Here is a 57671-nt window from a genome sequence, read left to right on the forward strand (position 1 = left end):
CCCGCGAGCACAGCCTCGGCGAGGATAAGACTTTACTGACCCGGACCCGATTCGGTCTGGGTTGCATGCTCGATCAGCCGGATGTGCCCAACGCTACGTTCGGCCTGGGCCCGCGGGCGTTCGGACATCCGGGCGCGGGCGGTTCCATCGGTTTTGCTGACCCGGAGCACGATGTAGCTTTCGGTTTTGTGACAAATACACTGGGCCCGTACGTCTTAATGGATCCGCGCGCGCAAAAGCTTGTGCGGGTACTGGCCACTTGTCTGTAAATCAGGCTTTCGGGTTCCGGAGCTGGAACCCGAAAGCCTTTTAAGTTTCCAACCGTCTGTTTTAGCGGGCCAATCCGGCCTGATTTTTATGACTTCATTTTTGTGGATATCCAATGTCATCCAAACCAACCCTCGCTTTGGCACTGTGCTTCGCTATTACCGGTTGTGCACAGACTCCTAAAAACGATGCAGATGGCGGCAGTTGGTGGCCGTTTGGTTCATCCGACAAAGTCGCAGCCAAAGACCCGGCGCCTGCCCCGCTGAAACCTGCCGTTACCGCTCCGGTTGCCAAGGCTGAGGCCGATGCCGGTACCAATTGGTGGTGGCCGTTCGGTGGCAAGGAGCAGAGCACCACCAAGGAGCAGAGCACCGCCAAGGCCGTGCCGATGCCGGACCCTAAAGTGACCCAGGCCTGGCTCGACGACTACGAACCGCGCCTGCGCGAAGCGATCAAGGGCAGCAACCTGCAACTTGAGCGTCGTGAAAACGTGCTGGTGGTGACGGCACCGGTCGAAGGCTCGTTCAACCCGGCTCGCCCGGCGATGCTGCTGCCCGTGACCCTTGGCCCGTTCACCCGCGTCGCGAAAGTCCTCGAAGTCGATCCGAAGACTGCTGTACTGGTGCTGGGCCACAGTGATACGTCGGGAGCCGCAGCGGCCAACGTAACGTTGAGTCAGGAGCGCGCGCAAGCGGTGGCCGCGATTTTCCGTCTCAGCGGTCTGCAGCGTGATCGCCTGATGCTGCGCGGCATGGGCGGTGATGCCCCGCGTGCCGCCAACGACAGCGCTGAAGGCCGTGCCTTGAACCGTCGTGTAGAGTTGCTGGTCACTCCGCAGAACACCATGGTTGCATTGCTGAGCAAGTACAACATGCCGGCCCCGGCGCCGGTGACGATGGTTGCCGCGCAAGACGTCAAGCCAGCTGCCAAGCCAGTGACCCCGGCACCGGCGGCCAAGAAAGCTGCGGCTTCAGCGAAGAAAAAAGCGCCGGCCAAGAAAGCCACCGCCAAGAAGACTCCGGCTAAAACCGCGACTCCAGCGAAAAAGACTGCACCGGCCAAAGCTGCTGCAGACACGAAAAAAGCCGCCGACGCCGATACCACTAAGCAGTGATTCGTTAACCAAAAGGAAAATGCCATGACCAAGGCCCTGGTTGATATGCGTCGCGATTACACCCGTGATGGCTTGACCGAGGCGCAAGCCCCGGCCGAGCCGTTTGCGCTGTTCCACCAATGGTTCGCCGAGGCGGTGAAAACCGAACAGGCGCCGGTGGAGGCAAACGCCATGACCTTGGCCACGGTCGATCAGGACGGTCGACCGCACTGCCGTATCCTCTTGCTCAAGGGGCTGGATGCGCAGGGTTTTACCTTTTTCACCAATTACGACAGTGCCAAGGGCCAGCATCTGGTTGCGAATCCGTTCGCGGCCATGACCTTTTTCTGGCCAACCCTGGAGCGCCAGGTGCGCATCGAGGGGCGGGTGGAGAAGGTCACGCCTGAAGAGTCCGACGCTTACTATCAGGTTCGCCCGTTGGGCAGCCGCCTCGGTGCCTGGGCTTCGCCCCAGAGCCGGGTGATTGCCGACCGCGCCGAACTGGAAGCGCTGCTCAAGGACACCGAACAACGTTTCAGCGACACCCAGCCGCACTGCCCGGAACATTGGGGCGGTTACCGTCTGCTGCCGGAGCGCATCGAGTTCTGGCAAGGTCGTCCTAGTCGCTTGCACGACCGCCTGAACTATCGCTTGCAGGGCGCCGACTGGACGCTTGAACGTCTGGCGCCCTAAGCAGTCTACTGATCGGGATAGCCTGCCGCAGCGGCTTTCAGCCATTGCGGCAGATCTCGACGCTTGATCTTTTGCACTCGAGCGTTTGCCAGTTGCTGGAGCATGAACGCTTTTTTCCGCTCGTCCTTTCCGGCCAGTGCCAGAGCCAGATCGCGGTCCATCCAGCGTTTGATCCGCACGTACAGCCACCCATGGAAGTACAAACCGGCAACCGTAGTGACGACAATGATAAAGTAATCCATGAAAATCCTGGGTCAGTCGCGCAGATCGAAGAATTTCCCGCTACCGTGTGTTGAAATTCGTGAAAGTGCCTGTACATGTCCTGAATCAAAACATTTTTATCCGGGCGATGCCGTGACAGGCGTCAAGCCTCGGAGTTAAATGATTACTTGTCCTTTGGAGTTGATGCTATGCGTAAGTCTGTTTTGCTGGTTGCTTCCTTTTCCACGATGGCGATGTTGCTCGCCGGCTGCCAATCGAGCCTGACCGGTGACTCCTACTCCCGTGACGAAGCGCGTCGCGTGCAGACCGTTCGCATGGGCACCATCGAATCCCTGCGTCCGGTGAAAATCGAAGGTACCAAGACCCCAATCGGCGGCGCTGCCGGTGCAGTCGTTGGCGGCGTTGGCGGTAGCGCCATCGGTGGCGGCAAGGGCAGCATCGTCGCTGCGGTCATCGGCGCAGTCGCCGGCGGCCTGGTGGGTTCGGCAGCCGAAGAAGGCCTGACTCGTACCCAGGGTGTCGAGATCACCGTACGCGAAGACGACGGCAGCATGCGCGCCTATGTCCAGGAAGTTCAGCCGAACGAAGTGTTCCGCGTGGGTGAGCGTGTACGCATTTCCACCGTTGGCGGGACCAGCCGCGTTTCGCACTAAGCCAGAATAAGCGTTAAAGAAAACCCCGATCAGGTGAACTGGTCGGGGTTTTTTGTTGGTGAAGCGGGTGTTCTGGCTGAGCCGGGCTACCTTGTGGCTTCAGGTTGGCTCTTTGACGACCTTAAAAGTGGCCTCTGATTCTCAGGTTGGCAACGCAGCGTGCTTGCGACTCGACATCGCCGTCACCGCATAACCGATCAACGCAGCCAGTATCGAACCGGTCAAAATCCCCATCCGATCCATACCCGCATAGTCGCTGACACCCGGTTCGAAGGCCAGGGAGCCGACAAACAGGCTCATGGTGAATCCGATCCCGCAGAGGACCGCTACACCCAGCACCTGACCCCAGTTGGCACCTTGGGGCAGGGCGGCGATGCCGATTTTCACCGCGAGCCAGGTCAGGCCGAATACGCCGAGGGTCTTGCCCAGCAACAGGCCGACCGCGATGCCCATTGGCACGTGGTGGGTGAAGCTCTCGACGGTGACGCCGCTCAGGGACAGGCCGGCGTTGGCGAAGGCGAACAGTGGCAGGATGCCGTAGGCCACCCATGGGTGGAGGGCGTGCTCCAGGTTCAGCAGTGGTGAGGGTTCGGCGTTTTTCGTGCGCAACGGGATGCAGAACGCCAGAGTGACGCCGGCCAGCGTCGCGTGGACACCGCTCTTGAGAACGCACACCCACAGGATCAAACCGATGATCATGTAAGGACCGAGCTTGACCACGCCGAGCCGGTTCATCGCGATCAATGCAACAATGCACGTCCCGGCGAGTGCCAATGAAAGGGTCGACAGGGTTCCCGAGTAGAAGATCGCGATGACGATGATCGCGCCCAGGTCATCGATGATGGCCAGGGTCATCAAAAACAGTTTCAGTGATACCGGCACGCGCTTGCCCAGCAGTGCAAGGACACCAAGGGCGAAGGCGATATCAGTCGCCATTGGAATGGCCCAACCACTGAGCGCGGCGGGGTTGTCACGGTTGAAAAACCAGTAGACCAGAGCCGGCACGACCATGCCGCCAATTGCTGCGGCACCGGGCAGGACGACCTGCGAAGGTTTCGATAACTGACCGTCGAGGACCTCGCGCTTCACCTCCAGGCCGATCAGCAGGAAGAACAGGGCCATCAAGCCGTCGTTGATCCAGAGCAGCGCCGGTTTGGCGATTTGCAGCGCACCGATCTGCGCCACCACCGGCGTATCCAGAAAGCTGCTGTACAGCCATGACAGCGGCGAGTTGTTGATGACTAAAGCGAGGGCAGCCGCAGCGATCAGTAACAGACCGCTGGCAGCTTCCAACTGAAAGAAACGCGTGAAAGTGCTACGCAGAGGCAAGGTCGCTCTCCATCGATGAATTAAAAAGGTGGGACACCCTAACCCGTACGGTTAGTTGTTAAAACAAAAGTTATATTCTTTTTTGTTATATGTCGTTACAACGCGATTGTCCTGCAAGGTCATGAGCCTAGCAGTTGCCGAGCGTATTGAAGCTCAGCTGTACCTGTGCGTGATGTAGGATTTTTCCTAAGCTTGATGGCTGAGGCTTGCGACAAGGCCGACTCCTGCCCGATTCCACGAGAAAACCATCATGAGCGACAACCGACAGTGGGCCCGCGAAGCCATCCGGATCATTGAAGCCGACTTCCAGCGCAGCGCCGATACCCACCTGATCCCTTTGCCGCTGCCGGGTTTTCCGGGCATCGAGTTGTACTTCAAGGATGAATCAAGCCATCCCACTGGCAGCCTCAAGCACCGTCTGGCCCGTTCATTGTTCCTCTATGCCCTGTGTAACGGCTGGCTCAAGCCCGGCGCGCCGGTGATCGAGGCGTCCAGCGGCTCGACGGCGATTTCCGAGGCGTACTTCGCCCGCATGCTGGGCTTGCCGTTCATTGCCGTGATGCCGGCAACCACCTCCAGGGAAAAAATCGCACAGATCGCTTTCTATGGCGGCCAGAGTCATTTGGTGGATGATCCGACACAGATCTATGCCGAGTCCGAGCGCCTGGCCCGTGAACACGATGGACATTTCATCGATCAGTTCACATACGCCGAACGCGCCACCGACTGGCGGGCGAACAACAACATCGCCGAATCGATTTTCCAGCAAATGCGTTTCGAGCAGCACCCAGAGCCGAGCTGGCTGATTTCCAGCCCTGGCACCGGCGGCACCACGGCGACCCTGGGGCGCTATGTGCGTTATCGCCAGCATTGCACCCGCGTGCTGTGTGCCGATGCCGAGCGTTCGGTGTTTTTTGATTATTACCAGAGCGGCGACGCCAGCTTGCGCCTGCCTCATGGCTCACGCATTGAGGGCATAGGCCGGCCACGGGTAGAGGCATCGTTTCTGCCCAAGGTGATCGACGCGATGGTCAAGGTGCCGGATGCATTGTCACTGGCGGCCATGCATTACCTCGCCGAGCGTCTGGGTCGTCATGTGGGCGGATCAAGCGGGACCAACCTGATCGGGGCATTGATGGCGGCACAGCAGATGGCCGCGGCGGGAGAGACAGGGTCGATCGTGGCGATTTTGTGCGATGGCGGTGAGCGCTATGCCACGACTTACTACGATCAGGATTGGCTCAAGGCCGAGGGGTACGCGTTGAGCGGGTTGATCGAATCGGTTGCGGCAACGGTCGAGCGCGGCGAGCCCCTGCCGGCCAGCATTCTGCGCGCCAATATCTGACACACCGAAAACCAATGTGAGAGCGGGTTTGCTCGCGAATATCGGGTCACATTCAATAGAGATATTGACTGATCAACCGCTTTCGCGAGCAAGCCCGCTCCCACCTTTGATTGGTATCAGGCTTGCAGGCCCAGAATATCCCGTGCCACGGCTTCGGCAATGCGAATGCCATCGACACCCGCCGACAGAATCCCACCCGCATAACCCGCGCCTTCACCGGCCGGGAACAAGCCCTTCACGTTCAGGCTTTGCAACGACTCGTTACGGGTAATGCGTAGCGGCGACGAAGTACGGGTTTCGATACCGGTCAACACCGCATCATGCAGCGAATAACCACGGATCTGTTTCTCGAACGCCGGCAAGGCTTCGCGAATCGCTTCGATGGCGAATGCCGGCAGGGCCAGGGCCAGGTCACCCAAGGCAACGCCCGGCTTGTAGGACGGCTCGACAGTGCCCAGTTCGGTGGACGGCTTGCCGGCAATGAAGTCGCCGACCAGCTGCGCCGGGGCTTCATAGTTGCTGCCGCCCAGCACAAAGGCGTGGGACTCCAGGCGTTCCTGCAACTCGATACCTGCCAGTGGACCGCCCGGATAATCGACTTCCGGGGTAATGCCGACGACGATCCCGGAGTTGGCGTTGCGCTCGTTGCGCGAGTACTGGCTCATGCCGTTGGTGACGACTCGATTCGGCTCGGAAGTCGCCGCCACCACCGTGCCGCCTGGGCACATGCAGAAGCTGTACACCGAGCGACCGTTCCTGGCGTGGTGCACCAGTTTGTAGTCGGCGGCGCCGAGTTTCGGGTGTCCGGCGTATTTGCCAAGGCGTGCGCGGTCGATCAGCGATTGCGGGTGCTCGATGCGGAAACCCACCGAGAACGGCTTGGCCTCCATGAACACGCCGCGGCCATGCAGCATGCGGAAGGTGTCGCGGGCACTGTGGCCGAGGGCCAGAATCACGTGCCTGGAGTGGATTTGCTCGCCACCATTGAGTTCGACACCAACCAGTTGACCGTCTTCGATCAACACATCGGTAACCCGCTGCTGGAAGCGTACTTCACCGCCCAGGGCGCGAATCTGCTCACGCATGTTTTCCACAACGCCAGTCAGTCGGAACGTACCGATGTGCGGTTTGCTGACGTAGAGGATTTCTTCCGGCGCACCGGCCTTGACGAACTCATGCAGGACCTTGCGACCGAGGAATTTCGGGTCCTTGATCTGGCTGTAGAGCTTGCCGTCGGAGAATGTCCCGGCGCCGCCTTCACCGAACTGCACGTTGGACTCGGGGTTGAGCACGCTTTTGCGCCACAGGCCCCAGGTGTCCTTGGTGCGCTGGCGCACTTCGGTACCGCGTTCGAGGATGATCGGCTTGAAACCCATTTGTGCGAGCAGCAGCCCGGCAAAAATCCCGCAGGGGCCGAAGCCGACGACGATCGGGCGGACGCTCAGGCCAGCCGGCGCCTGGCCGACCATTTTGTAACTGACATCCGGTGCCACGTTGACGTTACGGTCATCGGCGAACTTGTGCAGAACCGAGGCCTCATCGCGCACGGTGAGGTCGATGGTGTAGATGAAGCACAGCTCGGAAGATTTCTTGCGCGCATCGTAGCTGCGCTTGAACAGGGTGAAGTCGAGCAGGTCATCACTGGCGATGCCCAGGCGCTGCACAATGGCAGGGCGCAGGTCTTCATCGGGATGGTCGATCGGCAACTTGAGTTCGGTGATTCGTAACATGACGGGATCCGGTTCGCGGGGCGCACAACTGCGCCAGGGCGTTTGAAGCCGGCGATTATAAGCCTCAAACGCCCGGTCCCGTGAGGCAAAAACGATCAGTCGTTGCGCGAGCCGCCGAAATACCCGCAGCCACGCTGTACCTGCCCATCGATGCGCAACTCGGCACTCATGTGCTGAATACTGCCGGTGCTGCCGTCGACGCAGCGTTGCGGCGCGACCCACAGTTCGATGTGCTGATTGTTGGCTTCGGTGCTGAGGTTGAAGCGGCCATCGCCCAGTTGTTCTTCGACATACGGGACGGCGAGGGGAGGCTGGCCGGCACGGTCGATGACCATGCCCTTGCCGCTGACTTTGACGTTCCACTCCGGGGAATGGCCGGCGGCGCGCAGGATCAGCAATTTGAAGTTGGGATCGTCACAGGCCGTGCCCGAGCGCTCGACGCGGTACAGCGTTTCCAGGTCGAACTGACCGTCGCCGCTGCCGGAAACGATTCGCCCGCGCACGTCGGCAAACAGCGTGCCCTGGGTATCGGCCAGGCTGGCCGCCTGTTGCAGGACGCTGGTGCCGCCTGTGTCGTTGACCACATAACGACGCTGTTCGCCGCAAGGCTGGAACAGCAGCTTGCCATCGGCTGCGCTCAACTGGCCTTGCAGGCGGGTCTGGCCGACATGGGAGGCGCTTTCACGCGAGCCGTCGAATAACTGGCAGGCGGCGAACAACGGAAGCAGGGCAACGAGGACTAAGGAACGGGCGGCACGCATCTTGGGGTCTCCTGACAAGTGCCGCCACGTTACTCAGCCTGACCGTTCATCACAAGGCTTTAGCCCACGTGAATGGTTTGGCCTGTCTGCAGGCCTTCCACGCTTTTGGCGTAGGCCAGTGCGACATCCGCCGCAGGAACCGGTTTGAAACCACGGAAGTACGGCGCGTATTTGCCCATGGCTTCAACCAGTACGTTCGGGCTGATCGAGTTCACTCGCAGGCCGCGTGGCAGTTCGATGGCGGCGGCGCGGACGAAGCTGTCCAGTGCACCGTTGACCAACGCTGCCGAGGCACCGCTGCGGATCGGGTCGTGGCTGAGTACGCCGGTGGTGAAAGTGAACGAAGCGCCGTCATTGGCGAACTCGCGACCGATCAGCAGCAGGTTGACCTGGCCCATCAGTTTGTCTTTGAGGCCCAGGGCGAAACTCTCTTCCGTCATTTCGGTCAGCGGTGCGAAGGTCACGTTACCGGCGGCGCTGATCAGCGCATCGAATTTTCCGGTTTGCTCGAACAGTTTGCGAATCGACCCGCTGTCGCTGATATCCACTTGAAAATCACCGCTCTTGCGGCCGATGCGGACGATTTCGTGGCGTTGAGACAGCTCCTTGTCGACCGCTGAACCGATGGTGCCGCCTGCGCCGATCAAAAGAATTTTCATGGTGCTGATCCTCGAGTGGGTTGAATGAGGCTTCAGTTTAGAGTGGTTTTTTTCGTTGATAAGCGCGCTAATAGGCAACCTTTGGTTTTCTATTGGAAACAATCCATGAGCGAAATGGACGATCTCGCGGCGTTCGCGGTGCTGGTCGAGGCGGGGAGTTTTACCCTGGCGGCGCAACAATTGGGTTGCAGCAAGGGGCAACTGTCCAAGCGGATCAGTCAGTTGGAAGCGCAGTTTTCCGTGGTCTTGCTGCAGCGCACCACACGGCGCTTGAGCCTGACGGCCGCTGGCGCTGCCTTGCTGCCGCAGGCGCAGGCGCTGGTGGTGCAGGTCGATCGGGCGCGTCAGGCCTTGGCACGACTGAAGGACGACATGGCCGGCCCGGTGCGAATGACAGTCCCGGTTTCGCTGGGGGAGACCTTTTTCGATGGCTTGCTGCTGGAGTTCTCGAGCCGGTACCCACAGGTGCAGATCGAATTGGACCTGAGCAACAACTATCGTGATTTATCCCGTGATGGCTATGATCTCGCGGTTCGCTCGGATGTGGCCAATGACCAGCGCCTGGTCGCTCGCCCGTTGCTGGCGTGGCACGAAATGACCTGCGCCAGCCCGGCGTATCTCGAGCAATACGGCGAGCCGCTGACGCCTCAGGCATTGGCCGACCATCGCTGCCTGCTCAACAGCCACTACAGCGGTCGCGAAGAATGGCTGTATCACCAGCAACATGAATTGTTGCGGGTACGCGTGTCCGGGCCCTTTGCCAGCAACCATTACAACCTGTTGAAGAAGGCCGCCCTGGCCGGCGCGGGTATTGCGCGTTTGCCGTCCTACTTGCTGCCCGCGGAATTGGCTGACGGACGTTTGCGCTGGCTCCTGCGCGATTATCAGACCCGGAGCATGCCGATGTACCTGGTGCATCCGTATCAGGGTGGGCTGCCCAAGCGTACGCAAGTGTTGTCCGATTATCTGATTGGCTGGTTCAAACGCAGTGGGGAGGCGCTGGATCGGCTGTAGGAGCGGGCTTGCGTCGGGCGGGTCCGACGATGGTCGTCAACGCTAACGAGGACGGCCTTGATGAACGCGGCGCTCTCAGGTTCTTCGCTAGCAAGCTCGCTCCTACAAAGGATCTGTATGGCTATAGAGGTGGCGGGCATAAAAAAAACGGCCCGAAGGCCGTTTCTTGTCTGCCGTAAAGCCTTAGCCGCCGAGGTACGCTTCGCGCACTTTCGGATCGGTCAGCAGTGCTTCACCGGTGCCTTGCATCACCACACGACCGTTTTCCAGCACGTAGGCACGGTCGGCGATTTTCAGCGCCTGGTTGGCGTTTTGCTCTACCAGGAACACCGTCACACCGTCCTTGCGCAGTTGTTCGATGATGTCGAAGATCTGCTGGATGATGATCGGTGCCAGGCCCAGCGATGGCTCGTCGAGCAGCAGCAGCTTGGGTTTGCTCATCAGCGCACGGCCGATGGCAAGCATTTGCTGTTCGCCGCCGGACATGGTGCCGCCGCGTTGGTTAAAGCGCTCTTTCAGGCGTGGGAAAAGTCCGAGGACCTTGTCCAATTGCTCCTGATAATCGCCCTTTGCGGTGAAGAAACCACCCATGGAGAGGTTTTCTTCCACGGTCAGGCGCGAGAACACCCGACGGCCTTCCGGAACCACGGCAATACTCTTGCGCATGATCTGTGCCGAGGTCTGCCCCACCAGCTCTTCACCCATGTAACGGATGCTGCCGCTGTGAGCTTGCGGCGAACCGCAGAGGGTCATCAGCAGGGTGGATTTGCCCGCGCCGTTGGCGCCGATCAGCGTCACGATTTCGCCCTGGCGGATTTCCACGTTGACGCTGTGCAGGGCCTGGATCTTGCCATAGAAGGTGGAAACGTTTTCGAACTGCAGCATTTACGCTTCCCCCAGGTAGGCTTTGATCACTTCAGGATTGTCGCGGATCTGTTCCGGCGTACCGTCGGCCAACGGCGTGCCCTGGTTGATCACGACGATGTGGTCGGAAATGCTCATGACCAGTTTCATGTCGTGCTCGATCAACAGCACGGTGACGTTGTGCTCTTCGCGCAGCACGCTGATCAGCGCCTTGAGGTCTTCGGTTTCCTTCGGGTTCAGGCCGGCTGCGGGCTCGTCGAGCATGAGGATCCGCGGGCGGGTCATCATGCAGCGGGCGATTTCCAGGCGACGCTGCTGACCGTAGGCCAGGGTGCCGGCCGGACGGTTGGCGAACTCCTTGAGATGAACCTTGTCCAGCCAGTATTCGGCGAACTCCATGGCCTCGCGTTCGCTTTTGCGGAACGACGGGGTCTTGAACAGGCCGGACAGGAAGTTGGTGTTCAGGTGACGATGCTGGGCGATCAAGAGGTTCTCGACCGCGGTCATGTCCTTGAACAACCGCACGTTCTGGAAGGTGCGCACCACGCCTTTGAGGGCGATCTTGTGGCCAGGCAGGCCTTCGATCGGCTCGCCGTCCAGCAGGATGCTGCCACCGCTTGGCTTGTAGAAGCCGGTCAGGCAGTTGAACACGGTGGTCTTGCCGGCGCCGTTGGGGCCGATCAGGGCAACCACTTGTTTCTCTTTCACGCTCAAGGCTACGCCGTTGACGGCCAGCAAGCCGCCGAAGCGCATGCTCAGGTTTTCTACTTTCAGGATCTCGCGGCTCATTTGCGCAGCTCCATGTGAGGACGTTGCATGGGCAGCAGACCCTGAGGGCGCCAGATCATCATCAGTACCATCAAGGCACCGAACATCAACATGCGGTACTCACTGAACTCACGCATCATTTCCGGCAACAGGATCATCACCACGGCCGCGAGGATCACACCCAGCTGCGAGCCCATGCCACCCAGCACGACGATGGCGAGAATGATCGCCGACTCGATGAAGGTGAAGGACTCCGGTGTCACCAGGCCCTGACGGGCAGCGAAGAAGCTGCCGGCAAAACCGGCGAAGCTGGCACCCAGGGTAAAGGCCGAAAGCTTGATGACGGTCGGGTTCAGACCCAGTGCGCGGCAGGCGATTTCGTCTTCACGCAATGCTTCCCACGCGCGGCCCAGCGGCATGCGCAGCAAGCGGTTGATGACGAACAGCGCACCCAGTGCCAGGAGCAACGCAACCAGGTAAAGGAAGATCACCTTGTTGATCGAGTTGTATTCCAGGCCGAAGTACTCGTGGAAGGTCTGCATCCCTTCAGCGGCTTTACGTTCGAAGGTCAGGCCGAAGAACGTCGGCTTCTCGATGTTGCTGATACCGTTCGGACCGCCAGTGAGGCCGGTCAGGTTACGCAGGAACAGACGGATGATCTCACCAAAGCCCAGGGTCACGATCGCCAGGTAGTCACCGCGCAGACGCAGTACCGGGAAGCCGAGCAGGAAGCCGAAGGTGGCGGACATCAGGCCGGCGATTGGCAGGCAGATCCAGAAGCTCAGACCGTAGTAGTGCGACAGCAGCGCGTAGCTGTAGGCGCCGACGGCGTAGAAGCCGACGTAACCGAGGTCGAGCAGGCCGGCCAGGCCGACCACGATGTTCAGGCCGAGGCCGAGCATCACGTAGATCAGCACCAGGGTCGCGATGTCCACCGCGCCGCGCGAGCCGAAGAACGGCCAGACCAGCGCACCGGCGATCAGCGCAATGATGATCCAGCGCTGGGTGGTCGGCAGGGTCAGGAAGTTACTGGCCTTGGCCGGAATCAGCGGTACGCCGGGCGAGGAACGCCAGGCCGAGCTGATCTGCCGGTCGAAGATCACACGCAGGAACATCAGCACCGAGCACACGGCGATGGTGATCAGCGTGGCGTTGCTGGTGCCATGGACTTCGAGGTTGATGCCGACGATGGTCAGCTTCAGACCGAGTACCGGGTAGGCCACGGCCCACACCAGCAAGGCGCTGAACAACGCCTGTTTAAGATTCCTAGTCATACTTTCTCAACCTCCGGACGGCCCAGCAGGCCGGTTGGCCGGAACAACAACACCAGAACCAATAGGCCGAACGCCACGACGTCCTTGTACTGGTCGCCGAAAATATCGGCACCGAAGGCTTCCGCCACGCCAAGCACCAGCCCGCCGAGCATGGCGCCCGGAATGCTGCCGATACCGCCCAATACCGCAGCGGTGAAGGCCTTGAGGCCGACCAGGAATCCGGCGTTCGGGTTGATCACGCCGTATTGCATGCTCAGCAGCACGGCAGCGATGGCCGCCAGCGCTGCACCGATGACGAAGGTCAGGGCGATGATGTTGTTGGTGTTGATGCCCAGCAGGTTGGCCATCTTGATGTCTTCGGCGCAGGCACGGCAGGCGCGACCCAGGCGAGAGCGGGAGATGAACAGCGTGAGGCCGAGCATGGCGACCAGGGTCACCACGAACACCACGATTTGCATGTAGGAAATCAGCACTTCATGTGCGCCACCTGGCCCGATGGAAAAGTTGCCCGGAATCAGGTTGGGAATGGATTTGTCCTTGGAGTCTTGCGCCAGCAGAACCGTGTTCTGCAGGAAGATCGACATGCCGATGGCGGAAATCAGCGGGATCAGACGGTTGCTGCCGCGAAGTGGGCGGTAGGCGATCCGTTCGATGCTGTAACCGTAGGCACTGGTTACCACGATGGTGGCGAGAAAAGCGGCGGTCATCAACAGTGGAACACTGTCGAGTCCCAGCATGGACAGTCCGGCGATGGCGATGAACGCCACGTAGGAACCGATCATGTACACCTCGCCGTGGGCGAAGTTGATCATTCCAATGATGCCGTAAACCATCGTATAGCCGATGGCGATCAGGGCATATGTGCTGCCAATGGTCAGACCATTAACCAGCTGTTGGAAAAAGTGATAGATGTCAGGCATTACAGCGCTCCTAAAAACCTGATACGCATTTCACTGGTGGAGTCATTTTCCCGCTCGAGCCCCATGGATCTGCATCCACTTCGAATTCGAGGTTTGCCAGCGAACCGCTGATGACGGTTTTGAGATTTTCAGGTGGGGAGACTAGCGGATCACGCCAGCGCGGCCCAATACGTTCGTAAAACAAAGCCCACGGCACGCCGTGGGCTTTGTTGGCAGTCAGTCAGGCAAGGCCTTACTGAGGCGAAACTTCAGTTTTAGGTTTGCCGAAGTGCCACTCGTAAACCACGAATTTGAAGTCTTTCAAGTCGCCCTTGGCGTCGAAGCTCAGGTCGCCAGTTGGAGTCTTGAAGGTGCCGGCGTGGATGGCAGCAGCCACTTTGGCGGTGTCTTCGCTCTTGGCGGCAGCGATACCGCCGGCAATGACTTCAACAGCCGAGTAGGCCGGGAACACGAACGGACCGCTTGGATCTTCTTTCTTGGCTTTGAACGCATCAGCCAGGGCGACGTTGGCCGGATCCTGGTCGAAGGATTTCGGCAGGGTCACCAGCAGGCCTTCGGAAGCGTCCTTGGCGATCTGCGAAATGGAGTCGTTACCCACGCCTTCCGGACCCATGAACTTGGCTTTCAGGCCTTTTTCCTGGGATTGACGCAGGATCAGACCCAGCTCCGGGTGGTAGCCGCCGTAGTAGACGAAGTCGACGTTGGCTTGCTTGAGCTTGGAGATCATCGAAGAGAAGTCTTTGTCGCCGGCGTTGATGCCTTCGAACACGGCAACCTTGACGCCTTTCTTCTCGAGGGTTTGCTTCACGGCGGTGGCGATGCCTTCACCGTATTGCTGTTTGTCGTGCAGCACAGCAACGATTTTCGGTTTTACGTGATCGGCAATGTAGTTACCGGCGGCAGGGCCCTGGGCGCTGTCCAGACCGATGGTGCGGAACACCATTTTGTAACCACGGTTGGTGATGTCCGGGCTGGTGGCAGCCGGGGTGATCATGATCACGCCTTCGTCTTCGTAGATGTCCGAAGCCGGTTGAGTGGAGCTGGAGCACAGGTGGCCAACCACGAATTTCACGCCGTCGTTGACGACTTTGTTCGCGACCGCGACCGCTTGTTTTGGATCACAGGCGTCATCGTATTCAACGGCTTCGAGTTTCTTGCCATCGACGCCGCCCTTGGCGTTGATTTGCTCGATGGCCATTTTGGCGCCACTGAACTGCATGTCGCCGTATTGGGCTACAGGACCGGTTTTAGGGCCGGCAATGCCGATCTTGATGGTGTCAGCTGCGAACGAATGGCTGGCAACCCCGGCCAGAACCATAGCGGCAAACAGTTTGGAAATCTGCTTAGTAGCCTTAGTCATAGTGCTCCACTCTTACTGTTGTATTTTTTATAGTCCTGGCGCCGTTGGCAGCAAGAACCGGGTCAGATATCCACGACATCCCCCGGAAAAGCCCCCCGGCAACTGTACCGGTACAGTGTAGAGCGCCGATTGTCAGCCTGGGAAGCTGGCGGCGAGGGGCAAAACTCGGGGGTGTCGCTTTTTTGAAAGAAAAAGACAGAATTGCGGCGGGTCTTTGGAGGGCTAATAGCCAGATTCCGTGCATTCCTTGGCATTCCTGCTCTTTTCATTCGGTGACTCCACGTGTTTCTGGGTTTTTCTGCCAGATCACCGACGTTATCATTGCGTCGATTTCTTTTCCGGACAGGACCCATGACTCAAGAACCTAGCACCCTCTATGCCAAGCTGCTTGGAGAAACTGCATCTATTACCTGGAAGGAGTTGGAGCCGTTCTTCGCCAAGGGTGCCCTATTGTGGGTCGACCCTGGTCTGGATTTGATCGCCGCCGCCGAGGCTGTGGCCACTGATGAGAGCGAGAAAGTGGCTGCCTGGTTGGCTGCCGATAAGGTCGCCAAGCTGTCTGAAACGCGGGCGCTGGAGTTGTTTGAACGTGATCCCGAGTTGTGGGCGGTGGTCGTTTCGCCGTGGATAATGATCCAGGAAAGGGCAAGGGCGTAAATGCCTGCACCTTCTTGGTTCGCCGTGCGGACGATTAAAAGTGTGTAGGCGAGTAGCGTGATGGCACGTTGCCGTAGAGAAATGCCACAGCCTCACGGTGACGTAAACGTAACGGGAACAGTTAAGAGAGCAGCCTGAGGGCTGCTTAATTGTTTCTGGATGTTGAGATTTGTATGGTTTGCGAGGGCCGTCATCGCGAGCGAGCTCGCTCGCGATTGGCCAAGACGCGATATGGCATTGGTGTTAGTAAGCGGTTTTACCCGTATGGTTATTCAGCGAAATGACCTTGGTCTTGCCAATGCGGTGACGGTAGATCTCGCGCAGGTACTTGATCGCTTTCTTCACGCAGTCCCGGGACAGGCGAATGTCGTTGATCGAGACAAACTTCTCCTTGTCGTTGATCAGTTCGCGATACTTTTTCTCGTACATCGGCTTGATCGCATACCAGTTGGTGTCGAGGATCTTGGCCGGGTTTTCGAACTCGTTGAGCAGATCGTCAATCAGGTCCTCGTCGAACTGTTCATTAATGATGAAGTCCAGGATCGAGTTGTCGAGGGTGTCATCGAAGCGGTACGGAGTTTTCGCAAAACAACGCTTGATGAACGCCACGATCAGCGTCAGGAAGTCGTCCGACAGGCATGGGCTCTTGGCGATCAGCGTGGTCAGGGACAGGTTGGCCGAGGCGCCGATCACCAGTGCATAGCGCTTGAGCGTGGTGTTGGGGAACAGGCTGTTGAGGTGGGTCTTGAGCCGGTTCAGATCCATGTAGGACAGTTTGTAGTCCTTCGGCAGGGAGACGATCGACACCACCGACGAGCAGTTCTTGAAGAAGTGCAGGTCGTGCAATGCGGCCGCGTCATACCCCGAATTCTTGTACTGCTCCAGCGACGCCCGATAACGCTTGGACTCGATGGGCAGCAGGCTGATGCCTTCGATGGCCTGGGTGACCTTGTTGAAGTGCGGCAGGTCGATGGAGCGGAAGAACAGGTCGTCGATGTTCAGGCGCTGCGGCTCTTTCTCGAACACCTTGAACTTGTCGCTAGTCGGCGGCGGGGTTTCCGGTACGACGGATTCGGCGTAGGCAATGGCCACCGGGCCGGCCAGACTCATGAACAGGTCGTTGGCATCGAGACGAATGGTCTCGCCGATGTCGATCCCCGCGCGACGGAAATAGTTCTGGTCGTAGTCGGTGGTGACCGCTTGCGCCGTCAGAATGTTGAAGATCTGCTGCGAGATATATTGGTTGGCATGCTTTTCCATGGCATTGACATCAATGTTCTGGATGTTGCCGTCGTCGCTCTCTTCGGCGTAACGCATGATGTCGTTGGAGATCAGCATCATGGCGTTCCATGGGCGGATACGGCCCATGACGCTGGCTTCGCTGCTGTCTTCATTGGCGAAGTTGTAGGAGAAGTCCCACTCTTCCGACAGGTATTTGCACAACAGGCGACCGGCGTTGATATGCAACGCTTCGGACATTTCACTGCGGTGATCGGAAATGTTCGGCAGCACGCAGATGCCGCTGGTGAAGATCGGCTCGAAGACGAAGGAATGACCACTCTTGCCGTCATGCTCATCCATCGGCTTGGTGTCGAACGTCTTGTTCATGTACGAGTGCTGTTGGGCCAGGCCGAACTCCGAAGCCATGCCCGAACCGGTACCGCCACCGGCACTGAAAATCGAGAAGTAAAGACGCGACTGGTTGGCCTTGATGCCACAGCTGTCGATCAGGTACGAGTGAATCATTTTCCAGTCGGGGCTGGAGAAACGCTGGGTGTCCTTGTTAAGGATGATCTTGGCCAGGTACTGACCCAGGATCGGCGCGTTACCGGCACCTCCGGCGTGGACTTCGGACAAGTCCATGATTTTCATCTTGCTGTAGTCGCGCAGGAAACCGCTCTTTTCGCCCTTGCGCGAGAAGCGGATACGGCCGGCGATGTCTTTGTCCAGGTCTCCGAGCATGACCAGCGGCTCTACCAGGAATACCGGTTTGGTGGCCTTGTTCGGCCCCAGGCGCAGATTGTTGCGAATCCACTGTGCCGGGCTGTAGCCCTTTTCGGCAAAGCGTTTGTCTGGCGACAGACGATCTTCGTTATTGAATTCGTTGAGGTAGAACTTGCGGGCGTTGTACACCAGCTCCGCGACGTCCAGGGCGATGTTCGAGCCGCAACGGCCCAGGCCGATCAGGCACACCGACGGGAATTCCTGATCGTTGTGCTGTTCGTTGTCGCCTTCCAGATGCGGTGGGCGCGGGAACACCATGTCGCGCAGTCCATCGAGGTTATCGAGGATGCGGTCGGTGTTGGTTTCCGTGAAGTACAGGTATTGCTGAGTCCCCAGCGGGCGTGACGGCAGCAGAGGCTTTGACGGAGCAAGGGCAGGCGCGTTCGCTGCGGGGCTCAAGGTCAGGTCGGATACCGCAGTGGCCGGATTGTTTTTAGAAGTCATTGTTCGCCATGTACCTGGGCTGGATGGTCGGGCGACTCACTGTCGTCGACTGTCACGGAATGAGAACTCGCGTCTTTTTTCAGCGCGTATTGGGTCCAAGCGTCAGTGGCCGTGGCCTGAACGTCGCTCGGGAGAATCCTTTCCTAAGTCATGATGAATCGGCCACTATTCAGCGATCTTTAATCAAAAGGAGGCCAAATGATGTCAACGCTACCTTCGTTGGGGTTCGCCGGTATCGGTTTGATGGGGTTGCCGATGTGCCGGCGCCTGCTGGCGGCGGGTTATCCGCTGACGGTGTGGAACCGTCATCCGGCCAAGTGCGCATCACTGGTCGAAGCCGGCGCTCGCCAGGTCGCGACGCCCGCCGAGCTGTGCCAGCACGCCGATGTGGTGATGCTGTGCCTGGCTGACACCTCGGTGGTACGTGAGGTGGTTTTTGGTGTGGCAGGGGTTGTCGAGGGCGCGAAAAAGGGCCAGTTGCTGGTGGATTTTTCCAGCCTGGAGCCTACCGCAACGCGGGAAATGGCTTCGGAGCTTGTCAGTAAAACCGGTATGGGCTGGCTGGATGCGCCGGTATCCGGCGGCGTGGTCGGTGCCGAGGCCGGCAGTCTGGCGATCATGGTCGGTGGCGATGCGGCAAACCTTGAGCGGGTCAAGCCTGTTTTATTGAGCCTGGGTCAGCGAGTGACGCACATGGGCGCAGTCGGCGCGGGGCAGGTGACCAAGGCCTGCAACCAGATGATCGTGGCGTGCAACGCCCTGGTGATTGCCGAAGTGGTGGCGCTGGCTGAGCGCTCCGGTGTCGATGCGAGTCTGATCGCCGAGGCGCTGGCCGGTGGCTTTGCCGACTCGAAACCCTTGCAGATCCTCGGCCCGCAAATGGCTGACAGCCGTTTCGAACCGGTCAAATGGCACGTGCGAACCCTGCTCAAGGATCTGGATACAGCGGTGAAGTTTTCCCGCGAGCAAGGCTCGGCAACGCCGATCAGTGGCCTGGCAGCGCAGTTGATGCGATTGCATGGCAGTCAGGGTTTCCTGGAAAAAGATCCCGCTACATTAGTGCAGTTGTACCGTGAACCAGGCTCAGGGGCGTAACGCTGAAGGTGTGCCTGCGCTGGTTGATTTCATCCAGCACCGGACGTAAGCCAGCCAGTGGTATCGGGCGGCTGAGCAGGTAGCCCTGGACGTAGTCGCAGCCGTGGTGTTCGAGAAGCTGGTACTGCTCGAAAGTCTCGACGCCCTCAGTGACCACTTCCAGGTGCAGGGTGTGGGCCATCACGATAATGGCCTGGACGATTTCCATGTCCTGGGCGGACTTGGGGATGTCGACAATGAACGAGCGATCGATCTTCAATGTGTTGAGTGGCAAGCGCTTGAGGTACGCGAGGGACGAGTAGCCGGTGCCAAAGTCATCGATCGACAGCGACACGCCCAGGGCGCGAATCTGCTGCAGCAACACCAGCGTATCGGCGATTTTGCCCATCAGGGCATGCTCGGTCACCTCCAGCTCCAGCCGTTGCGGTGCGACCCCGGCACTGCGCAGCGCCTGCTCGATTTCACTGGGCAACTCTTCGCGCACGAGGGTCAGGGGGGAGCAATTCACGGCGATCTTCAGGGTTTCGCGGCCCTGGCGCGATAGCTCGCCGAGGTCCTCGCAGGCCTTGCGCAGCACCCACTTGTCGAGTTCGGTGATCAGGCCATTGGCTTCGGCGATGGGAATGAAGCGGTCCGGTGCGAGAAATCCGTGGATCGGATGCTGCCAGCGAATCAACGCTTCAAGCTTGCTGACTTGCCCGGTCTTCAGGTCGTAGATGGGTTGGTAATAGAGCATCAGGCCGGCATCTTCTCGCAAGGCATGGCGCAGCTCTTCTTCCAGTTGCAGCTCCAGCGTGGCCCGGGCCTTGAGATTGGCGCTGAAAAAATTCAAGCCGTTACGCCCGCTACCCTTGGACTGATACAGCGCCAGGTCGGCATTCTTCAGCAGCTCCTCGCAAGTCTTGCCGTCCTCCGGGAACACGCTGATGCCGATGCTGGTGGTCATCACCATGCGCCGTCCGGCCAGTTCGATGGGGTCTTTCATTTTCTGCATGATGCGCTGGGCCATCTGCCGGGCCTCGTCGCGATCGTGCAGATCGATGAGGATGCAGAACTCGTCGCCACCGAAGCGCGCAACCACATCTTCGTGGCTGCGCACCGAGGCCTTGATGTGGCTGGCCAGTACCTTGAGCAGTTCGTCTCCAGCGTCATGGCCAAGGCTGTCGTTGATCCTCTTGAAATGGTCGATGTCGAGGAACAGGACCGCGAGCATGCCGCCTTCGTGGGTTTTCTCGATGAGCTTCTCGGCGAAAATCTGGTTGAAGCCGCGTCGGTTGATCAGGCTGGTCAAGGCATCGTAATGCGCGACCTGTTGCAGGGATACTCGAGCCTGGTCGAGTTGGCTGAGCAACGAGTTCACCCGTTGCAAATCGTGATCCTTGATTTGCAGTTTCTTGTCCGCCAGGGCTGCGCTGATGCAGCTGCCAATGATGAGCAGCGTCATGATCGCGACAGTCACCCCCAGCTGCAGGTGGTTGTGTTCCCCCGGCTGCGGCAAGGGGGTGCCGCTTGGCAGCGCCAGATTGAAGGCCGCCATTCCCGTGAAGTGCATGCTGATGATGCCGGCCCCGAGCACCAGGCTCGCGCTGTACTTGAGCAACTGATGAAACATCCCGGTGCCGTTGCGCAAATGGCGAGCCAGTAACAGTGCCGCCAGACTGGCGCCTATCGCGACCAGTATGGATAGCGCGAACAACACTGGCTGGTAGTAGACCATCGCCTGCGACTTCATGGCACCCATGCCCACGTAATGCATGGTCGAGATGCCCATGCCGATCCAGACCGATGCCTTAAGGCATCGCCAAAAGCTCAGGGCGGGACGGCTGAGGGTGTACATCACCAGCCAGGAGGTGAGCAGGGCGATCAACAGGGACAACAAAGTAACGGGCAGTTGGAAATGAACATCCACCGGCACTTTGAACGCGAGCATGCCAATGAAATGCATGGCCCAGATACCGCCCGCCAGGCATCCGGCACCGACCCAGCGCCAAAGGCGTTGGGAGGAAGGGTTATCTGCATGGGCAACCCGCTCGGCCATGTCCAGTGTGGCAAAACTGCCAGCACAGGCGACCAGATAGGCCAGTAACACCAGAAATGGGTCGTGCATGCAATTGAGTATGACTTGCCCGCTTTCCGATAGCTCGGTAATGAAATGCAAACCAAGCCACTCCATAGCATGCCCCATCAAGATCATCCCGGCCCGCGCAATCGGCGCTGGCGAATGCATTGGAGTATAGAAGCCATGTGCGAAGCGCAAGCCGTAGTGGCTAATTGAACCCAACCTTTTTGGAATTAGGTTTAGAGCGTTTGGAAATAAATTGTTGCATGGGCTGCGCCCGTCCCCATGGTTGGGTATCAGTCTTGCGAATAATGACAGACAGCATTGGAGGGGCTGACTAGATTGCAAACTCCGGGCTCGGATGCGCTGGCAGTGAAGCCCCATAACAATAAAAGAGATGGACCCATGCAGAACTCGACCCAAGCGGCGAATGCCTGGCGCATTCTGTTCCTGCTGTTCCTGGCCAACCTGTTCAACTTTTTCGACCGCACCATCCCGGCCATCATCATTGAGCCGATCCGCATGGAATGGCACCTCAGCGACTTTCAACTGGGGATCATCGGCACTGCATTCACCCTCGTCTACGCCATCGCCGGCCTGCCATTGGGGCGGATGGCCGATACCGGTTCGCGCAGCAAGTTGATGGGCTGGGGGCTGGCCGTGTGGAGCGGGTTGACGGCAGTCAACGGCATGGTGGGCAGTTTCTGGAGTTTCCTGGTCGTGCGCATGGGCATCGGCATCGGTGAGGCCAGTTACGCGCCCGCCGCCAACTCGTTGATCGGCGATTTGTTTCCGGCTCACCGGCGGGCGCGGGCCATGGGTATCTTCATGCTTGGCCTGCCTTTGGGGCTGTTGCTGGCGTTCTTCACCATCGGTGCGATGGTCAAGGCATTCGACAGCTGGCGCGCACCGTTCTTCATCGCTGCCGTGCCGGGACTGATCCTGGCGGTCTTCATGTTCTTCATCAAAGAGCCGAAACGGGGCGCTGCCGAGAGCGTACAGGTCTCGCAGGAGCGCGTAGACCGACCAATTCGCCGGGTGCTGGCGGTGCCGACTTTCCTGTGGCTGGTGTTGGCCGGTCTTTGCTTCAACTTCGCGACCTATGCCTGCAACTCGTTTCTGGTGCCGATGCTGCAGCGTTACTTCCTGATGCCGTTGCAGGAGGCGGCGGTGGCGACCGGTGTGATTGTTGGTGTGACCGGGTTGGTCGGCCTGACGCTGGGTGGCTGGGTCGCGGACAAGATTCATCAGCGCGTCGCCAATGGACGTCTGCTGTTTGCCGCGGTGAGCCTGATTATCTCGACCCTGTGCACGGCCTGGGCGCTGCATTCGGGGCGAATCGATATTGGCGTATTCGTGGCGGTGTTCAGTCTGGGCTGGTTGTTTGCCTATAACTTTTACACCTGCGTGTACACGGCGATTCAGGACGTGGTCGAACCGCGCCTGCGGGCGACGGCCATGGCGCTGTTTTTTGCCGGGTTGTACCTGCTGGGCGGTGGACTGGGTCCGGTGGTGGTGGGCGCGTTGTCTGATCACTTCGCCCATACAGCGATGCTTGCCGCCGGTGCCGAACAGATGACCGAGGCGTTCAAGGCCGTCGGCCTGCATGATGCGATGTACCTGATCCCGGTGGCGCTGTTTTTCACCATGGTGTTTCTGTTCCTGGCTTCGCGGTGTTTTGTGCGCGATGCCAAGCGGATGAAGGAGGGGTTGATTGCTGTGGTCGAGCCAGACGGGGTTGCAGCGACTGCATAATGACTTTCGCGAGCAAGATCGCTCCCACGGGTGTTGAGGTATTTACAGATTCTGTGCACGACTCGAACACCGTATGAGCGGGCTTGCTCGCGAAGAGGCCATCAGCAGCAGCCGATGAAATTCAGGTAACAAAAAAAAGGCCCGCATCGCTGCGGGCCTTTTCATTTATAGCGGTGGAGCAGGGGATTTAACCCGCCACCAACACCCGGATCGCTTCCAGTCGTAGCGCGGCCTTGTCGAGCATGGCCAGGCCTTGCTCGCGTTGTTTGCGCAGGGCAACCAGTTCGCTGTCACGTACGGTCGGGTTGACCGCTTGCAAGGCGGTCAGGCGAGCCAGTTCTTCATCGGTATCGGCCGCCAGACGACGTTGCGCCTCGGCCACACGCTCGGCGTGACGCGGGTAGATCTTGTCTTCGCCAGCATTGATCCGTGGCGTCAGCTGATCGCGCTGGGCCTGGATGAATTTGTTGGCGCTGGCGCGCGGTACGCTTTCCAGCTGATCGTTCAAGGTCTCGAACGACACCCGGGCCGACAAGTCGTTACCGTTCGGGTCGAGCAGGCAGCGCAGGGCGGCCGGTGGCAGGTAGCGGCCCAGTTGCAGCGAACGCGGGGCAACCACTTCGCTGACATAGAGCAATTCGAGCAACACCGTGCCGGGTTTCAGCGCCTTGTTCTTGATCAGTGCCACGGCGGTGTTACCCATGGAGCCGGACAGCACCAAATCCATGCCGCCCTGAACCATCGGGTGTTCCCAGGTGATGAACTGCATGTCCTCGCGGGACAGCGCCTGGTTGCGGTCGTAGGTGATGGTCACGCCTTCGTCGTCGCCCAGCGGGAAGCTGGCGTCGAGCATTTTCTCGCTCGGCTTGAGGATCAGGGCGTTTTCCGAATGGTCTTCGCTGTCGATGCCAAATGCATCGAACAGGGTTTCCATGTAGATCGGCAGGGTGAATTGATCGTCTTGCTCGAGGATGGCTTCGACCAGTGCATCACCTTCGCCAGCGCCACCGGAATTGAGTTCCAGCAAACGGTCGCGGCCGGTGTGCAACTCGGCTTCCAGGCGCTCGCGCTCGGTGCGGGCTTCGTCGATCAGCGCTTGCCATTCAGCGTCGTCGGCTTCTTCCAGCAGCGGCAGCAGACGCGGGCCGAATTGATGCTGCAGGGCGTTGCCGGTCGGGCAAGTATTGAGGAACGCGTTCAGCGCTTCGTGGTACCACTGGAACAGGCGCTCTTGCGGGCTGGTTTCCAGGTATGGCACATGCAATTCGATGACGTGCTTCTGACCGATCCGGTCCAGGCGACCGATACGTTGTTCAAGCAGGTCCGGGTGCGACGGCAGATCGAACAGCACCAGGTGATGGGAGAACTGGAAGTTGCGGCCTTCGCTGCCGATTTCCGAGCAGATCAGCACTTGCGCGCCAAATTCCTCGTCGGCGAAGTAAGCGGCGGCACGGTCACGTTCGAGGATGTTCATGCCCTCGTGGAACACCGTGGCCGGAATGCCCGAGCGCACGCGCAGGGCGTCTTCCAGGTCCATGGCGGTTTCGGCGTGGGCGCAGATCACCAGCACCTTGGTGCGCTTGAGCATCTTCAGGGTGTCGATCAGCCACTCGACGCGCGGGTCGAATTTCCACCAGCGCTCTTCTTCGTTGGCGTCCGGCTGCGCCTGGAAGCTGACTTCCGGGTAGAGCTCGGCGTGATCGCCCAATGGCAGCTCGAGGTATTCGTCCGGGCACGGCAGCGGGTACGGATGCAGTTTGCGCTCCGGGAAACCCTGCACGGCCGCGCGGGTGTTACGGAACAGCACGCGGCCAGTGCCGTGACGGTCCAGCAGTTCGCGCACGAGACGGGCGCTGGCTTCGGTATCGCCATCGTTGACTGCGCTCAGCAGGGCTTCGCCTTCGTTACCGAGGAAGCCATGGATGGTCTTGTGCGCTTCAGGCGACAGACGCCCCTGGTCCAGCAGTTCCTGGACGGCCTCGGCCACCGGGCGATAGTTTTCGCTCTCGGCGCGGAAGGCGTGCAGATCATGGAAACGGTTTGGATCGAGCAGGCGCAGACGGGCGAAGTGGCTGTCCTGACCCAGTTGTTCCGGGGTCGCGGTCAGCAGCAGCACGCCCGGGATGGTTTCGGCAAGTTGCTCGACCAGCGAATATTCAGGGCTGACCTGATCTTCGTGCCACACCAGGTGATGCGCTTCGTCGACAACCAACAGGTCCCAACCGGCTGCGAACAGTGCGTCCTGGGCTTTTTCATCTTCCACCAGCCATTCGAGTGCCACCAGCGCGAGCTGAGTGTCTTCGAACGGGTTGCCGGCATCGCTTTCGATGAAGCGTTCTTCGTCGAACAGCGCGACCTGCAGGTTGAAACGGCGACGCATTTCCACCAGCCACTGGTGCTGAAGGTTCTCCGGCACCAGGATCAGCACGCGATTGGCGCGCCCCGACAGCAATTGGCGATGGATCACCAGACCGGCTTCGATGGTCTTGCCCAGACCCACTTCGTCGGCCAGCAAAACCCGTGGAGCGATTCGGTCGGCGACTTCACGGGCGATGTGCAGCTGGTGCGCGATCGGTTGCGCACGCACGCCGCCCAGGCCCCAGAGCGCGGATTGCAATTGGCGGCTGGTGTGTTCCAGGGTGTGATAGCGCAGGGAGAACCAGGGCAGCGGGTCGATCTGCCCGGCGAACAGGCGGTCGCTGGCCAGGCGGAACTGGATGAAATTCGACAGTTGGGTTTCCGGCAGGGTGACCACTTCGTTCTGTGCGTTGAGGCCGTGATAGACCAGCAACCCATCGATGTCGTCGACTTCGCGAACGATCAGCTTCCAGCCTTCGAAGTGAGTGATGGTGTCACCCGGCGAGAACCGCACGCGGGTGAGGGGCGCATTCCGTAGCGCGTACTGGCGGGTGTCGCCAGTGGCCGGGTAGAGCACGGTCAACAAGCGGCCGTCCTGTGCCAGAACGGTGCCTAAACCCAGCTCGGCTTCGCTGTCACTGATCCAGCGTTGCCCCGGTTGATACTGCTGCGCCATGCTGCCTGACTCCCACCTTGAAAAAGCGGGCTATCTTAACGGAATGAGGGCTTGAGGGCCAAAAGACTCTCATAAAAACTCTGAGTCTTACGTTAGCCCACCCACGTCAGGTGTGCGGGGAAGGGCACTCTTTCGTGCCAATTGGGTCACAGTTTGCGACCGATGGCTCAAGTCGCCCTCTGCGCGGCCGACAGCCTGCTCACAGGAGACTGATAAATATGCTGCCACCGATGCTCCCCTTGAGTGCCGTACCGATCACCTCACAGCATGACCCGATCCGTCCGCGCCCTGACATCGCGCCCGTGGTTCCTGCGCAGGAGAGCTCCAGCGACAGCACGATCGACCTGAAACATCGCGATTCTGACGAAGCTACCTTGCTGTTGCGTGAGGAGCAGCGTCGGCAGCAGGAACGCCAGCGCCGCCGTCGGGAAGCCGATGATGACCCCGAAGCGCATCTGGCGATTCCGGGCGATGAACTTAACGCCGATAACACCGTGCCGGTGGCGCCACTGATGGAGGATCAGCCCCGTCAAGGTTTGTGGGTGGATATCGAGATTTGAGTTGGCGGCTGGTCAGCGCCGTCGTCAGACCGCATTATTGGCAAAATCCTGCCAACCGATGCGGCAGCGCACCCTCAATTCAAGCGATGCACTTAACGCCATGAGCCAAGACGACAAGCTGATCGACCTCAACGCCGAACGCGCCAAGCGTATCCATGACCTTAATGACAAACGCCTGAATGAAGTGCGCCAGGCGTTCGAGCAAGCGATGCCTTTGGGCAAAGCCAAGAAAAAGCCAAAAAACAAACCGAAAAAGCGTTAAACCCGTAGCGCTAATTGATGTAGGTCAGTTTTTCCCCTCCTTTATCCCCGTTATCGGGCGACATTGATCCCGGTCAATATTCTCTCCTGCCTGTTTGGTTAACTTAATTCCATCGCAACAAGGCAACTGCAGGAGACGCGTCATGTTTTTCGACAACGTGGTGATCGCTGGAGTGCTGACCGTCAGCCTCATGTTTGTTTTTTTTGCAGGATTCGGATTGTTTATCTGGAAGGACTCGCACAAGCGGAAAAAACCGTAAGTCTTTCTCGATGTAATGGGCACGCAAGGCATTTTGGGCAACTTCGGTTGCCCTTTTTTTTGTCTGCGAAAAACTGACCGACAATGCAGGGCTCGTACACAGGAGGATTGCTGTTTCTGCAGAATTGCAGCAATAAAAAAGGCGCGGTCCTTGCGGAGCGCGCCTTTTCCGTTCGGCTGCGTATCAGCTGCCGAGTGCCTTCGAGGCCAGCCAGAACAGACCGGCCGACAGGCCCACCGTGGCTGGCAGGGTCAGAACCCAGGCCAGCAGGATGTTTCTGACGGTGCCGCCTTGCAGGCCGCTTTTGTTGGCGACCATGGTACCGGCCACACCCGAGGACAGGACGTGAGTCGTGGACACCGGCAGGCTGAAGATGTTGGCCATGCCGATCAGGCTCGCGGTGGTGATCTGTGCCGACATGCCCTGGGAGTAGGTCATGCCCTGCTTGCCGATCTTCTCGCCGATGGTCAGTACCACGCGTTTCCAGCCGACCATGGTGCCCAGGCCGAGGGCCAGTGCGACCGCCAGAATCACCCAGAACGGGGCGTATTCGGTGGTGGTGGTCAGATCTTTGCGCAGCTTGTCCAGGTCAGCTTTTTCTCGTGCTGCCAGGCCAGGCAACTTGCTGACTTTCTTCGCCGTGTCGTCCAGGCAGAGCAGGTAGCGACGAACTTCGATGCGGTGTTCCGACGTCAGCGAGTGGTAGTCGGCTACGCCCTTGAGCGTGCCGAGCAGGGCGGTAATGGTCGGTTCGGTCTGTTGCGGGTTGCAACGGAATTTCTCCGGAAGATCGCCTTCCACGCTCTTGCCCAAGGCCAGGAACTCACCCAGGGTTTCGTGATTGCGCTGGTAGAACTGGCTCAGGTGCAGGGTCGCGTCGCGGGTGCGCTCGATCTGGTAAGTGGTGCTGTTCAGGTCAAGCACGAACTGCGCCGGCACGATACCGATCAATACCAGCATGATCAGGCCAATACCTTTCTGGCCATCGTTGGAACCGTGCACGAAACTCACGGCCATTGCCGAAATCACCAGCACCAGGCGGTTCCAGAACGGCGGGTGTTTCTTGTCGTCGATCTTGCGGCGCTCTTCCGGTGTCTTGTGCATCTTCGACAGCGGACGCCACCATTTGAGACCGATCAGGATCAATGCGGCAATCAGGAAACCCGCCATCGGCGAGAACACCAGCGATGCGCCGATATCAATCGCTTTCTGCCAGTTCACCCCGTCGGCCAACGGAATGTCGTTGATCAGGGCGTTGGCCAGACCGACGCCGAGGATCGAGCCGATCAGGGTGTGGGAGCTGGAGGCGGGGATACCGAAATACCAGGTGCCCAGGTTCCAGGCGATGGCGGCGGCGAGCAACGAGAACACCATTGCCAGGCCGTGGCCGGTATTCACATTGATCAGCAGCTCCACCGGCAGCAGGTGAACGATGGCATACGCCACGCCAACGCCGCCCAGCAATACGCCGAGGAAATTGAACACACCGGAAAAAAACACGGCCAGATGGGGCGGCATTGCTTTGGTGTAGATAACAGTGGCGACCGCGTTAGCGGTGTCATGAAATCCATTGATGAACTCGAAGGCGAGGACAAAAGCCAGGGCGAGCAAGAGGCTCACAAGCACCCAAGCATCCAGTCCGCTGAATAAATCGATCATGAAGGTTTTCTGACCCGGTCATAAGGGGGCGCGATTATGCCAGAAAAGACTGTGAATCGATGCACTTGCTGCTCATCGGTAACATTCTTCAACGAATTATTTTGTATCCATACCCGAAGCGTCAGCGAATTTTCGGGTTTCACAAGTCGTTGAATTTATTTGGAAAGCCTTGCGCCACAAGGGTTTCCCTCACCGGCAGGCGGGGCTGGGTACTTGTGTGAAAATTCTGAAATGAGGGTCAGATATGAGCCTTTTACCTCGTCCGATGGACAAGATAGCTTCAGCCCGCTCGTGGCGGGCGTAAAAGGCAACATCAGTACATCCCGCTTTTAACGGGGGCAAATGCAGACCCTTGAAAGGATTCAGGCCGAAGCAGTCATGGCTCTTCGGCTTTGAGTTCCTTTTCCATTTTCTGCAATTCCTGAATGAAAGCCTGATCCTGAACGGTGGCGCGTTTACGCCAGGGTTTGCGTTCCGGCTCGGGTTGGGCGGCGTAGGTGGTGACTTCCCCGCCGTAAACTTCCTTGTAACGTTGTTCCTGGCGCTCAAGTTCCGCGCGCAGTTCGTCTTTCGTCACAGTGCTACCTGATTGAGTTGAGATGAATTCTGGTGAATCGCGCTGCGTTCAATGTATTGACCACACTCGTCGAACCAACGAGGCTCGAAAACCATCGTTTTCGGTTGTGTGATCGATACTTCCGTTTTGCAGGCGGCTACGGCACCAGAGATAAACAGCTGACGTAGCATCAGTATCCTATTTCGGCGAGCGTGATGGCGAACCTTGTGCGGTCAGCGTCGGGCGCTTGCCGAGGGCAGCAGCGATGGAACATCGCGCCACCGGGTAGCGTGTTCGGCGAATAAAATGCCGCTTGGCTACTGTTTGTATTATAGCGAGCGAATCACAGAACACTATCGTCAACTCAGTAAAAGTAGATCTTGATGTGTGATTGTGTTGTTGCAGGCAACTTTTAGTGTGAACTAGATCGTTGGCCGGTATCACTTTGCAGCGATGCCTTTCTGGCGCCATTAAGCCGAACAAGTAAGGCAACTATAGCGAAGCCTGAAGTCCGCATTGGCGCCTGGGTAAAAGCTTATTAAGGAAGACAGCACGACCCGGTCAGTGAGGGTACGGTTCAGGGCCTGCGTCAATTGCGATTATCGGTCGATGGTTCGATAATCGCCCAATGTTGGCGGTGCGGGCTTGTATAGCAGGTCGATAGCCGCTTGTAATAGTCGCTGATCCGTGTGGGAAAAGGACCTTAAATGAACGATCAAATGCGCAACTCCTTCGCTTCAGTGGCACCGCCGATCGTTGCCTCGCCAGCCAAGCGGATCCAGGCCCTGACCGGCGATCCGGATTTCATGACCTCCCTGGCGCGTGGATTGGCCGTCGTGCAAGCATTCCAGGAGCGCAAGCGGCACCTGACCATCGCCCAGATCAGTCATCGCACGGAAATTCCCCGCGCCGCCGTGCGCCGTTGCCTGCACACGCTGATCAAACTCGGCTACGCCACCACCGATGGGCGCACCTATTCCCTGCTACCCAAAGTGCTGACCCTCGGGCACGCCTATGTCTCTTCCACGCCGCTGGCAGTCTCTGCCCAGCCGTATCTGGACCGCATGAGCGAGCAACTGCATGAGGCCTGCAACATGGCGACCCTGGAAGGCGATGACATTTTGTACATCGCCCGTTCGGCGACCACTCAGCGTCTGATTTCCGTTGATCTCTCGGTGGGCGGGCGCTTGCCGGCCTATTGCACGTCGATGGGCAGGATCCTGCTCGCTGCGCTGGACGACACGTCGCTGGGTGAATATCTCGACCACGCCGACCTGCAAGCCAAGACCAGTCGAACCATCCACACCCCCGAAGCACTGCTGGAGTGCCTGCAAGAAGTGCGGCAACAGGGCTGGTGCATCGTCGATCAGGAGCTGGAACAGGGGCTGCGCTCGATTGCCGTTCCGGTGTACGACGCGTCCGGCCAGGTCGTCGCGGCCCTGAACGTCAGCACCCACGCCGGGCGAGTCAGTCGCAACGAACTGGAGCAGCGCTTCCTGCCCGGCCTGCTGAGTGCCAGCCGCGACCTCAGTTCCCAGCTGTTCACCTAAGCTGTTCGATAAACGCACAGAGTCGCGTTTGGCGAATTGACGCTCTTTCCTCAGGCTCATTAATGTCGCGGCAGCGTCACCCGGCGCTGTCGATGCCGATTCGGCGCCGGACGACGACCCCATAATAATGAGAAGAGGCTCCCCTATGCGCATGTTCCCCACCTGCTGGCGTTCCCGTTGTTTTTCTTGCCAGACCTGGATCGCCTGATCCCGACACCCCTTTCCCAGTAACAGCGTCAGCCGCGGCTGGCAGCTGTTCGACTGCGTTTTTTGCGTGGAATAAAAACAATGAACCAGCCTCAGTCTGCTGTAGGTCACTGCCTTGATGTGCAGTCCTTCATCAACGCTCAACCCATTTCGCGCTATCAGTGGCGCGTAGTGATCCTGTGTTTCCTGATTGTCTTCCTCGATGGCCTCGACACGGCCGCCATGGGGTTTATAGCGCCGGCCCTGTCCCAGGATTGGGGCATTGATCGGGCCAGCCTTGGCCCGGTGATGAGTGCGGCACTGATCGGCATGGTCTTCGGCGCACTGGGTTCCGGCCCCTTGGCTGACCGCTTCGGGCGAAAAGTCGTATTGGTGGGGGCGGTGCTGTTGTTCGGTGCGTTTAGCCTGGCCTCGGCCTACAGCACCAATGTCGACCAGTTGCTCGTGCTGCGTTTCCTGACCGGCCTGGGACTGGGGGCGGGTATGCCCAACGCCACGACCCTGCTGTCGGAATACACCCCGGAGCGCAAGAAATCCTTGCTGGTGACCAGCATGTTCTGCGGTTTCAACCTTGGCATGGCCGGGGGCGGATTCATCTCCGCCAAGTTGATACCGACGTTCGGCTGGCACAGCCTGTTGCTGATCGGTGGGATCCTGCCCTTGATCCTCGGTGTCGTGTTGCTGCTGTGGCTGCCGGAATCGGCGCGCTATCTCGTCGTGCGCAACCGTGGCACCGACAAAGTGCGCAAGGCGCTGGCGCCGATTGACCCGACAGTGGTAGCCCAGGCTTCCAGTTTCAGCGTGCCCGAACAGAAAACCGTGAAGGCGCGCAACGTGTTCGCGGTGATCTTTTCCGGCACCTACAGCGTCGGCACTTTGTTGTTGTGGCTGACCTACTTCATGGGCCTGGTGATTGTGTACCTGCTGACCAGTTGGTTGCCGACCCTGATGCGTGACAGCGGCGCGAGCATGGAACAGGCAGCCTTCATCGGAGCCCTGTTCCAGTTCGGCGGGGTGTTGAGCGCCGTGGGTGTGGGTTGGGCGATGGACCGGTTCAATCCGCACAAGGTCATCGGCACTTTCTACCTGTTGGCCGGCGTGTTTGCCTACGCGGTGGGGCAGAGCCTGGGCAACATCACGATATTGGCGACCCTGGTGCTGATCGCCGGGATGTGCGTCAACGGTGCGCAATCGGCAATGCCTTCGCTGGCTGCGCGGTTTTATCCGACCCAGGGGCGTGCCACCGGGGTGTCGTGGATGCTCGGCATTGGCCGCTTCGGCGCCATCCTTGGTGCGTGGATGGGCGCAACGTTGCTGGGCCTGGGCTGGAACTTCGAACAGGTGCTGACTGCGCTGGTGATTCCGGCGGCCCTTGCCACTACGGCGGTGGTGATCAAGGGCTTGGTCAGCCATGCGGATGCGACCTGATCGACGATCGGTAGTTAGACAACAATGTGTTCGATAAACGAACACTCAGTCGATTATCGGATTGTTTGGCGTTTTTCAGGGGCTTAATCTGCAGTCATTCCGGCGCTGCGCATCGGCGCCTTCTTCCACTGTCGGTTAATAACAAACGGGAGCCTGCCCCAATGGCTGAAATTCTTTCGCTGCACGACGCGGTGAAGCAATTCGTAAACGACGGCGATACGGTCGCGCTCGAAGGCTTCACTCACCTGATCCCGACGGCGGCGGGTCACGAAATCATTCGCCAGGGCAAGAAAGACCTGACCCTGGTGAGAATGACCCCTGACTTGATCTACGACCAGTTGATCGGTGCCGGTTGTGCCCGCAAGCTGATTTTCTCCTGGGGCGGCAACCCGGGTGTCGGTTCTCTGCACCGTCTGCGCGACGCCGTCGAAAAACAGTGGCCGCATGCGCTGGAAATTGAAGAACACAGCCACGCCGACCTGGCCAATGCCTACGTCGCGGGGGCTTCCGGCCTGCCGTTTGCGGTACTGCGCGCCTACGCCGGTTCCGACTTGCCGAAGGTCAACCCGCTGATCAAATCCGTCACCTGCCCGTTCACTGGCGAAGTGCTGGCCGCCGTGCCTTCGGTGCGTCCGGACATCACCGTGATCCACGCGCAAAAAGCCGACCGCAAAGGCAACGTATTGCTGTGGGGCATCCTCGGCGTGCAGAAAGAGGCCGCCCTGGCCGCCAAGCGCTGCATCGTGACCGTTGAGGAAATCGTCGACGACCTCAACGCGCCAATGAACGCCTGTGTCCTGCCGACCTGGGCCTTGAGTGCGGTCTGCCACGTACCCGGCGGCGCGCATCCGTCCTACGCGCACGGCTACAACGAGCGCGATAACCGTTTCTACCAGGCCTGGGACCCGATTGCCCGCGACCGTGAAACCTTTACCGCCTGGATCAACGAGTACATCCATGGCAGCGCTGACTTCAGCGAGTTCCAGGCCAAACTGGCCGCCGCTTCGGAGGCTAAGTAATGACTTACACCACCAATGAAATGATGACCGTCGCCGCCGCTCGCCGTCTGAAGAACGGTTCGGTGTGTTTCGTCGGTATCGGCCTGCCATCGAAAGCGGCCAACCTGGCGCGCCTGACGTCCTCGCCGGATGTCGTGCTGATCTACGAGTCGGGTCCGATCGGTGCCAAACCGAGCGTACTGCCACTGTCGATTGGTGACGGTGAACTGGCGGAAACCGCTGACACCGTGGTGCCGACCGGTGAGATTTTCCGCTATTGGCTGCAGGGCGGGCGCATTGACGTCGGTTTCCTCGGTGCCGCGCAGGTCGACCGTTTCGGCAACATCAACACCACCGTGGTCGGTGATTACCATGCGCCGAAAGTGCGTCTGCCGGGTGCCGGTGGCGCGCCGGAGATTGCTGGTTCGGCCAAAAGCGTACTGATCATCCTCAAGCAGTCGTCCCGTTCGTTCGTCGACAAGCTCGACTTCATCACCTCGGTCGGCCACGGCGAGGGCGGCGATTCGCGCAAGCGTCTGGGTCTGCCAGGCGCCGGTCCGGTCGGCATCATTACCGACCTGTGCATCATGGAGCCGGAAGCAGGTACCAACGAGTTCGTGGTGACCGCGCTGCATTCGGGCGTGACCCGTGAGCAAGTGGTTGCCGCCACCGGTTGGCCGATCCGTTTTGCCGATCACGTCGATACCACTGCCGAACCGACCGAGGTCGAACTGACGGCATTGCGTGACCTCGAAGCCCGCACTGCAGCGGCCCATGGCCAAGCCCCCGGAGAAGCGTGATGCGTGACGTTTATATCTGCGACGCGATTCGTACCCCCATCGGCCGTTTCGGCGGTGGTCTGTCGGGTGTTCGCGCCGACGACCTGGCCGCCGTGCCGATCAAGGCGCTGATGGCGCGTAACCCGTCGGTGGACTGGAATGCGGTGGACGAGGTGTTCCTCGGCTGCGCCAACCAGGCCGGTGAAGACAACCGCAACGTGGCGCGTATGGCGCTGCTGCTGGCGGGGCTCCCGGAAACCATTCCGGGCGTGACCCTCAATCGCCTTTGCGCTTCGGGTATGGATGCGATCGGCACCGCGTTCCGTGCCATTGCCAGTGGCGAAATGGAGCTGGCGATTGCCGGTGGCGTCGAATCGATGTCCCGCGCACCGTTCGTGATGGGCAAGGCCGATGCCGCTTTCTCGCGCAACATGAAGCTCGAAGACACCACCATCGGCTGGCGTTTCATCAACCCGTTGATGAAAGCCCAGTATGGTGTGGATGCGATGCCGCAGACCGCCGACAACGTGGCTGACGATTACAAAGTCTCCCGCGCCGATCAGGACGCCTTCGCCCTGCGCAGCCAGCAACGCACCGCCGTCGCCCAGGCTGCCGGCTTTTTCGCCGAAGAAATCGTCGAAGTGCGCATTGCCCACAAAAAGGGTGAAACCGTGGTCAGCCAGGACGAGCATCCTCGCGCCGACACCACCCTCGAAGCCCTGACCAAACTCAAACCGGTCAACGGTCCCGACAAAACCGTGACCGCTGGCAACGCTTCCGGCGTGAACGACGGTGCGGCGGCGCTGATCCTGGCCTCGGCTGAAGCGGTGAAAAAACACGGCCTGACCGCTCGCGCCAAAGTGCTGGGCATGGCCAGCGCCGGTGTTGCACCACGGGTGATGGGCATTGGCCCGGTGCCAGCGGTGCGCAAACTGACCGAGCGCCTGGGCGTGGCGGTGAGTGATTTCGACGTCATCGAACTCAACGAAGCCTTCGCCAGCCAGGGGTTGGCGGTGCTGCGCGAGTTGGGGATGGCGGACGACGCGCCGCAGGTCAACCCGAACGGTGGCGCCATTGCCTTGGGTCATCCATTGGGCATGAGCGGTGCGCGGCTGGTCTTGACTGCTTTGCACCAGCTGGAAAAAACCGGTGGCAAGAAAGGTCTGGCGACCATGTGCGTCGGCGTTGGCCAAGGGCTGGCGTTGGCAATCGAACGCGTCTGACACGCTTCGAAGACAAGAACAACAGAGGAATGCTTCATGACTGACAGGCCAGGTTACCGTCGCCCGCAGGAAGGCACTCAGCCGCCTTACCTGCACCCGACGTACCCATCCAACAACCTGTGCTCGCCGTCCAATCCTCTGGTGTTCTTGTCACATTCGTTGTCGGAAATGACCGGGCCGACCATTGGCACCGAACACATCATCGTCTGACGCGTATTGACTGGTTAACCCGGTCGCTCTTGCGTCTTTCGCTGGCAGGCCAGCACCTACAAGGGATCGACGTCGCTAGGGCATCTGTGGAACGGGGCTGTTGCAAAGTGTGTCTAGACTCTCACTGTCCCCATTGAGTGAAAAACAATGACAACGACTACTGTTTCAGAACCGCTATACACCGGCGAAGAGCGCAACAAGCGGATCTTCGCCATTGTCGGCGCCTCGTCCGGCAACCTGGTTGAATGGTTCGATTTCTACGTATACGCCTTCTGTGCGATCTATTTCGCGCCTGCCTTTTTTCCGTCCGATAACCCAACGGTGCAGTTGGTCAACACCGCTGGCGTGTTTGCCGCCGGGTTCCTGATGCGACCGATTGGCGGATGGATTTTTGGCCGTGTCGCGGACAAGCACGGGCGCAAGAATTCGATGCTGATCTCGATTCTGATGATGTGCTTCGGCTCATTGCTCATCGCTTGTCTGCCGACCTACAACAGCATCGGCGTCTGGGCACCGATCATGTTGCTGTTCGCCCGTTTGCTCCAGGGCCTTTCAGTGGGTGGCGAATACGGCACCACCGCCACCTATATGAGCGAAGTCGCGCTCAAGGGGCAGCGTGGCTTCTTTGCTTCTTTCCAGTACGTGACGTTGATTGGCGGGCAGTTGCTGGCCGTTTCCCTGGTGGTGATCCTGCAACAGTTCCTCAATGAGGACGAATTGCGTGCTTACGGCTGGCGGATTCCATTCGTGGTCGGTGCGGTGGCGGCGCTGATTTCGTTGTTCCTGCGTCGTACGCTCAAAGAAACCACCAGCAAGGAAATGCGTGAAAACAAGGACGCCGGCAGCATCGGCGCGCTGTTCCGCGACCATAAAGCCGCGTTCATCACCGTGCTCGGCTACACCGCCGGCGGCTCGCTGATTTTCTACACCTTCACCACCTACATGCAGAAGTACCTGGTGAACACTGCCGGCATGCCCGCCAAGACCGCCAGTTACATCATGACGGGCGCACTCTTCCTTTATATGTGCATGCAACCATTGTTCGGCATGCTCGCCGACAAGATCGGCCGTCGTAACTCGATGCTCTGGTTCGGCGCCCTCGGTACGCTGTTCACCGTGCCGATTCTGCTTAGCCTGAAAAGTATCAGCAGTCCGTTCCTCGCCTTCATGCTGATTACCGTGGCGCTGGCGATCGTCAGTTTCTACACCTCGATCAGCGGTCTGGTGAAAGCCGAGATGTTCCCGCCGGAAGTCCGGGCACTGGGCGTCGGCCTGGCGTATGCGGTGGCGAATGCGATCTTCGGCGGTTCGGCGGAATATGTGGCCTTGAGCCTTAAAGCGGGAGGCATGGAAAACTCCTTCTACTGGTACGTGACCGTCATGATGGCGATCGCGCTCCTGTTCAGCCTGCGCCTGCCCAAGCAAGCGAAGTACCTGCATCACGACCTTTGAACCATACCCGCGGGCCTGAGCGGCCCGCGCTTCCAGGGACTGTTTATGAACGAGCGACCGGGCAATCAATTGTTCGATGCCTATTTCACTGCCCGCGATATGCGTGAAGTGTTCTGCGATCAGGGCCGGGTTCAGGCCATGCTCGATTTCGAAGCGGCGCTGGCCCGGGCCGAGGCGCGGGTCGGGCTGATTCCGCAGACGGCGGTGGCACCGATCGAAGCGGCGTGCCAGGCCGGGCATTACGATTTTGCGGCTCTGGGCGAAGCCATTGCCACGGCGGGTAATTCGGCGATTCCGTTGGTCAAGGCCTTGGGCAAACAGATCGCGGCGAACGATGCCGAAGCCGAGCGCTATGTGCACCTGGGCGCCACCAGTCAGGACGTGATGGACAGCGGGCTGGTGCTGCAACTGCGCCGGGCGCTGGAACTGATCGACAGCGATCTGGCGCAACTGGGCCAGACCCTCGCCACCCAAGCCCAACGCTATGCGGCCACGCCGCTGGCCGGTCGCACCTGGTTGCAACACGCGACGCCGGTCACCCTCGGCATGAAGATCGCCGGCTGGCTGGGCGCGGTAACCCGCAGCCGCCAGCGTTTGCTCGAACTCAAGCCGCGTTTGCTGGTGCTGCAGTTCGGTGGCGCCTCGGGCACCCTCGCGGCACTCGGTGAGCAGGCAATGCCGATTGGCCAGGCCTTGGCCGAAGAACTGCACCTGACCTTGCCCGATCAACCCTGGCACACCCAGCGTGATCGTCTGGTGGAATTCGGTTCGGTGCTGGGTCTGATCGCCGGCAGCCTCGGCAAACTCGGGCGCGATATCAGCCTGTTGATGCAGACCGAAGCCGCCGAAGTGTTCGAGCCTTCGGCACCGGGCAAGGGCGGTTCCTCGACCATGCCGCATAAACGCAACCCGGTGGGCGCGGCGGTGCTGATCGGCGCGGCGACTCGCGTGCCGGGCCTGCTCTCGACGCTGTTCAGCGCCATGCCACAGGAACACGAGCGCAGCCTGGGGCTGTGGCATGCCGAATGGGAAACCCTGCCGGAGATTTGCTGCCTGGTGTCCGGCAGCCTCAAACAAGCGCTGTTGGTGACCCAGGGCCTGGAAGTGGACGCCGATCGCATGGCGTGCAACCTCGACCTGACCCAGGGCCTGGTGCTTGCCGAAGCGGTGAGTATCGTTCTCGCCCAACGCGTGGGGCGCGATACGGCGCATCATCTATTGGAGCAATGCTGCAAACGCGCGGTGGCCGAACACCGGCACCTGCGCGCGGTGCTCGGCGACGAGCCGCAAGTGACCGCCGAGCTGTCGGCGGCTGAACTCGATTATCTGTTGGACCCCGCCCATTACCTCGGTCAGGCCCGTACCTGGGTCGAGCGAGCGGTGGCTGAACATTCTGCGTTGACTGCCTGAAGGAGATTGCTGTGGCTTTCGTACAACTCGCCGAGGGCGAACTGCATTACCAACTCGACGGCCCGGCCAATGCGCCGGTGCTGGTGCTGTCCAATTCCCTGGGCACCGACCTGCACATGTGGGACGCGCAAATGACGGCCTTCACCGAGCATTTCCGCGTATTGCGTTTCGACACCCGTGGCCACGGCCAGTCGCTGGTGACGCCGGGGCCTTACAGCATCGAGCAATTGGGTCACGACGTGCTGGCACTGCTGGATGCCTTGCACATCGAGCGAGCGCATTTCTGCGGCCTGTCCATGGGTGGCTTGATCGGCCAGTGGCTGGGGATCAATGCCGGCGAGCGCTTGAATTCGCTGGTTGTGTGCAACACCGCAGCGAAAATCGGCGATCCGTCGGTGTGGAATCCGCGCATCGAAACCGTTCTGCGTGAAGGTGCGGCGGCCATGGTTGCATTGCGCGATGCGTCGATTGCGCGCTGGTTCACCCCGGACTTCTCTGCCGCCAACCCGGCGGCGGCCAAGCAGATCACCGACATGCTGGCGTCCACTTCGCCTGAAGGCTATGCAGCCAACTGCGCCGCAGTGCGCGATGCCGATTTCCGTGATCAATTGGCCTCGATCAAGGTGCCACTGTTGGTGGTTGCCGGCACCGAAGATGCGGTGACGCCGCCGTCCGGCGGGCACTTCATTCAGGAGCATGTGTCGGGCGCCGAGTACGCCGAGTTCTATGCGGCGCACTTGTCCAATGTTCAGGCCGGCGCCGCGTTCAGTGAGCGTGTGCTGGCGTTTTTGTTGGCTCATTAAGGGGATCTGTCGTGGACGAGAAGCAACGTTACGACGAGGGCATGAAAGTCCGTCGCGCCGTACTGGGCGACGCCCACGTCGACCGCAGCCTGAACGCATTGACCGAGTTCAACTCGGAGTTTCAGGAAATGATCACCCGCCACGCCTGGGGCGACATCTGGACCCGCCCAGGGCTGCCGCGCCACACCCGCAGCCTGATCACCATCGCCATGCTGATCGGCATGAACCGCGAGGGCGAGCTCAAACTGCACCTGCGCGCCGCCGCCAACAATGGCGTGAGCCGGGGTGAGATCAAGGAAGTGATCATGCAGAGCGCGATTTACTGCGGCATCCCGGCGGCCAACGCGACGTTCCACCTGGCCGAGTCGGTGTGGGATGAGTTGGGGATTGAATCGCGGGAGTGATCCCGCGATTATTGTTGCTTGAACTGACGCCATCGCGGGCAAGCCCGCTCCCACACGGTTTTGTGTCATGCCCAAAACATGCGGCATACATAAAACCTGTGGGAGCGGGCTTGCCCGCGATGGCGTCAGTAGGTCCCATATTGATGTGTCTGGAAAATTGCCATCGCGAGCAGGCTCGCTCCCACCCATAGATCCCCTGTAGGCGCTGCCGCAGGCTGCGATCTTTTGATTTTAAAGCAGGCTGATCGGATAGCTGATGATCAGGCGGTTCTCATCGAACTCGTTATTACTGTAATCCCGGCGCATGGTCGAGTTGCGCTATTTCACACTGATAGTGCAGTGTGGAATCAGCTTGTTGAGTGAAAAATATTAAAGTCTACTAGTTTTGCGTGCCTCATGCTCCTAGCAGTTCTGATAGTAGTATTTACGTGCTTTTGTATTAAGATTTTGTAGGTAAATATCTTTCAAGTTCTACTATCGAGGTCACTGTAATGAGCGAAGAATTTTTCAAGTTGAATTCGGATTTAGCTTCGGCTGAGGCTGATAAGGATTTTCCCAGTTTGAAAGCAGCTACTGGGGAAATGAAGTTGGAGCTCATTAGGGGGGCTAATGTTGAAAAACTTGTAGCTACCAGTTTTTATATGGGGGCGGGTGAGAATAGGGCTCTAATTTACGCGCACTTTGACGATAAAGCAGGTGGTCGTAAAGTTAAATTGGACTGTTATAAAAAGCTGGAAGCGGGGAAGAGCTACAAGTTCTATCCTCACAGCGGCGCAGAACTGTATGTATGGTTTGTTGATAATTATCATGATTCCTTCGGTACGGGAATTCTGAATGTTGAAAAAATTCTAATGCAACCACCTGAGCCTTATATTAAGGGGTCGTTCAATTTTGAGTGTGAAGATACGTCCGGGAGTGGGTTTATGACGGTGGTGGTGAAAGACTTTTGGATTAAAGGCGATATGTCGTAAAGTTAGTAAAAGGTTCGTTGTGAAAAGCATGGCATTAACATGCACTGCGCAACGTTACAGCTGCAACCCGGCGACCCACGCGACGTTCCACCGGGCTGAGTCGGTGTGGGATGAGTTTGGGGGTTGAGTCGCGGGGGTAAGCGGTAACGGTGAACAACCTGTGGGAGCGAGCAAGCTCGCTCCCACATTTGTTTTGTATTTACAACAGGCTGATCGGGTAACTAATGATCAAGCGGTTCTCATCGAATTCGTTATTGCTGTAATCCCGGCGCATGGTCGAATTGCGCCATTTCAGGTTCAGGTCTTTCAGCGCACCGCTCTGCACGGTGTAGCCCAGTTCACTTTCACGACCCCATTCCTTGCCATCAGTGATGTTGCCGGTGTGCACGTTGTCGCCGCTGATGTAGCGGTTCATCAGGGTCAGGCCCGGCACGCCGAGGGCGACGAAGTTGTAGTCGTGACGCACCTGCCAGGATTTTTCCCGGGCGTTGTCATAGCTGGAGTTGTAACTGTCGTTGGCCAGGGTGCCGCCGCTGGTGCCGTTGACCCGCATCCACGGACTGTCGCCGGTGAGCTTCTGCAGGCCGACGTAGAAGGTGCTGCCGCCGTACTTGGCCGAGAACAGGCCGTACATGGTTTTGTTGTCCAGCTCACCGGCGCGGGCGCTGCCGTCATCCTTGCCGTAGAAGAAGCCGAGGTTGGCGCCCAAGGTCCAGTCGCCCAATGGCTGGGTGTGCACCAGGTTGATGAATTGCTGGCTGTAGATGTCCTTGAGTTCAGCGTTCCACACACCGATCTGGGTGCGTTTTTCGTTGAACAGGTATTCGCCGCCCTGGAAGTTGAAACGGTCAGAGGTGAATGCCGCTTTGCCGGTCATCGACATGTCGCTCATGCTGCTGTCGTCACGCGGGCTGTTCTGCCGGAATTGGCCGCCGTAGAGCGTCAGGCCGTCGATTTCCTTCGACGTGATCTGGCCGCCGCGGAAGGTTTGCGGCAGGGAGCGGCCGTCGTCCGAACGAAGGATCGGCAGCACCGGCATCCAGTCGCCCACCTTCGCTTCGGTCTGCGACAGCTTGGCCTTGAACGCCACGTTGGTGCGACCGAAGTTGTCCGCCGGGCGGCCATCGTGATCCAGCGGCAGCAACTGCGTGCCACCGGTACCTTTGCCGCCGTCGAGTTTCACCGAGTACAGCCCCAATACATCCATGCCGAAGCCGACGGTGCCTTGGGTGAATCCGGATTTGGCATCGAGGATGAAACTCTGCGTCCACTCCTCAGCCTTGCCTTGAGCCTTGGTCGGGTTGGTGAAGTTGCGGTTGATGTAGAAGTTGCGCAGGTTCAGGTTGACCTTGGCGCCTTCGACAAAGCCTGACTCCTCGGCATGGGCGGGCAGGGTTGCGCTCGCCAGGGCTACGGCGATCAGACTGGGAACGAAAAACTGCGCGGTGGAAGGCTTCATGGGCTCGGGTCTCTCTAATTCTTGGGGGTGAACGGGGGCATGCCGCTACCCGATGGGTGCAGACAAAAAACGGGTTAACTCGGGGGGGTGAAACCTTGGGGTCAGCCGGACAGGGCAGGGCGCGGGGGCATGGTGTCGAACCTGTTGTTATTGGTCTTGTGGAGCGGATGGTGCGGGGAATGTACTAGATGGTTCAATCGGTATTGGCAGGTTTTGGGCGATTATCGAACAGAAAAGGTGGGCGTTTGCATCGCGATTTCGCAACCATTGCTAGCAGCGTCGATAGCAACAGTGAGGTTGACAGCAAGGCTGGTCTGGTTGCCGGGGTGCAAGAATTTTATAGGACGACTGTTCTTGTGTTTACCCATAGTGGCTTGCTATATCAACGTTAGAAAGGCTGTGTTGGTCTGACTTAAATCTTCAATATATATGTGTGCTTATCAAGCTTCAAGCTGATAGATCTGATAGTTGTGGTGGCTGGATGGTCAGAATTAATCTCTATCAGTAGATCTGAAATTCCAGGTTGTGTAAGTTGCATGAATTGGAGGCAGTCATGAATGAAGTCGAAAATAAATTTAATCCTGTTGTAAGAGATAATGATCATTTGTCTGTAGCGAATCGAGCGATCCCCAAGGCTGCGGGCAGAGTGATAGGTTATTATCAAGTTAATGATGGCAAAGAAGAAGAAGTAGAGTTAAGGGATGTATATTGTTATTTTTGGGGGGCGGAGCGTTCTTTTAACCTGGCGGCCCTGGATACCAGCCATGAGACGAGAGTCCATCTTGTAGGTGAGGGGCTGGAGCAAGGGAGAACGTACCCAATTTCGTTCGAGGAAAATGATTTCCAGTTATGGTTCGATAAAGTGGGTGTTACGACTGGGAATGAATCGATTCAAAGAAGAAGTTTGGGCGGTGAGCTGACTGTCATGTTTATTGAAGAGTCGCGCAAATCTGTCGAGGGACGTTTTTATTTTACCTTTCTGCAAGAAAATCCTAATACTTCTTTTAGTCAGAAAATTAATCTTAATTTTACTTTTAGTGTGGTGGCCGGAAATTAAGTCAAGGCGGTGAGGCGCTGTGCATAATGGCGGTGTTAGAGAGGTAAATATAAAAGCCCCATCATGGGTGATAAGTCCATGATGGGGCTTTTTGGCATTAAGGAGTCAGAAATACTTCATCTTCGGCGCTTCTTCCTTCAACGGCTCGTTCTTCGCCGTCTGCTCGTTCCAGCCACCACCCAGTGCCTTGTACAGATTGACCTGGCTGACCAGTTGCGCCAGACGATCGGTGACCAGCGCTTGTTGGGCGCTGAACAGCTGACGCTGGGCATCGAGGAAGGTCAGGTTGCTGTCGACACCGATGCGGTAGCGGCGCTCGGCCAGACGGTAGTAGTCCTGGTTGGCACTGACGAAGTCTTGCTGTGCCTGCAACTGCTGGACGTAGGTCTGGCGCGCGGCCAGGCCATCGGCGACTTCCTGGAAGGCCGTTTGAATGGACTTCTCGTAGTTCGCCACGCCGATGTCTTTCTGGATCTTCGAGTAGTCCAGGCTGGCGCGCAGGCTGCCGGCGTTGAAGATCGGCAGGTTGATCTGTGGCTGGAACAGCCAGGTGCCCGAACCGCCCTTGAACAAACCGGACAGGTCCGGGCTCAGGGTCCCGGCATTGGCCGTCAGGCTGATGCTCGGGAAGAACGCGGCCCGTGCGGCACCGATGTTGGCGTTGGCAGCCTTGAGGTTGTATTCGGCCTGGAGGATGTCCGGACGACGTTGCAGCAAGTCCGACGGCAGGCCTGGCGGTACATCGGCCAACAGTTCGTCAGACAACGGTCTGGCGGCGGGCAGGTTGGCCGGCACGCCGGTGCCGAGCAGCAGCACCAGGCTGTTTTCATCCTGGGCGACCTGACGGGTGTACTTGGCCAATTGCGCGCGGGCGTTTTCCACCGAGGTACGCGACTGCGCCAGGTCCAGGGCCGAGGCGACCCCCACTTCGTTGCTGCGGGCGGTGAGCCTGTAGCTCTCCTCGAACGCGCCGAGGGTGTCCTGGGTGACTTTCAGCAGTTCCTTGTCGGCTTGCCAGGTCAGGTAGGCGTTGGCCACGCTGGCCACCAGACTGATCTGCGTGCTGCGACGGCCTTCTTCGGTGGCGAAGTATTTCTGCAAGGCTTCTTCGCTCAGGCTGCGTACCCGACCGAACAGGTCGAGCTCGTAAGCGCTGATACCGACTGTCGCCGAGTAAGAGCTGTTGATGCCGGCCTGACCGGTTTGCGAAGCATCGGCCGGAACCCGTTGGCGGCTGCCGCTGCCATTGGCCGAAACGGCCGGGAACAGATCGGCGCGCTGGATGCGGTATTGAGCCGCGAAGGCGTCGATGTTCAGGGCCGCGACACGCAGGTCACGGTTGTTTTCCAGGGCGACCTGGATCAACTGTTGCAGCGCAGGGTCATGGAAAAACTGCTTCCAGCCTTGCTCCGCGGCGGCCTGGGCGGGTGCCTGGGCCGGCGAATACGCCGGCCCCTGCGGGTATTGATCCGCCACCGGTGCTTGCGGCTGCTGATAATCAGGTATCAGCGAGCAGCCACCGAGTACGAAGGCGGCGGCTGCCAGGGAGAGTAGCGACTTGCTCATTAGCCAGCCTCTTTAGGAGTTTCAGTGGCGTCTTCCTGGTCGACGATTTTACGTTGACCCATGGCCGACACGGTGACGAAGAACAGTGGGACCCAGAAGATCGCCAGTACGGTTGCAGTGATCATACCGCCGATTACCCCGGTACCGATTGCATGCTGGCTACCCGAGCCTGCACCGGTGGAAATAGCCAGTGGTACCACGCCGAGGACGAAGGCGAGCGAGGTCATGATGATCGGTCGCAGACGCATGCGGCAGGCTTCGATGGCGGCATCGCGCAGGCTGCGTCCCTGCTCGTGCAGTTCCTTGGCGAACTCGACGATCAGAATGGCGTTTTTCGCCGCCAGGCCGATGGTCGTCAACAAGCCCACCTGGAAGTACACGTCGTTGGACAGACCACGCAGGCTGGTGGCCATCAGCGCACCAATGATCCCCAGCGGCACCACCAACATGACCGCGATCGGAATCGACCAGCTTTCATACAGCGCTGCCAGGCACAGAAACACCATCAGCAGCGACAATGCGTACAGCGCAGGCGCTTGCGAACCGGACAAACGTTCCTCGTACGACAGACCAGTCCAGGAAATACCGACACCCGCCGGCAGTTTCTGGGCAATGGCTTCGACTTCGGCCATGGCTTCACCGGTGGAATAACCTGGCGCCGGAGCACCGAGGATTTCCATCGCTTCCACGCCGTTGTAACGGGCCAGTTTCGGCGAGCCGTAGATCCACTCGCCCTTGGCGAACGCCGAGAACGGAACCATGGTGCCGGTGGTGTTACGCACGTACCACTTCTTCAGATCTTCCGGGCTCATGCGCGCGCCGGGCTGGCCTTGTATGTACACCTTCTTCACCCGACCGCGGTCGATGAAGTCGTTGACGTAGCTACTGCCCAGGGCGATGGACAGGGTGTTGTTGATTTCGGCGATGGTAATGCCCAGGGCACTGGCCTTCTCGTCATCGATTTCCAGCTGGTACTGCGGTTCATCGTTCAGGCCGTTCGGACGGACTTGCGACAGCACTTTGCTCTGCGCCGCCATGCCGAGGAACTGGTTACGGGCCGCCATCAGCTTTTCGTGACCGATGCCGGCGCGGTCTTGCAGGAATACGTCAAAACCGGTGGCGTTACCCAGTTCCAGTACGGCTGGTGGCGCGAAGGCGAACACCATGGCGTCGCGGAAGGTGAAGAAGTGCTGCTGGGCGCGGGCCGCGACTTTGAACACGTTGTTGTCGGCGTTACGTTCATGCCAGGGCCTGAGCATGATGAACGCCATACCCGAACTCTGGCCACGACCGGCGAAGTTGAAACCGGTCACGGTAAACACCGAGTTCACCGCATCCCCTTCACCACCATCCTTGCCAGGGCGCAGCAGGAATTCACGCATCTCGTCCACGACCACCTGGGTGCGCTGGGCGGTCGAGCCGGCAGGCGTCTGCACCTGGGCGAACAACACGCCCTGGTCTTCTTCGGGCAGGAACGCCGTTGGAATACGGGTGAACAGCCAGATCATGCCGACCACGATCAGCAGGTAAGCCAGCAGGTACGGGGCCTTGTTCGCGAGCATACTGCCCACTCCGCGCTCGTAACTACGTACGCCACGGTCGAAGTTGCGGTTGAACCAGCCGAAGAAGCCGCGTTTGGGCGTGCCGTGGTCGCCTTTGGGAATCGCCTTGAGCATGGTGGCGCACAGCGCCGGGGTGAAGATCAGGGCCACCATTACCGACAGGGCCATGGCCGAGACGATGGTGATCGAGAACTGCTTGTAGATCACACCGGTGGAGCCGCTGAAGAACGCCATCGGCAGCAGTACCGCCGACAATACCAGGGCGATACCGACCAGGGCGCCCTGGATCTGCCCCATGGATTTCTTGGTGGCTTCCTTGGGCGACAGGCCTTCTTCGCTCATGACCCGTTCGACGTTTTCGACCACGACGATGGCATCGTCCACCAGCAAGCCAATGGCCAGGACCATACCGAACATGGTCAGGGTGTTGATGCTGAAACCGGCCGCCGCAAGGATACCGAACGTACCGAGCAATACCACCGGCACAGTCATCGTGGTGATGACGGTGGCGCGGAAGTTTTGCAGGAACAGGAACATCACCAGGAACACCAGCACGATCGCTTCGACCAGGGTTTCAACCACACCCTTGATCGACTCGGTCACCACCGGGGTGGTGTCGTACGGGAACACCACTTCCATCCCTTGCGGGAAGAACGGCTTGAGGTTGTCGATGGTCTTGCGCAGGGCTTTTGCCGTATCGAGGGCGTTGGCACCGTTGGCCAGTTTCACCGCCAGGCCGGAAGCCGGAGCACCGTTGAATTGGGCGTTGATGCTGTAGTTCTCACCGCCCAGGCCGATTTCGGCGACATCCTTGAGGCGAACCTGGGAGCCGTCCTTGTTGACCTTGAGCAGGATCTTGTCGAACTGCTCGGCGGTCTGCAGGCGGGTCTTGCCGATGATCGTTGCGTTCAGCTGAGTGTCGGGCAGGGCGGGCAGGCCGCCGAGCTGGCCGGACGAAATCTGCACGTTTTGCGCCGCGACGGCGGTTTTGACGTCCACCGGAGTCAGGTTGTAGTTGTTCAACTTGGCCGGATCGAGCCAGATACGCATGGCGTATTGCGAACCGAATACCTGGAAGTCACCGACACCGGCGGTCCGGGAGATCGGGTCCTGCATGTTCGATACGATGTAGTTGGACAGGTCGTCCTTGGTCATGCTGCCGTCGCGCGATACCACGCCGATCACCAGCAGGAAGTTCTTCACCGCCTTGGTCACGCGGATACCCTGCTGCTGTACTTCTTGGGGCAGCAGCGGGGTGGCCAGGTTCAGCTTGTTCTGGACCTGAACCTGCGCAGTATCGGAGTTGGTGCCTTGCTCGAAGGTCGCGGTGATGGTCATGGTGCCGTCGGAGTTACTTTCCGAAGACACATAACGCAGGTTGTCGATACCGTTGAGCTGTTGCTCGATCACTTGCACCACGGTGTCCTGCACGGTTTGCGCGGAAGCGCCCGGGTAGGTCACGGAAATGGCGATCGCCGGAGGCGCAATGCTCGGGTACTGGTTGATCGGCAGCTTGAGGATCGAGAGTGCCCCGACCAGCATGATCACCAGGGCAATTACCCAGGCGAAAATCGGACGGTCGATGAAGAATTTTGACATGGTTTACTCCCCTTTGCCGCCGGACGCCTGATCAGCTGTCTTGGCGGGTGCCGGGTTCTTTGCGCCAACGTTAGTCGCTTCACTGGCTTTGACTTCGATGCCAGGTTTGACGAATTGCAGTCCTTCGGTGATCAACCGATCGCCAGCCTTCAGGCCGTCTTCGATCAGCCACTGGTTGCCGACGGTGCGGCTGGCCTTGAGCTGGCGCAGTTCGACCTTGTTGTCGGGGCCTACGACCAGTGCGGTCGGGCTGCCTTTGAGGTCGCGGGTCACGCCCTGCTGCGGAGCCAGAATCGCCGCGCTGTTCACGCCGGCCTGCAGCTGGGCATGCACGAACATGCCCGGCAGCAGCGTATGGTCAGGGTTGGGGAACACGGCGCGCAGGGTCACGGAGCCGGTGGTCTGGTCCACTGAGACCTCGGAGAATTCCAGCTTGCCGTCCAGTTTGTACTGGCTGCCGTCCTCGAGGGTCAGCTTGACCTTGGCGGCGTTGTCGCCAGCCTTTTGCAGGCGACCGCTTTCCAGTTCGCGGCGCAGTTCAAGCAGCTCGACCGAGGACTGGGTCACATCGACATAGATCGGGTCCAGTTGCTGAATCACGGCCATTGCTTCGAGCTGACCGTTGCTGACCAGCGCACCTTCGGTCACCGAAGAACGACCGATACGGCCGGTCAACGGCGCGTAGACCTTGGTGTAGCGCACATTGATCTGGGCGCTTTGCAGCGCGGCTTCCGATTGCAGGCGGTTGGCCACGGCGGTGTCGTATTCCTGACGGCTTACGGCCTGCTCATCGACCAGTTGCTTGTAGCGGTCGGAGATCGATTTGGTCGAACGCAGGTTGGCTTCGGCACTTTTGAGCGTCGCTTCATAGACCGACGGATCGATCTGATACAGCTGCTGGCCGGCTTTGACATCGGCGCCTTCCTTGAACAGGCGCTTGAGAATGATGCCGTTGACCTGTGGGCGTACCTCGGCAATGCGGAACGCACTGGTGCGGCCCGGCAGTTCGGACGTCAACGTAAACGTTTGCGGTTGCAGGGTAACGACGCCGACCTGAGGCGGTGGTGGGGCCGGGGCTGCCTCTTCCTTTTTACATCCGCTGAGCAGCGATGCCAGGGCGACGGCGGCGACCAGAGCGGTAACAGCTGGCTTGAATTGCATGAAAATCCTCGGGTCAGGCGCGCAATACACGCACAAGAAAAGATGGAAGGTTAAAAAATGGGTGCCGGGTGGATAAGTAGCTTGCTAAGGAATATACTTACATTCATGGTTGTTTGTAAACACCTTGGCACTGTACCCACACCGTTACAGAAGCCGCTTAAAGGTCCGAATTGTTGGTCCGGGGACGACACCCGAAAGGGCTCGTCCCCCTTTTATTCAGCTGATATTCAAACATCGCTGAAGCATCCTGATTGAGGTTGTACTGCCATGGTCCGTCGTACCAAAGAGGAAGCTCAAGAAACGCGCAGCCAGATACTCGAAGCGGCCGAAAAAGCCTTTTTTGAAAGGGGCGTGGCGCGCACGACGCTGGCCGACATCGCGACCCTGGCCGGCGTCACGCGCGGGGCTATCTATTGGCATTTCAGCAACAAGGCGGACCTGGTTCAGGCCATGCTCGATACCTTGCAGGAGCCACTGGACGAAATGGCCAAAGCCAGCGAAAACGAGGACGAACCTGATCCGCTGGGCTGCATGCGCAAACTGTTGATTCATTTGTTCCATCAAATTGCACTGGACCCGAAAACCCGGCGCATCAACGAAATTCTGTTTCATAAGTGCGAATTCACCGACGAAATGTGCGACCTGCGTCAGCAGCGCGTGTCAGCCATCCTCGACTGCAATGTGCGGATCGGCCTGGCGCTGAGCAATGCAGTGAATCGTGGGCAGTTGCCGGAAAACCTCGACACCGCCCGGGCGGCCATCAGTTTGCACGCCTATATCGACGGCATCCTGTATCAGTGGCTATTGGCCCCCGACAGCTTCGAACTGCACACCGAAGCCGAGCGCTGGGTCGATACAGGGTTGGACATGCTGCGCCTGAGCCCCAGCCTGCGTAAGTGAAACAAAATGCTTAATCGGTTCCGCGTGTGTCAACCGCTGAAGCGGTAGATGAACAGTTATTCACGCGCTTTGCCGTAATGGGGTGCTTTTATATACGCACCCTCGCCGGGATGACAGATAGCAAGCTCGGTATTTTGTAGGGATTTTGTGTCGATTCTGTAGGCGATGTGGGCACTTGGCATAAATCCAAAGCAAAATCCCGCCCTTTGTAGGAGCGAGCCTGCTCGCGATGGCGGTGGGCCAATCGACCGAAAATTGACGGTGATCACCGACCTCAGACTGTCCTTCAGCTAATGGGTAATTGCACGGACTTGCCCACCCATTTGCATTCGACCTGACCAGTCATTTGCATCGGATTTGACTAGCACGATGCGTGGATGTGAGCGGCAGAGATCGACCGATTCTGTTGAAAAAGTCGGCCATGGTTTACGCAGCAGTGAAGTATGCGTTCGAGATTGAAATCTTTACTTTCGGGGGAAGGTTTCCGGACTCGGAATTCACTTAGCAGCATGCGAAAAAGGCGTTTTCACCCGTCAATGATCAAGCCATATGGGCGGATCGACTTTTTCAACAGAATCGCCCAAAGCAGTCCATGAAATGAGGTGAAAACGGTGATCTAGGGCCATAACCCATGTACTAACCCTAACATTCTCATTGCCTTCCACGGATCGGATAGGCGACTGCGATCAGGTTAATAAGAAGAGGAGTCCTGCCTTTCATTAGTGCTTGTAACTTTTAGGTGGCGTAGTTGCCGCACGCAGGTATTCCCCGGCATGCGGCTCTCCCGCTCACCTCAAGTCCCCACCTAAACTCGGCGTGCCAAACCCCGCCAACGACGCGTTGGATTGGCTGAAGTAGCCATCCCAGAACGCGTTCAACGCATCCATGGTTTTACCTGAGCGATAGCCTTGTTTGATGTCATCGGTGATCAGGCCAGCACCTGTGACATAGATGCGAGCGCCGGAAAGATCGGCGAACAGGTTGTGTGTCCGGGCATTTTTCAGCTCGTCGGCGACCACCAGATTCTTGATCTGATTTTTCGCGTAGAAGCTGGTGTAGTCGCTGTTTTCCAGCATGTCGCTGATTAGGAATACCACGTGATCGTGGGTCTTTTCGGCAGTTTTGATGTCGTCGCCGATTTTGCGCAAAGCGTTCATGATTTCGCTTCTCGGAATGTCCTGACGGGCATCACGCAGGCTCTTGACGAACAGTTTGCCGAAGCCGGTTTCGAAGTCTTGTGGCTGACGGGCCAGGCACTGGTCCAGGGTGCGCAGCTTGCGTGCGCTGGCGTCGTCGCGGGCTTCCTCTCCGACATTTTTGTCGAGCTTGCCGGCATAGATCAAGCGTAGGTATTCGCCCGGCAGAAACGCCGAAAAGCTGTAGAGCTTGATGCTGTCACCGGGTCGCACGAAACGGGTGATCTGACCCCAGGCCTGCTTCTGGATATCTTCCGGAACGGGTACGGTCTCATCGACCACGACGATCAGTTCGCGGCCTGAAGAGGCGGGCTTCAGTTCAGGCAGTTGGGCGGTTTCGTAGCAACTCTGCAGGTCGTTGCGCTCGATGGCCAAGGCGATGTGAGGCATCACCAGGGCTGCGATCATCAATGCCTTCAGGGCTTTCATGCGCTGACTCCTGCGACCTTGAAGATGCCAAGTTGCTTAAGCAGCTGCTGTTGTTCACGGACACTTTTGAGAGTGGCTTCGTCTTGCTTCAGGGCTTTTGCCAAGGTTGGCAATTGCTCATCGGTGACGCTCGTGAGGTCGTGGAAGGCATTTGCGTCAATATCTGCCAGCACCGCCACGGGTGCCACTGCCACAGGTTCGGACACTGTCGCAATGGCTGCTTCCAACGCCTGGACAGGTTGAGCGGCTGGGATTACCGGTGCCACTTCAACCGCTGGCATCGTGTTGATGCGCTCTTGGCCGTGTTTCAGAGCTTTCTCCGCGGTACGACGCACCATCACATACGCGTTGAAGTCACGCTTTTGAATAGCTGAGCCTTTCATCGCGTTGAGGTGTTCGGCATTGTTGGTCATGCGGGTGGAAAGCTTCTGCTGCAGCATGCTCAGCTTATGGTCGGCATGGCCGGAGATTTTGGTGCGCTCGCGTTCCATCCAACGAACCATTTCGTCCGCGCTGTTGAATTTATGTGTGTAGTTGTAGGCGCGGCGCGAGTGGACACCGGCGAAACCAAAAATGCTCGCGAGCCAGCAGGTAATGCACTGGATGGCGACGTAGATGACCGAGAGGATCAGGTAAGTGGTCAGCGACGCTTCTCGGATCGCTTGCATCTTGTCGTCGATGGTTTTGTTGTCAGCCGAGTCGTTGACCGCTTTGGATTCATCCGGCAGTTCAAATGGGCTGGCTTTGGTAGAGCCGGCACTATGTGCGCTTTCAGCGCGCAGCGAGTTGACCATCTCATCCTGAATGCTGTCGAGCGTCTTGGCGCGAACCACGAATGCGGCGACCGACATAATCATGATAATGCCGACGAAGGCGCCGATTAGCAGGTACTTGGGTGTAACGTCGACCGAGGTGGCGATGCGCGACAGGATGCGGTTGTAGTCCTTGTCGTTGCTGTCGCTGAAGCTGTCTTCGATGTTGATCGAATCGATTTGCTTAAGGTGGTTCGAGCGCGAATCGGATGCGTCGCCACGCCACCAGGCTCGGGCCTTCTTGATTAGGCTGTTGTGGTGGATAGCGTGACCGGCCGCCTCGGCAAAACCGCAGGAAATGACCGCCAGGAGGATTGCCACGCCAATAGCCTGATAGCGTTTGTCACTGGCCGACGCGTCGAGGCTCAACCAGCCCGACAGTACGTAACCAAAGCCGATGGCTTCAACGACCAACAGGACGGCGGCCAGGATAAACACCCAGGCTGGACGCGGTTTGCGACCGGCCTCGCCGATTTTTTTCAGATAATCCTGACACTGGCGAAAGAACTCCGGGCTCTTGTCAACCTGGCCGTATGCTTCGTAGTAGTCATTGCACAGATCGTACTCGGAGTTGGTCCAGCCATCTGGGCGAATGGTGGGTTCTTTACTGGCTGAGCGCGATACCGTGCCAATCAGCGGTACGCCGTGCCAGATACGCATGGTGAAGTAGCCGACCTTCTCCCAGTAAAATTTCAGCAGGCACAGCAGGACGAAAAGAGCGGTGATGCTGATGATCGCCATCTCGTTTGCGGCAATAAAAGCCTTGAAAGCTGCCATCGCGGATTCTTGCACGTTCGATATCTCCGTTTATCTACTATTGGGTGCTGACAGGGGCGTATGCGACGGTGTAGCTCTGCTCGCCGACGGGGTAGAACAACGCACCGCGTTCGGCGGTTGCATTGCCTTTGCTGAATACAACGTCCATGCAGGCTACCGGTGCTTTGGGTTCGCTGATGAATACGCGGTACAGCACTTCTTTCTCGCCTTCGTAGGTGTTGGCGACGGCGTTCATTTTCGGCAGCGGCTTACGGTTGCCATCGCCATACCCTTTCACCACTTGAATGAAGGGTTGTTTACCGACTTCGGCGCCTTCGCGCAGGATGGAAACCGGGGAGATGGTGACCAGGTTGCCATTGACGGTGTTGGCCCAGACTCGGTTGTTGTAGCCCGGTAGGTAGTCGCGGGTTTTCACGCCATCGAGCGGTTTATCGGTAGCCAGGCTGATGACGTCACCGCTTTCTCGCGGCATGTCGTCCTGGCAACTGCCAACGGGAATGTCGCTGGCATTAGCCGCGCTAACGAAGCTGAATCCGCCGGTTTTTGGCGTGATGTTTTGGCCCAGATTCCAATGCATGCTGGCGGTTGGCACACCGCCAAAGTCCACGGCCGGTTTCGCACCATTGCTGTTTTTAGTGCTGATGGTTTCCACTGGGGTGACGGTGGAAGGCGATGGTAATGTCGAGCTTGCCGCGACCGAAGGGGCTGCAGGCTTGCTCACCGGTTTGGCAGTGGATGCGCCGTGGGCCAGGTATTTGGCGTTGGACTGCTCGGCTTTGGCACGCCTCACCAATACTTCCTGGGAGGTCAGTTCTGCTATTTCTACCCGGCGGTTTTCAGTACGGCCTTCGAAGGTACTGTTGTCGGCCAATGGCCGCGAAGCGCCGGCACCCTGGTAGAAAATCGAAGTCGAAGGAATGCCTGCGGCCATCAATACTTTGCCGACGGTGCGCGCACGACGTTCGGACAGTTTCTGATTGTTTGCGCTACTGCCGGTGGCGTCAGTGTGACCTACCACCAGTAAACGTCGGGTGTTCGCGATTTTAGGATCGACATTGGCGTAGGCGGCTGCCACTTTGGCGACGCTTCGCTGGCCGCTGACAGTGAGTTGGTCGGAGCCGGTGTCGAACATTCCAGAGTCTTCGATTTGCGTCACGAGACCGGCATCCACCGGCGCCGCATTGGGTGTGGCCGATGCAGTCTGAAGTTGTTCTGAATGTATCTTCAGATTTTCTTCTTTGGCAATTCGATCCAGCTCTTGCATCCGGCTTTGCCAGATCGATCCTGCGTAGCAGCCAACTGCTGTGCCCGCCGCAGCACCAATCAGTGCGCCTTTCTTGCCATTGAGGGCATAACCCGCCGCACCACCGGCAACCAGCCCGGCACCGCACAAGATCGCCGTGCCGTAGTCTTTGCCCAGTTGATCGAATTGGGCAGTAGAGCACCCGGAAGCCAGCAGCAATGCACTGGCAAGCGTCGTGAAACGAAATGCGTTGGTCATCTCAAGTCCATTTCAATGCTGTTCTACAAAACGCCGTTACACCGAAATGCTGATAAAAACTCAGTATCCAGGCAAAACAAAATGCGCTCGGGAAGTGCGTATTGGGGGCGAGGTCAAGCGCCGACCGCGGTTAAAGGCCGCCAGCGTTTGTCGGTGGTATAGCGCAGTAGGGAAGGACGTAAATGAGCAAGTCCCGGCGCAATATTTTTAATTCGCGCGCAGCTTTTGGCGGGCCCGGTCGAAGAATGGCCGAGGCAAAATTGGTTATCTTGTTCAAGCGAAGTCCTTTTCCACGAAGTGCACTGCTGAGTCCTGCATGATGGCTAAAGGGCATCATCTATTTTGATACTAAATGCAACAAAGAGGGATGTCACGAAAATGTTTGGTCTGGAGCTGCTGCTCAACGCAGAAGAGGGCCGTCTGGGTTTTTGGGGTGGAGAGGGCGATTCAAGGCTTAGAGGGTGGCTTTCACATATCTGGATTTTTTACTTTTTGGCCGGTACCGGCCAGTTGTGAATGACTGGTATTGGCCGATTATTGCCTATGGTCAAGGCCGGCAATCGGCTGAGCGGTCATTAAGAGTATTTACAAAACGTGGTGCGATTCAGTTCATGGCGTTTGCCAGCTCAAGTTCGGACAGCAACGACTCGGGCAAAGCTTGCAATGCTTGCAATGGTTGCGAATGCGACTGCCCCCCATAACGCGAACGTTGCACCATGCTCGCTCGATAACATGAAGCAATAAGCAACCAGCGCTGCACCAGTTGCCTGTCCAACCAACCTTGACGTAGCAACCATGCCGCTTGCACTGCCGGCACGTGTCGGTGGCGCGCTACCCATAAAACCTTTGAGGTTAGGTGCTTGGAAAAAACCAAACCCAATACCTGACATAGCCATGCGCCAGCTAATATTCAGAGTCGAAGGATCATCAGGCATAAGTACTAGAGCTACCAACCCAACCGCCAGTATCGAAAGACCGATTCCGCCCAGTGCGCCAGGAGAATAGTGATCACTCAAACGTCCGGCAATTGGGGCCATTATCGCCACCATGACAGCCCATGGCGTCATCAAAAAACCAGCCTCTACCGGCGATTTGCCAAGCGTCACAAAGAAATAAAACGGCAAGGCTACGAACGCCAGCCCTTGTGCTGCGAAGGTACATACGGACGTCACGACAGAAAGCGCAAACATGGGTCGACGGAGCAGATCAATCGGCAGCATGGGCGCCTTATGACCTGCCTGCCGATGTATGAGCAGCGCGAAGAACAAGGCCGTGCCCGCCAATTCCATTGCAAGGGTAGTGAATTTTTCCTGGTGGGCTGCATCGCCGAACAACAAAATCAAAAAGCTGAACGCGACTATGTTGTAGAGGGCAGTCAGACCATCAAACTTGTGGGTCGCCCGGCGGGTATCAGGCAATGCTTTGCGCCCCAGGAAAAGTGCGACCAGGCCGAGTGGAACGTTGATTGCAAATAACCACGACCAACTGGCGACTGACAAAATAAGGGATGACATGGTCGGTCCGATCGCAAAAGCGACTGCAACCACCAAGGCGTTGGTCCCATAACCACGTCCTAGCATACGCGTCGGGTAAATGGCTTTAAGCATGGCTGTATTCACACCCATAACGGCGCTAGCGCCAATTCCTTGTAACAGCCGAGCTATGACCAGTGAAGGCAATGACCACGCCAGCGCACATGCAAGTGATGCCAATGTGAATAAGAACAGTCCGAAAATCAGAACCCGCCGGTAAGAGATGATTTCACCCAATGCAGCGAACGGGAGGAGCGTTGCGACCATCGCTAACTGATAGACGTTGATGATCCAAACCGATGATGCAGGTGTTGTGTGCAATTGAGTCGCTATTGCAGGTAAAGCGACATTGGCTATTGCGGTGTCGAGTGATGCCATGGCGACACCGATCGCCAACGAAAATATCGCGAGGCGACGGGCGTTTTCGGGCAACCCATCGGGCTGAGAAGTGGCGGTCTCTGCATCCATTGTTGTTTGTCTGGACATGCTGGCTCCTAGATGTTGAGGAGGTTTCTTCTATCAAGTTTGCTTCGTTGGTATTGCTCACTTGGAGGTGCTTGGGTGTGAAGCAATCTTCCGCCGCTTGTTTGATAGCGTCCAAGACCGATATGCAATCCTTTATATAGGTCCATCCTATGGATAAATGTCGTTTCGTGCTCACATGGTCGATGGCCGAAACGTGAAGCGGGGCGGATGAGTTCATGGCCGGAGCGCTCTCGGCCGTGGTGGTCGCTGCCTGTGCCGCGACGCCGAGGGTGACACGCCGACTGCGAGCCCTAGCCGTTTCAGCGTGTTCATTGAATGGCCTTTCTTAAGTCGGTTAACGGGGCGGCTTTTGCAGCCGCCCGATAGAGTCATCAGACTTGTGCCTGGCCGCCGTCGACGAACAACTCAATGCCGTTGACGAAACTGGCATCATCCGACGCCAGGAATAGAGCGGCGCTGGCAATTTCTTGCGCTTCACCCACACGACCCATGGGGATCTGCGAGGCCAGATAGTCCAGCAACCCCTGCTGCTGAGCGGCATCCGGGCCAGCCAGATCGACCAGGCCAGGGGTGCGCGTCGCACCGGGGCTGATGGTGTTGACCCGCACGTGGCGATCTTTCAGGTCGAGTATCCAGTTGCGAGCAAACGACCGTACGGCAGCCTTGGAGGCGGCGTAAACGCTGAACGCGGCGGTACCGGAGCTGCCAGCGGTTGAACCGGTGAGAATCACCGAAGCGTTTTTGGCAAGCAGCGGCAAGGCTTTTTGTACCGTGAACAGCACCCCTTTGACGTTGCGGTCGAAGGTGTCGTCGTAGTGCTGTTCGGTGATTTCTCCGAGCGCCAGCATCGAACCGCCACCGGCGTTGGCGAAGAGCACGTCGATACGACCGTGGGCAGCGCCG

48 protein-coding genes and 2 pseudogenes (2 of these 50 running past the window's edge) are annotated in these 57671 nt (G+C 58.7%); 25 read left to right on the forward strand and 25 right to left on the reverse strand.

The features are described from left to right. The 3 genes from ACVWYU_RS16870 to pdxH form a co-directional block, all read left to right on the forward strand. On the forward strand, positions 1 to 269 hold the 3' portion of the coding sequence (locus ACVWYU_RS16870) for a serine hydrolase domain-containing protein (protein WP_457373211.1). 877 nt of this gene lie to the left of the window's left edge; only the last 269 of its 1146 coding nucleotides appear in the window; the start codon falls outside the window, past its left edge; its stop codon occupies positions 267 to 269. 113 nt (positions 270 to 382) lie between these two features. After that, positions 383 to 1381, forward strand: coding sequence for an OmpA family protein (locus tag ACVWYU_RS16875; protein ID WP_457373212.1), 999 nt, complete (start codon positions 383 to 385; stop codon positions 1379 to 1381). A gap of 24 nt (positions 1382 to 1405) precedes the next feature. Continuing rightward, on the forward strand, positions 1406 to 2053 hold the full coding sequence (pdxH, locus tag ACVWYU_RS16880) for a pyridoxamine 5'-phosphate oxidase (protein ID WP_090317123.1): 648 nt from the start codon (positions 1406 to 1408) through the stop codon (positions 2051 to 2053). A 5-nt stretch (positions 2054 to 2058) separates the two neighbouring features. Here the strand turns inward: pdxH and ACVWYU_RS16885 are convergent, their stop codons facing one another. Further along, positions 2059 to 2295, reverse strand: coding sequence for a hypothetical protein (locus ACVWYU_RS16885; RefSeq protein WP_457373213.1), 237 nt, complete (start codon positions 2293 to 2295; stop codon positions 2059 to 2061). Between the two features lie 168 nt (positions 2296 to 2463). Here ACVWYU_RS16885 and ACVWYU_RS16890 point away from each other — a divergent pair, with 168 nt between their 5' ends. Further along, positions 2464 to 2928, forward strand: a complete 465-nt coding sequence (locus tag ACVWYU_RS16890; protein ID WP_090317129.1) for an outer membrane lipoprotein — start codon at positions 2464 to 2466, stop codon at positions 2926 to 2928. 141 nt (positions 2929 to 3069) lie between these two features. Here ACVWYU_RS16890 and nhaA read toward each other — a convergent pair whose 3' ends face one another. Further along, positions 3070 to 4257 (reverse strand): Na+/H+ antiporter NhaA, encoded by a 1188-nt coding sequence (nhaA, locus tag ACVWYU_RS16895; RefSeq protein ID WP_457373214.1) that lies wholly within the window; start codon positions 4255 to 4257, stop codon positions 3070 to 3072. 247 nt (positions 4258 to 4504) lie between these two features. On the opposite strand from nhaA, the gene ACVWYU_RS16900 reads away from it, so the two are divergent. Next, positions 4505 to 5602 (forward strand): PLP-dependent cysteine synthase family protein, encoded by a 1098-nt coding sequence (locus ACVWYU_RS16900; protein ID WP_174552472.1) that lies wholly within the window; start codon positions 4505 to 4507, stop codon positions 5600 to 5602. Between the two features lie 116 nt (positions 5603 to 5718). Here ACVWYU_RS16900 and ACVWYU_RS16905 read toward each other — a convergent pair whose 3' ends face one another. From ACVWYU_RS16905 to ACVWYU_RS16915, 3 genes are all read right to left on the reverse strand, one after another. Further along, complete coding sequence (locus ACVWYU_RS16905; RefSeq protein WP_457373215.1) at positions 5719 to 7332, reverse strand: NAD(P)/FAD-dependent oxidoreductase; 1614 nt, start codon at positions 7330 to 7332, stop codon at positions 5719 to 5721. Between the two features lie 95 nt (positions 7333 to 7427). Then, complete coding sequence (locus tag ACVWYU_RS16910) at positions 7428 to 8093, reverse strand: COG3650 family protein (protein WP_390959124.1); 666 nt, start codon at positions 8091 to 8093, stop codon at positions 7428 to 7430. Between the two features lie 59 nt (positions 8094 to 8152). Continuing rightward, a complete protein-coding gene (locus tag ACVWYU_RS16915) occupies positions 8153 to 8752 on the reverse strand; it encodes a short chain dehydrogenase (protein ID WP_457373216.1) in 600 nt (199 codons plus the stop codon). 105 nt (positions 8753 to 8857) lie between these two features. On the opposite strand from ACVWYU_RS16915, the gene ACVWYU_RS16920 reads away from it, so the two are divergent. Beyond that, positions 8858 to 9766, forward strand: coding sequence for a LysR family transcriptional regulator (locus ACVWYU_RS16920; RefSeq protein WP_248915685.1), 909 nt, complete (start codon positions 8858 to 8860; stop codon positions 9764 to 9766). A gap of 183 nt (positions 9767 to 9949) precedes the next feature. Here ACVWYU_RS16920 and ACVWYU_RS16925 read toward each other — a convergent pair whose 3' ends face one another. From ACVWYU_RS16925 to ACVWYU_RS16945, 5 genes are all read right to left on the reverse strand, one after another. Beyond that, on the reverse strand, positions 9950 to 10651 hold the full coding sequence (locus ACVWYU_RS16925; protein ID WP_457373217.1) for an ABC transporter ATP-binding protein: 702 nt from the start codon (positions 10649 to 10651) through the stop codon (positions 9950 to 9952). Next, positions 10652 to 11419, reverse strand: a complete 768-nt coding sequence (livG, locus tag ACVWYU_RS16930) for a high-affinity branched-chain amino acid ABC transporter ATP-binding protein LivG (protein ID WP_247254828.1) — start codon at positions 11417 to 11419, stop codon at positions 10652 to 10654. After that, complete coding sequence (locus ACVWYU_RS16935; protein WP_090317156.1) at positions 11416 to 12672, reverse strand: high-affinity branched-chain amino acid ABC transporter permease LivM; 1257 nt, start codon at positions 12670 to 12672, stop codon at positions 11416 to 11418. Before ACVWYU_RS16935 ends, livG begins: the two co-directional genes overlap by 4 nt. Beyond that, positions 12669 to 13592: a high-affinity branched-chain amino acid ABC transporter permease LivH gene (gene livH, locus ACVWYU_RS16940; RefSeq protein ID WP_090317159.1), complete on the reverse strand. Its 924-nt coding sequence runs from the start codon at positions 13590 to 13592 to the stop codon at positions 12669 to 12671. The genes ACVWYU_RS16935 and livH overlap by 4 nt, the downstream gene beginning before the upstream one ends. Positions 13593 to 13824: 232 nt before the next feature. Then, positions 13825 to 14952, reverse strand: a complete 1128-nt coding sequence (locus tag ACVWYU_RS16945; protein WP_390959127.1) for a branched-chain amino acid ABC transporter substrate-binding protein — start codon at positions 14950 to 14952, stop codon at positions 13825 to 13827. Positions 14953 to 15303: 351 nt separating this feature from the next. On the opposite strand from ACVWYU_RS16945, the gene ACVWYU_RS16950 reads away from it, so the two are divergent. Next, positions 15304 to 15609: a DUF2288 domain-containing protein gene (locus ACVWYU_RS16950; protein WP_457373218.1), complete on the forward strand. Its 306-nt coding sequence runs from the start codon at positions 15304 to 15306 to the stop codon at positions 15607 to 15609. A gap of 243 nt (positions 15610 to 15852) precedes the next feature. On the opposite strand, the gene ACVWYU_RS16955 is transcribed toward ACVWYU_RS16950, so the two are convergent. Further along, positions 15853 to 18057: a hypothetical protein gene (locus ACVWYU_RS16955; RefSeq protein ID WP_090317167.1), complete on the reverse strand. Its 2205-nt coding sequence runs from the start codon at positions 18055 to 18057 to the stop codon at positions 15853 to 15855. 198 nt (positions 18058 to 18255) lie between these two features. On the opposite strand from ACVWYU_RS16955, the gene ACVWYU_RS16960 reads away from it, so the two are divergent. Continuing rightward, positions 18256 to 19152, forward strand: a complete 897-nt coding sequence (locus ACVWYU_RS16960) for an NAD(P)-dependent oxidoreductase (protein WP_457373219.1) — start codon at positions 18256 to 18258, stop codon at positions 19150 to 19152. Here the strand turns inward: ACVWYU_RS16960 and ACVWYU_RS16965 are convergent. After that, the gene (locus tag ACVWYU_RS16965; RefSeq protein WP_457373283.1) at positions 19109 to 21325 is read right to left on the reverse strand and encodes a putative bifunctional diguanylate cyclase/phosphodiesterase; all 2217 of its coding nucleotides are present in this window, start codon (positions 21323 to 21325) and stop codon (positions 19109 to 19111) included. The genes ACVWYU_RS16960 and ACVWYU_RS16965 overlap by 44 nt on opposite strands. A 291-nt stretch (positions 21326 to 21616) precedes the next feature. On the opposite strand from ACVWYU_RS16965, the gene ACVWYU_RS16970 reads away from it, so the two are divergent. After that, on the forward strand, positions 21617 to 22966 hold the full coding sequence (locus ACVWYU_RS16970; RefSeq protein WP_457373220.1) for a spinster family MFS transporter: 1350 nt from the start codon (positions 21617 to 21619) through the stop codon (positions 22964 to 22966). Between the two features lie 187 nt (positions 22967 to 23153). On the opposite strand, the gene rapA is transcribed toward ACVWYU_RS16970, so the two are convergent. Further along, entirely contained in the window at positions 23154 to 26000 is a 2847-nt protein-coding gene (gene rapA, locus ACVWYU_RS16975) for an RNA polymerase-associated protein RapA (protein ID WP_090317171.1), read from the reverse strand. A 218-nt stretch (positions 26001 to 26218) separates the two neighbouring features. On the opposite strand from rapA, the gene ACVWYU_RS16980 reads away from it, so the two are divergent. The 3 genes from ACVWYU_RS16980 to ccoM all read left to right on the forward strand — a co-directional run bounded on the left by ACVWYU_RS16980 (position 26219) and on the right by ccoM (position 27081). Then, complete coding sequence (locus ACVWYU_RS16980; RefSeq protein ID WP_247254821.1) at positions 26219 to 26560, forward strand: aspartate-semialdehyde dehydrogenase; 342 nt, start codon at positions 26219 to 26221, stop codon at positions 26558 to 26560. Between the two features lie 100 nt (positions 26561 to 26660). Continuing rightward, positions 26661 to 26822, forward strand: coding sequence for a hypothetical protein (locus ACVWYU_RS16985; protein WP_007998358.1), 162 nt, complete (start codon positions 26661 to 26663; stop codon positions 26820 to 26822). A gap of 142 nt (positions 26823 to 26964) precedes the next feature. Beyond that, on the forward strand, positions 26965 to 27081 hold the full coding sequence (gene ccoM, locus ACVWYU_RS16990) for a cytochrome c oxidase subunit CcoM (protein ID WP_046816669.1): 117 nt from the start codon (positions 26965 to 26967) through the stop codon (positions 27079 to 27081). A gap of 183 nt (positions 27082 to 27264) precedes the next feature. On the opposite strand, the gene ACVWYU_RS16995 is transcribed toward ccoM, so the two are convergent. Together ACVWYU_RS16995 and ACVWYU_RS17000 are read right to left on the reverse strand one after the other, a co-directional pair. Next, positions 27265 to 28740: an inorganic phosphate transporter gene (locus tag ACVWYU_RS16995; protein WP_090317175.1), complete on the reverse strand. Its 1476-nt coding sequence runs from the start codon at positions 28738 to 28740 to the stop codon at positions 27265 to 27267. Between the two features lie 376 nt (positions 28741 to 29116). Beyond that, positions 29117 to 29317 carry a hypothetical protein gene (locus ACVWYU_RS17000; RefSeq protein WP_090317178.1) on the reverse strand — a complete coding sequence of 67 codons (201 nt, stop codon included), beginning with the start codon at positions 29315 to 29317 and terminating at the stop codon, positions 29117 to 29119. A 686-nt stretch (positions 29318 to 30003) separates the two neighbouring features. Between ACVWYU_RS17000 and pcaR the strand changes: the two genes are divergently transcribed. From pcaR to pcaC, 10 genes and pseudogenes are all read left to right on the forward strand, one after another. Continuing rightward, positions 30004 to 30846, forward strand: a complete 843-nt coding sequence (pcaR, locus tag ACVWYU_RS17005) for a pca regulon transcriptional regulator PcaR (RefSeq protein WP_090317180.1) — start codon at positions 30004 to 30006, stop codon at positions 30844 to 30846. Positions 30847 to 31134: 288 nt separating this feature from the next. Continuing rightward, positions 31135 to 32481 carry an MFS transporter gene (locus tag ACVWYU_RS17010; RefSeq protein WP_090317181.1) on the forward strand — a complete coding sequence of 449 codons (1347 nt, stop codon included), beginning with the start codon at positions 31135 to 31137 and terminating at the stop codon, positions 32479 to 32481. A gap of 161 nt (positions 32482 to 32642) precedes the next feature. After that, positions 32643 to 33500 (forward strand): CoA transferase subunit A, encoded by an 858-nt coding sequence (locus ACVWYU_RS17015; RefSeq protein ID WP_247254820.1) that lies wholly within the window; start codon positions 32643 to 32645, stop codon positions 33498 to 33500. Then, the gene (locus tag ACVWYU_RS17020; RefSeq protein WP_457373221.1) at positions 33500 to 34279 is read left to right on the forward strand and encodes a CoA-transferase subunit beta; all 780 of its coding nucleotides are present in this window, start codon (positions 33500 to 33502) and stop codon (positions 34277 to 34279) included. Before ACVWYU_RS17015 ends, ACVWYU_RS17020 begins: the two co-directional genes overlap by 1 nt. After that, complete coding sequence (gene pcaF, locus ACVWYU_RS17025) at positions 34276 to 35481, forward strand: 3-oxoadipyl-CoA thiolase (RefSeq protein WP_457373222.1); 1206 nt, start codon at positions 34276 to 34278, stop codon at positions 35479 to 35481. The genes ACVWYU_RS17020 and pcaF overlap by 4 nt, the downstream gene beginning before the upstream one ends. Positions 35482 to 35517: 36 nt before the next feature. After that, positions 35518 to 35682: pseudogene (locus ACVWYU_RS17030) on the forward strand (protocatechuate 3,4-dioxygenase subunit beta); the annotation flags it as partial. Positions 35683 to 35838: 156 nt separating this feature from the next. After that, the gene (locus ACVWYU_RS17035; RefSeq protein ID WP_390959145.1) at positions 35839 to 37143 is read left to right on the forward strand and encodes an MFS family transporter; all 1305 of its coding nucleotides are present in this window, start codon (positions 35839 to 35841) and stop codon (positions 37141 to 37143) included. 45 nt (positions 37144 to 37188) lie between these two features. Continuing rightward, a complete protein-coding gene (locus tag ACVWYU_RS17040; protein WP_457373223.1) occupies positions 37189 to 38553 on the forward strand; it encodes a 3-carboxy-cis,cis-muconate cycloisomerase in 1365 nt (454 codons plus the stop codon). An 11-nt stretch (positions 38554 to 38564) separates the two neighbouring features. Beyond that, the gene (pcaD, locus tag ACVWYU_RS17045; protein ID WP_457373224.1) at positions 38565 to 39356 is read left to right on the forward strand and encodes a 3-oxoadipate enol-lactonase; all 792 of its coding nucleotides are present in this window, start codon (positions 38565 to 38567) and stop codon (positions 39354 to 39356) included. Positions 39357 to 39367: 11 nt separating this feature from the next. Next, entirely contained in the window at positions 39368 to 39760 is a 393-nt protein-coding gene (gene pcaC, locus ACVWYU_RS17050; protein ID WP_247254814.1) for a 4-carboxymuconolactone decarboxylase, read from the forward strand. A 231-nt stretch (positions 39761 to 39991) separates the two neighbouring features. On the opposite strand, the pseudogene ACVWYU_RS17055 reads toward pcaC, so the two are convergent. Further along, positions 39992 to 40078, reverse strand: a pseudogene (locus tag ACVWYU_RS17055) (hypothetical protein); the annotation flags it as partial. 173 nt (positions 40079 to 40251) lie between these two features. On the opposite strand from ACVWYU_RS17055, the gene ACVWYU_RS17060 reads away from it, so the two are divergent. Then, positions 40252 to 40731: a hypothetical protein gene (locus tag ACVWYU_RS17060; protein ID WP_457373225.1), complete on the forward strand. Its 480-nt coding sequence runs from the start codon at positions 40252 to 40254 to the stop codon at positions 40729 to 40731. 199 nt (positions 40732 to 40930) lie between these two features. Here ACVWYU_RS17060 and ACVWYU_RS17065 read toward each other — a convergent pair whose 3' ends face one another. Beyond that, complete coding sequence (locus tag ACVWYU_RS17065; protein ID WP_390959151.1) at positions 40931 to 42190, reverse strand: OprD family porin; 1260 nt, start codon at positions 42188 to 42190, stop codon at positions 40931 to 40933. 553 nt (positions 42191 to 42743) lie between these two features. Between ACVWYU_RS17065 and ACVWYU_RS17070 the strand changes: the two genes are divergently transcribed. After that, positions 42744 to 43247 (forward strand): hypothetical protein, encoded by a 504-nt coding sequence (locus ACVWYU_RS17070; RefSeq protein ID WP_457373226.1) that lies wholly within the window; start codon positions 42744 to 42746, stop codon positions 43245 to 43247. A gap of 105 nt (positions 43248 to 43352) precedes the next feature. On the opposite strand, the gene emhC is transcribed toward ACVWYU_RS17070, so the two are convergent. The 3 genes from emhC to emhA are packed head-to-tail and all read right to left on the reverse strand — an operon-like array spanning position 43353 to position 49135. Next, on the reverse strand, positions 43353 to 44813 hold the full coding sequence (emhC, locus tag ACVWYU_RS17075; RefSeq protein ID WP_457373227.1) for an efflux RND transporter outer membrane subunit EmhC: 1461 nt from the start codon (positions 44811 to 44813) through the stop codon (positions 43353 to 43355). Then, positions 44813 to 47974, reverse strand: coding sequence for an efflux RND transporter permease subunit EmhB (gene emhB, locus ACVWYU_RS17080; protein ID WP_457373228.1), 3162 nt, complete (start codon positions 47972 to 47974; stop codon positions 44813 to 44815). The genes emhC and emhB overlap by 1 nt, the downstream gene beginning before the upstream one ends. Before the next feature lie 3 nt (positions 47975 to 47977). Beyond that, positions 47978 to 49135 (reverse strand): efflux RND transporter periplasmic adaptor subunit EmhA, encoded by a 1158-nt coding sequence (emhA, locus tag ACVWYU_RS17085; RefSeq protein WP_247254809.1) that lies wholly within the window; start codon positions 49133 to 49135, stop codon positions 47978 to 47980. Positions 49136 to 49402: 267 nt separating this feature from the next. On the opposite strand from emhA, the gene emhR reads away from it, so the two are divergent. After that, on the forward strand, positions 49403 to 50035 hold the full coding sequence (gene emhR / locus ACVWYU_RS17090) for an efflux system transcriptional repressor EmhR (RefSeq protein ID WP_090317226.1): 633 nt from the start codon (positions 49403 to 49405) through the stop codon (positions 50033 to 50035). A 788-nt stretch (positions 50036 to 50823) separates the two neighbouring features. Here the strand turns inward: emhR and ACVWYU_RS17095 are convergent. The 5 genes from ACVWYU_RS17095 to ACVWYU_RS17115 all read right to left on the reverse strand — a co-directional run. Beyond that, positions 50824 to 51660, reverse strand: coding sequence for a hypothetical protein (locus ACVWYU_RS17095; protein WP_457373229.1), 837 nt, complete (start codon positions 51658 to 51660; stop codon positions 50824 to 50826). Beyond that, positions 51657 to 53249: a hypothetical protein gene (locus ACVWYU_RS17100; RefSeq protein WP_457373230.1), complete on the reverse strand. Its 1593-nt coding sequence runs from the start codon at positions 53247 to 53249 to the stop codon at positions 51657 to 51659. Before ACVWYU_RS17100 ends, ACVWYU_RS17095 begins: the two co-directional genes overlap by 4 nt. Positions 53250 to 53286: 37 nt before the next feature. Further along, complete coding sequence (locus tag ACVWYU_RS17105; RefSeq protein ID WP_457373231.1) at positions 53287 to 54750, reverse strand: OmpA family protein; 1464 nt, start codon at positions 54748 to 54750, stop codon at positions 53287 to 53289. 626 nt (positions 54751 to 55376) lie between these two features. After that, entirely contained in the window at positions 55377 to 56768 is a 1392-nt protein-coding gene (locus ACVWYU_RS17110) for an MFS transporter (RefSeq protein ID WP_457373232.1), read from the reverse strand. Between the two features lie 371 nt (positions 56769 to 57139). Continuing rightward, a protein-coding gene (locus ACVWYU_RS17115) for an SDR family NAD(P)-dependent oxidoreductase (protein ID WP_090317232.1) crosses the window boundary here: on the reverse strand, positions 57140 to 57671 show its 3' portion. The gene runs 221 nt beyond the window's last position; only the last 532 of its 753 coding nucleotides appear in the window; the start codon falls outside the window, past its right edge; it ends in the stop codon at positions 57140 to 57142.

The sequence above is a fragment of the Pseudomonas sp. TE12234 genome (assembly GCF_054061835.1).

What these genes read in the sequence shown, in the direction of transcription:
- ACVWYU_RS16875 (WP_457373212.1), top strand. Translation starts at nt 383, where the DNA reads ATGTCATCCAAACCAACCCTCGCTTTGGCACTGTGCTTCGCTATTACC.
- pdxH (WP_090317123.1), top strand. Translation starts at nt 1,406, where the DNA reads ATGACCAAGGCCCTGGTTGATATGCGTCGCGATTACACCCGTGATGGC.
- ACVWYU_RS16885 (WP_457373213.1), bottom strand. Translation starts at nt 2,295, where the DNA reads ATGGATTACTTTATCATTGTCGTCACTACGGTTGCCGGTTTGTACTTC.
- ACVWYU_RS16890 (WP_090317129.1), top strand. Translation starts at nt 2,464, where the DNA reads ATGCGTAAGTCTGTTTTGCTGGTTGCTTCCTTTTCCACGATGGCGATG.
- ACVWYU_RS16905 (WP_457373215.1), bottom strand. Translation starts at nt 7,332, where the DNA reads ATGTTACGAATCACCGAACTCAAGTTGCCGATCGACCATCCCGATGAA.
- ACVWYU_RS16910 (WP_390959124.1), bottom strand. Translation starts at nt 8,093, where the DNA reads ATGCGTGCCGCCCGTTCCTTAGTCCTCGTTGCCCTGCTTCCGTTGTTC.
- ACVWYU_RS16915 (WP_457373216.1), bottom strand. Translation starts at nt 8,752, where the DNA reads ATGAAAATTCTTTTGATCGGCGCAGGCGGCACCATCGGTTCAGCGGTC.
- ACVWYU_RS16920 (WP_248915685.1), top strand. Translation starts at nt 8,858, where the DNA reads ATGAGCGAAATGGACGATCTCGCGGCGTTCGCGGTGCTGGTCGAGGCG.
- ACVWYU_RS16925 (WP_457373217.1), bottom strand. Translation starts at nt 10,651, where the DNA reads ATGCTGCAGTTCGAAAACGTTTCCACCTTCTATGGCAAGATCCAGGCC.
- livG (WP_247254828.1), bottom strand. Translation starts at nt 11,419, where the DNA reads ATGAGCCGCGAGATCCTGAAAGTAGAAAACCTGAGCATGCGCTTCGGC.
- ACVWYU_RS16935 (WP_090317156.1), bottom strand. Translation starts at nt 12,672, where the DNA reads ATGACTAGGAATCTTAAACAGGCGTTGTTCAGCGCCTTGCTGGTGTGG.
- livH (WP_090317159.1), bottom strand. Translation starts at nt 13,592, where the DNA reads ATGCCTGACATCTATCACTTTTTCCAACAGCTGGTTAATGGTCTGACC.
- ACVWYU_RS16945 (WP_390959127.1), bottom strand. Translation starts at nt 14,952, where the DNA reads ATGACTAAGGCTACTAAGCAGATTTCCAAACTGTTTGCCGCTATGGTT.
- ACVWYU_RS16950 (WP_457373218.1), top strand. Translation starts at nt 15,304, where the DNA reads ATGACTCAAGAACCTAGCACCCTCTATGCCAAGCTGCTTGGAGAAACT.
- ACVWYU_RS16955 (WP_090317167.1), bottom strand. Translation starts at nt 18,057, where the DNA reads ATGACTTCTAAAAACAATCCGGCCACTGCGGTATCCGACCTGACCTTG.
- ACVWYU_RS16960 (WP_457373219.1), top strand. Translation starts at nt 18,256, where the DNA reads ATGATGTCAACGCTACCTTCGTTGGGGTTCGCCGGTATCGGTTTGATG.
- ACVWYU_RS16965 (WP_457373283.1), bottom strand. Translation starts at nt 21,325, where the DNA reads ATGGAGTGGCTTGGTTTGCATTTCATTACCGAGCTATCGGAAAGCGGG.
- ACVWYU_RS16970 (WP_457373220.1), top strand. Translation starts at nt 21,617, where the DNA reads ATGCAGAACTCGACCCAAGCGGCGAATGCCTGGCGCATTCTGTTCCTG.
- rapA (WP_090317171.1), bottom strand. Translation starts at nt 26,000, where the DNA reads ATGGCGCAGCAGTATCAACCGGGGCAACGCTGGATCAGTGACAGCGAA.
- ACVWYU_RS16980 (WP_247254821.1), top strand. Translation starts at nt 26,219, where the DNA reads ATGCTGCCACCGATGCTCCCCTTGAGTGCCGTACCGATCACCTCACAG.
- ACVWYU_RS16985 (WP_007998358.1), top strand. Translation starts at nt 26,661, where the DNA reads ATGAGCCAAGACGACAAGCTGATCGACCTCAACGCCGAACGCGCCAAG.
- ccoM (WP_046816669.1), top strand. Translation starts at nt 26,965, where the DNA reads ATGTTTTTCGACAACGTGGTGATCGCTGGAGTGCTGACCGTCAGCCTC.
- ACVWYU_RS16995 (WP_090317175.1), bottom strand. Translation starts at nt 28,740, where the DNA reads ATGATCGATTTATTCAGCGGACTGGATGCTTGGGTGCTTGTGAGCCTC.
- pcaR (WP_090317180.1), top strand. Translation starts at nt 30,004, where the DNA reads ATGAACGATCAAATGCGCAACTCCTTCGCTTCAGTGGCACCGCCGATC.
- ACVWYU_RS17010 (WP_090317181.1), top strand. Translation starts at nt 31,135, where the DNA reads ATGAACCAGCCTCAGTCTGCTGTAGGTCACTGCCTTGATGTGCAGTCC.
- ACVWYU_RS17015 (WP_247254820.1), top strand. Translation starts at nt 32,643, where the DNA reads ATGGCTGAAATTCTTTCGCTGCACGACGCGGTGAAGCAATTCGTAAAC.
- ACVWYU_RS17020 (WP_457373221.1), top strand. Translation starts at nt 33,500, where the DNA reads ATGACTTACACCACCAATGAAATGATGACCGTCGCCGCCGCTCGCCGT.
- ACVWYU_RS17035 (WP_390959145.1), top strand. Translation starts at nt 35,839, where the DNA reads ATGACAACGACTACTGTTTCAGAACCGCTATACACCGGCGAAGAGCGC.
- ACVWYU_RS17040 (WP_457373223.1), top strand. Translation starts at nt 37,189, where the DNA reads ATGAACGAGCGACCGGGCAATCAATTGTTCGATGCCTATTTCACTGCC.
- ACVWYU_RS17060 (WP_457373225.1), top strand. Translation starts at nt 40,252, where the DNA reads ATGAGCGAAGAATTTTTCAAGTTGAATTCGGATTTAGCTTCGGCTGAG.
- ACVWYU_RS17065 (WP_390959151.1), bottom strand. Translation starts at nt 42,190, where the DNA reads ATGAAGCCTTCCACCGCGCAGTTTTTCGTTCCCAGTCTGATCGCCGTA.
- ACVWYU_RS17070 (WP_457373226.1), top strand. Translation starts at nt 42,744, where the DNA reads ATGAATGAAGTCGAAAATAAATTTAATCCTGTTGTAAGAGATAATGAT.
- emhC (WP_457373227.1), bottom strand. Translation starts at nt 44,813, where the DNA reads ATGAGCAAGTCGCTACTCTCCCTGGCAGCCGCCGCCTTCGTACTCGGT.
- emhB (WP_457373228.1), bottom strand. Translation starts at nt 47,974, where the DNA reads ATGTCAAAATTCTTCATCGACCGTCCGATTTTCGCCTGGGTAATTGCC.
- emhA (WP_247254809.1), bottom strand. Translation starts at nt 49,135, where the DNA reads ATGCAATTCAAGCCAGCTGTTACCGCTCTGGTCGCCGCCGTCGCCCTG.
- emhR (WP_090317226.1), top strand. Translation starts at nt 49,403, where the DNA reads ATGGTCCGTCGTACCAAAGAGGAAGCTCAAGAAACGCGCAGCCAGATA.
- ACVWYU_RS17095 (WP_457373229.1), bottom strand. Translation starts at nt 51,660, where the DNA reads ATGAAAGCCCTGAAGGCATTGATGATCGCAGCCCTGGTGATGCCTCAC.
- ACVWYU_RS17100 (WP_457373230.1), bottom strand. Translation starts at nt 53,249, where the DNA reads ATGGCAGCTTTCAAGGCTTTTATTGCCGCAAACGAGATGGCGATCATC.
- ACVWYU_RS17105 (WP_457373231.1), bottom strand. Translation starts at nt 54,750, where the DNA reads ATGACCAACGCATTTCGTTTCACGACGCTTGCCAGTGCATTGCTGCTG.
- ACVWYU_RS17110 (WP_457373232.1), bottom strand. Translation starts at nt 56,768, where the DNA reads ATGTCCAGACAAACAACAATGGATGCAGAGACCGCCACTTCTCAGCCC.